This window comes from Lactobacillus sp. ESL0246 (genome assembly GCF_003692965.1).
In the GTDB taxonomy this organism is placed as follows: Bacteria; Bacillota; Bacilli; order Lactobacillales; family Lactobacillaceae; genus Lactobacillus.
In genome coordinates this window covers 1-44,862 of record NZ_REHC01000015.1, presented here as the reverse complement: position 1 = coordinate 44,862, position 44,862 = coordinate 1, and the positions used below count along the sequence as shown (strand labels likewise).

The following is a 44,862-nucleotide window of genomic DNA, read 5'->3' as shown; positions in this document are numbered from 1 at the left end:
ATTAGTTCCCTCCGATAACGATAAGCAACGTCTATTTTACCATTTAAGCGGGATGTTTTCCACAGGTGAATAAAAATAATTCAGAATTAACAAGATGTGGATAAATATTTTGTGAGAATACACAAAATTTGCTTAAAAAAGCACGTTAAAAAAATAATTCGCATGATCTTCTGTGGATATTTTTTATTATAATAACAGTACTTGAGCTAGATTACACGACGAAATATCCACATGCTGTGCATAATTTTTTAAACAAGCTGGGAAATGTGCATAATCCTGTGCAAAGCACTGTGACTTGTCTGTTGTGGATAAAATTACGGGTCTTTATGTTAACATGCGAGGTCTGTGCGTGGCTGCTTAAATGGGACGTAAAATCCGTTATTGCAATTTTGTTATGGGTTGCACGTCGCGGTTTGCCGCGGTTTAATAAAACAAAAAAAGCAGTGCCCGCATTCACGGGTACTGCCAAATGGGGCATTATAGGACAAAAATTTACTCTTGCGCTGGCCGTAGCGCTTGGTAACTTGGTCTAGTTTAATAATTGGTGTTGTCATTATTGGTCCTCCTTTTGGCTAAATAGCAGTTGTTTGACGCTAGATTTGCGCAAATACAGTAATCCGAATAATAATTGCAGGATGAACTTGATGCTGACGACTAGAATACCGACACGCGAACGCAGCAGGATAGTCGTGAGCAATTCCAGTATGAAGCTAAACGTTAAAAAGAGCAGGGTCTTGCGGTAAATGTTGGAAAGACTGTAGCCGAGAAACTTCTTCACGTTGAAGAAGTTTTGCTGAGAAACCTGGTAGATGCGGATGATCGCGTAGACCAAGGTCATTGACAAGACTAGTAGCAGCGCGTCGATACCATCGAAGAGGTAGAGCGTGTAGGTCAGATCCTTTTGAGCGCCCTTGATGTATTCGCTAATGGAAATAAAGACCGGTTTATACGACGTTATCCATGAATTAGTAAAAATCTGCTCCTTGGTCTTCTGCGACATCTGTTCAGTATCAATCTTAGCCGACCCGCTCTGTGCGCTTAAGTTGTCTGTTTCAAAGAAGGTCATGTTGGCAGGCGTGGCGACAAGAATGATTGTCCGATTCATCCGCAAGGGTTCCGTCGTCTCTGTTGCCCAGGTGAAAAGCTCGTCAAATTTTGCAATATTGAAAATCTTTTCTTTAATAAGTGATTCAGTTGTAGTATCTAATTCTGTAATAGCATCAGTTACTAAAGCAATATAACCTTTAATCATTAATAATAAATCTTGGCGATGAGGTAGATTCCCTTGCGTAATTATGCGCTCTAGTCGTGTGAGTTCACTGCATGAGTTTTGATAATAAGAATCGTTCATCAATTTGATTAGCTCTTGTTCACGATCATATTGTAATTTCTTTTCTGGATTTAATTCTGCAAAAAAATTTGCAGCCGGGATGCCGTTATAGTCCAAAAGTTTGATCAAGTCATCGGCAGTGATCCGATTGAGGCCCTTTTCCACCTCGGAATAGAAAGAAGGACTGATTGCTGTTCCAGCCCATTCTCTTGGGGTTTTGTTTGCGCGCAGGCGATATTGTTTTAATAATTCACTTGTTGTCATTGGTGGCACCTCAATTCGGATACTTAGTCAATGTCTTTACTACTATTTATAAGCTTAATTACGTCTTGTTATAAGCTTAATTACGTCTTGAGAACATACAATACCGCATAAAAGCGGATAGTTATATTGAAGTGGCTATCAAGTGTCGTTTTTTATCCTGAAGCACTTCTAAGAAAGCGCTTGACATTATACTATTGGCTGAATATCATTAAATGATAATGATTGTTTATTAAGTGAGGAGGAATTGCGATTGATTAATGAACAAGACTATATTAAGCAAGGGTTGAAAGACGATGGTAACCTGAAGTTAATATTGAGAGGCAGTGTCGAACACAGTAGCAGGGATGCTGAGGTCAAAGTAGGTGTGGTTAGCGTAGTTTATGCGACTCATAATTGTCAAAAAGCCCGGCAGAAGTTTGCGGAACTAACCGCGGCTGCAAAAGACGATTACTACATGGTTTACAGCTGCCCTCTTGACACGGATTTGCCCACGCTGGAGCACTATCCTTCAATCCAAATCGGCAAGGACGATTTGGTATAAGAATGTGTTTATGACCAGCTTTGCGGATTTGTTTGAGAATAATTTATGATCAATTATCTGTCTATCCAGTGATTAACTCCATCTTTTTTTCGATTTTACTTGGTTTTTTACTTTAATCATGATATTCTAGATACTAAATTGTGCAGCTAGCATATAAAAAATTGGAGGTGTAGTTTAATGACAACTAAAAGAACTTACCAACCTAAAAAGCGTCATCGTTCACGCGTTCATGGCTTTATGAAGCGGATGAGCACATCAAATGGCCGTAAGGTTTTGGCTAGACGCCGTGCAAAGGGTAGAAAAGTCTTATCTGCTTAAACCACTGAATCCCAGTGGTTTTTTTAATATACAAGAGTGGAATGAAGCATTTTGAGAAAGTCTTATCGAGTTAAAACTGAAAATGATTTTCAACGAGTTTTTATAGCTGGTAATTCAGTTGCTAATCGAGCATTTGTCATCTACCGAATAGATAAACCGGAGAATGCTCATTTTCGTGTAGGAATCTCAGTCGGTAAAAAAGTGGGGCATACGGCAGTAGTTCGTAATCGCCTTAAACGCTATATTCGTGCGACTCTGATTGAGAATAAATCAGCAATTGAGCCGCAGATTGATTTTTTAGTGATTGCCCGACCATATGCGCGTGACTTTACAATGGCAGAAGTAAGAAAAAATCTGCTTCATGCACTTGTTTTGGCTAAGATTATTGAAGAAAAATCTGAAGAAGTTGAGGAAGATTAGAGTGAGGGACATTTTAACTAAAAAGAATGTCAAGCGTGTGCTTGCGCTACTAGCAGTGATAACACTAGCCGTTGTGCTAACGGGATGTGCGTCAGCAGCTACCAAGCAGCCAGCCCCAGTTTCACATACAAGTGGCAACTGGTGGGATCGCTGGATAATTTATTATATGTCAACGTTCTTATTATGGCTTGCTAAACTGATGAATAACAATTATGGCTGGGCAATTATTGTCTTTACTATAATTGTTCGCATAATTTTGTATCCATTAAGTGCAATTCAAATTAAGAGCACGACCAAGATGCAGAGTGTGCAGCCTGAAATTGATGCTTTGCGCAAAAAATATCCTGGTAATGATACAGAATCGCGGACACTACTTTCGCAAGAAACTAATAAGCTCTATAAAGAAGCTGGTATCAATCCTTATGCGGGCTGTCTGCCACTAATTATTCAGCTGCCTGTGATGTATGCTTTATACGGTGCCATTTGGCGTACACCACAACTTTTGACTGGTCGGTTTTTATGGATGGATTTAGGTAAACCTGATCCATATTTCATTATGCCAATCCTATCAATGATTTTAACGTTTTTGTCAACGTATATCAGCCAATTATCAACGCCCAAGGAATCACAAAATTTATCAACCAAGATGATGACTTATGGAATGGCAATTGTAGTTGGTGTAATGGGAATTTATTTCCAGTCAGCAATAGTTTTATACTGGGTGATTTCTAATCTCTTTCAAGTTGGTCAAACTTTTATCTTGCAGAATCCGATTAAATACCGGCGTGAGCAGGAGGCCAAGTTACAAGCCGAGCGTGAGCGTAAACGGCAATTAAGGAAAACGTATAAACGGTTAAAACGGAAAAAATAAATAGCTAATCTAAAATGATTTTTAGATAAAGTAGTCAAAGTGCTTTATACATCATGGTTATTCATGATGTTGTAATGCGCTTTTTTTATTGAAAGGAGTTAAATTATGGCACAAACTTTGACAGAATTTGATACAATAGCTGCTATTTCTACACCGATTGGAGAAGGTGGCATTTCGATTGTGCGAATGTCCGGTGATGCGGCCGTAGAAATTGCCAATAGGGTTTTTAAAGGTGGTAATCTACTTAAAGTTTCAAGCCATACAATTCATTATGGGCATATCATTGACCCAGAAAATAATCAGGTGATTGATGAGGTCATGGTGTCCGTGATGCTTGCACCCAAGACTTTTACACGTGAAGACATTGTCGAAATTAATTGTCATGGTGGGATTGTTGTAACCAATCGTATTTTGCAACTGTTGTTAAAAAGCGGTGCCCGGATGGCTGAACCTGGTGAATTTACTAAGCGGGCATTTGTTAATGGTCGAATTGATTTAACCCAAGCTGAAAGTGTCATGGATATTGTTCGGGCTAAGACAGATCGGGCTCGGCAGGTCGCGGAAAAGCAACTAGAAGGTGGATTGCTGAAAAAAATAAGAGCTATGCGTCAACAAATTTTAGATACATTAGCCAATGTTGAGGTTAATATTGACTATCCTGAATATGATGCGGATACAATTACTGCTGAACAGATTACCAAGGTTTCAAAAGCAGTTATTGAAAAAATTGATGAAATGTTGAAAACTGCTACTGAAGGCACAATATTACGTAATGGCTTGGCTACTGCTATTATTGGTCAGCCAAATGTTGGTAAATCATCCCTTCTTAATTATTTAACAAAAAGTGACACAGCAATTGTTACCGATGTTGCAGGTACTACAAGAGATACGCTAGAAGAATATATTTCAGTTAAGGGTGTTCCACTTAAATTAATTGATACGGCAGGAATTCGTGCTACCGATAACAAAGTGGAAAAAATAGGAGTTGAGCGCTCGAAGCAAGCATTGGCTCAGGCAGATTTAGTTTTATTACTCTTTGACGCAAGTCGAAAATTATCGTTAGAAGATCGAGCATTAATTAAAGCGACTAATCATAAAAAACGAATAGCTGTTTTGAATAAAACAGATTTAGGTCAAAGAATCAGTGTAGAAGAGATTAAGAAGCTAACTGGTAGTAAAGTAATAGCTACATCTATTTTGCGTGAGAAAAACCTTGATCTATTAGAACAAGCAATTAATGAACTTTTCTTTAGTGGAATAGAAAATTCTAATGATCAAATAATGGTAACTAATCAGCGTCAAGTAGGACTACTTGAAAAGGCTAAAAAACAGCTTCAGGACGTAATAGCTGCATTAGATAGTGAAGTCCCACTAGATATTGCTCAAATTGATTTTACGGGTGCTTGGAATACACTGGGAGAAATAACTGGTGAAAGCAGTCCAGATGAACTGATTAATGAATTATTTAGTCAATTTTGTTTAGGAAAATAGGTGCAAAAAGATGATTAAAAGTTACGATTCGAACGATTACGACGTAATCGTTGTGGGTGCTGGGCACGCAGGCTGTGAAGCCGCATTAGCTAGTGCAAAAATGGGTGAAAAGACCTTGCTGTTAACGATTAGTTTGGATATGGTTGCTTTTATGCCATGTAACCCTTCGGTTGGCGGCCCTGCCAAAGGAACGGTTGTGCGTGAAATTGATGCACTTGGTGGTCAGATGGGTAAAAGTATTGATGCCACGTATATTCAAATGCGAATGCTTAATACGGGTAAAGGACCTGCTGTGCAAGCACTTCGAGCTCAAGCAGATAAGTGGAAATACCATGAGCATATGAAAAATGTGATTGAGAACACTCCAAATCTTACATTACGTCAGGCTACGGTTGATGAACTGATTGTAGAAAATGGAATATGTAAAGGACTAATTACTAATACTGGCGCTAGATATTATGCAAAAAGTGTTGTTTTAACCACTGGAACATCTGCACGTGGTCGAATCTATATTGGTGAATTAAATTATTCATCAGGACCTAATAACACGATTCCAGCTATCAAGTTATCTGAAAATTTAGAGAAATTGGGGTTTAAGTTGCGGCGCTTTAAGACTGGAACCCCACCACGTGTTAACAGCAATACGATTGACTATTCTAAAACAGAAGAGGAACCAGGGGACAAAACACCGCGTCATTTTTCTTTTGAAAGTAGGGATGAAGATTATCTCAAAGAGCAGGTTTCTTGTTGGATGACATACACTAATCAAGCAACGCATGAGATTATTAATGACAATCTGTCGCGCTCACCGATGTTTTCAGGTCAAATCAAGGGAGTGGGCCCACGATATTGCCCTTCGATTGAAACAAAGATTGTTCGTTTTGCAGATAAACCACGGCATCAGATTTTTCTTGAACCAGAGGGAAAGGATACAAAAGAAGTATACGTTGGCGATTTTTCAACCTCAATGCCAGAAGAAATACAACTAAAAATGTTACACTCCGTTGCGGGTCTTGAGCATGCAGAAATGATGCGACCGGGTTATGCAATTGAATATGATGTGGTTGATCCATGGCAACTTAAACACACGCTAGAAACCAAGATAATTAAAAACTTATTTACTGCAGGCCAGATGAACGGTACTTCTGGATATGAAGAAGCAGCTGGTCAGGGATTAATTGCTGGAATTAATGCAGCGCTGCGTGCTGCTGGCAAGCCTGGGTTTACTTTAGGGCGTGATAAGGCTTATATCGGCGTTTTGATTGATGACTTGGTTACTAAGGGAACCGAAGAACCCTACCGATTGCTTACTTCAAGGGCAGAATACCGTTTGATTTTGCGTAATGATAATGCTGACTTGCGATTGACAGACTATGGTTACGAATTAGGACTCATTTCGCAGCAACGTTATGATCAATTTTTGACCAAAAAAGAGCAGATTAAGAAAGCAACTAATGTGCTTCAAAATATTACAATTCATCCTGAAAAAAAGGTGCAAAAATATTTAACTCAAATTGGTGAAGGGCAAATGACTGCAGGTATTAGAGCAGACCTCTTTTTACGACGCCCACGTGTCAAAATTGTCGATATTGAACAATTGAGTGGGGTGTCTATTTCGAATGATCGCTATGTTAAAGAACAAATTGAAATTAATGTCAAATATGCTGGTTACATTCAAAAAGAACAGCAACAAATTGATCGATTGCATCGGCAAGAAGCTAAAAAAATTCCAACTAAGATTGATTATGAAGCGATTGAAGGCTTGGCAACAGAAGCACGTCAAAAATTTGAGAAAATCCGTCCAGAAACTATTGCTCAAGCAGAGCGAATTTCAGGAGTTAATCCAGCTGACATTGCCATTTTAAGTGTTTATGTTCAAAATGGTCATTACGCAAAAGTAAAAAGATAAATTTAGCAAAAATTTAAAAAATATTTTATAAAAAAATTTAAGGAAAGTGGTACATAAATATCGACTCAATGATCAGGCAATCACAAGTATAAAAACTGATATTATAGAAAATGGATAAAAAATAATTAAACTTTGTGAAACTTATATTTTTATATAGCGCTTACATATTTGTAATAGCTTAGAATTTAATATACTTGAAATTGTGAAATTATATGTTTTAATACAGTATGTAAGTAACATGTATTTAAGGAGATGCACTTTAAAATGGCAAAAATTAATGGCTCAAATGCTATGCTCCAAGTTTTATTGGACTGGCACATTGATCATATTTATGGTTTCCCAGGTGGTTCATTCGATTCAACAATGAATGCTATCCACGATTTCAAAGATAAGTTAAGATACATTGAGGTTAGACATGAGGAAGCTGGTGCTTTAGCGGCAGCAGCTGAATATAAGTTCACTGGTAAAGCTGGAGTATGTTTCGGTTCAGCTGGACCTGGTGCTGTTCACTTGATGAATGGATTATACGATGCTAAATACGACAAGGTACCAATGGTAGCTATTATTGCTAACGTACCAACTAGTCGCCAAGATATTGACTTCTTCCAAGCTTTTGATGAAAAGCCTTGGTTTGATGCAGTTGCTGTTTGGAATCACCAAATTAAAACTGCAGATCAAATTCCTGGAATGATGGATGAAGCTCTTCGTCAAGCTTATGCTAAGAAGGGACCAGCTGTCTTAATTATTCCTAAGGACTTTGGTTGGGATAAGATTAATGACAACTTCCGTGTAACATACAACACTATTTCAAGTATTCCTAACTATGCTGCTCCTAAGAAGGAAGACATTGATGCAGCTGTTAAAGTATTAGCAGAAGCTAAGAACCCAGTTGTATACTACGGTATAGGTATGAAAGGTCATGGGGATGTATTAAAGGCTTTTGCAGAGAAGTTCAAGACACCATTACTTTCATCAGTTATTGCTAAGGGTATTGTTGAAGACGAATTTCCTGCATACATGGGTTCAATTGGTCGTGTTGCTCCAAAACCTAGTGATGATATTCAAATGCATGCAGATGCTGTAATTTGGGTTGGTAACAACTCACCATTCTCAGTATTCTTCTTTGATCCTAAAGCTAAGGTTGTTCAAATTGATGTTGATTCTGAAAAATTGGGTAAACGTCACAATGTTGAAGTTCCAATCTTAGCTGATGGTGCTAAGACTTTGCAAGCAATTATTGATGCTGGTGAAGCACGTGAAGAATCACCACTTTATAAGGCAGCTATTGATGATCGTAAGAACTGGGAAGATTGGGAGCACAGTTTCGATGACTCCGATGAAATGCCAATTCGTCGTGAACCAATTTTTGATGTTATTAATAAATTTGCTGATGACAATGCTCAATTTGCTATTGATGTTGGTAACATCAACATTGACTTCCAACGTTTGGTAAACTTACATGACGAACAAACTTGGGCAACTTCAGGCTTATATGCAACTATGGGCTTTGGTTCACCAGCTGCAATCGCAGCAGCAACTGTTCATCCAGACCGTGAAGTTTGGAACTTAGGTGGTGACGGTGGCTTTGCAATGATGAGTCAAGAATTATTGACAGAAGCTCGTTACAACATGCATATTCTTAACGTTGTATTCACTAACGAAACTTTAGGTTTCATTGAAGCTGAACAAGTTGACCAGTCACACCAACCATTATCAGGTGTTATTATGCCAGATAATGATTGGGCAAAGGTTGCTGAAGGTATGAACGTTAAGGGTGTAACTGTACGTACTAAGAAGGAATTTGAAGACGCAGTTAAGGAATTTAAGCAAATGGATGGACCAATGTTAATCGACATCAAGTTCACTCATGACATGCCATACTCAACTGAATTGAATACCCTTGATGATCCAGACTTTGTTAAGAAGTATCAAGCACAAGACTTGAAGCCATTTAGCTACTTTGCTGAAAAATATGGTTTAGTTACTGATACTGCTTCAGGCGCTTCAGAAACTGAAGAAGAACCAGAAGAAGAGTCAGACACTACTTCAGGTGCTTCGGAACATTAATAAAATTAATTTGTAATAAAAAAGCGAAACTTTTTGAAAGTTTCGCTTTTTTTCATCCTTACAAGTATAATAATAGGGAATGATTTTTAACAGTGGAGGAATAAATATGCAACAATTTGGTGTTATCGGTCTATCAGTTATGGGTAAAAATCTAGCTTTAAATGTTAGAAATAATGGTTTCTCCGTTTCTGGTTTTAGTATTGATAAACAAGAAGTTGATGCTTTTGCAAAGTATGAAGATAAAAAATTAAAACCAACTTATTCTTGGAAAGAATTTGTTAATTCATTAGAAAAGCCGAGAAAAATTTTAATTCAGATTATGGCTGGTAAACCAGTTGATGAAACTTTAGATAAATTACTACCTTTACTTGATAAAGGAGATATCTTATTAGATGGTGGTAACTCAAATTTCCATGATACTAATCGACGGTTTCATAAGATGCAGGAGCATGGTCTCCATTTTATTGGTATGGGAGTATCAGGTGGCGAAGAAGGTGCCTTAAATGGCCCAGCTTTGATGCCTGGTGGTGATGAAGCAGCCTACCGCAAAGTTGCACCTATTTTAGAAGCAATCGCTGCTAAGAACGCTGAGGGCCAACCATGTGTTAGTTTTATCGGACCAGAAGGAAGTGGCCATTACGTTAAAATGGTTCATAATGGTATCGAATATGGCATTATGCAAGAATTTTCCGAAGTTTACGATATTTTGCGTAAAGTTGCTGGAAAATCTAACAATGAGATGTCAAAGATCTTTGCTGATTGGAATCAAGGTTTAGTTCAAGCATATCTTAGTGAAATTACTTCTGAAGTTTTGAAGCAAAGAGATGAATTGACTCCTGATTACGTAATTGACCATATTTTGAATGTTGCTTCATACAAGGGTACAGGCAACTGGATGCTTGAAGATGGTGTTCACCTCGGAGTACCAATTAGCGTAATCGCTGAAGCTGTGCTTGCTCGGTTCATGTCAAAGGCTACTACGCGTGAGGGCAAAGAAATTAAATGGAACGGGGAAATTCCGACAGATCTGATTACTAATTTGGAAAAAGCATTACAATTAAGCCAAGCTGTAGCCTATGCTCAAGGATTTCAACAACTTAAGATGGCGGCTGATGCTTACAAGTGGGATTTACGCTATCCAGCAATTGCACAATCATGGGAAGCTGGATGCATTATTCGTTCATCAATGCTTAAAGATATTGAGAAAGCATTTGCAAATAGCAATAAGCTTGATAATATGTTCCAAGACTCTTACTTCAGTGACTTAATGGAAAAGAATATTCCTGCATTGCGGAAAGTTATCGAACTTGCTACTATAGCTGGTATCCCAACACCAACTTTAAGTGCATCATTAAACTACTTAGAATCAATTTTTAATCCAAGTTTGCCAGCTAACTTAATTCAAGGTCAGCGTGATTATTTTGGTGCACATACTTACTTGAGAAATGATCGTGAAGGTGTTTATCACACTGAATGGTATGAAGAAAAATAATTATGTTACACGTGTAACATAAGGCAGTTAGTAATAATTAAATGAGTCCCTGAATTGGACTATGTTGTAAATGTTTATCATATTAGGGCTTGTAGTTGATATTTAATCGGCGTCAAGCCCTTTAGTCTGCACATGATTTGTTCGTTATTTTGTACAAGATTTACAATAGGCAACTGTAGATTTTCTATTGAAGTCGTCCCTTGTTAGTTTTATTTCGAGGTCTGGGGGGTTGATATTATATTTGCTTTTTTGTATCTACGTGGCTAATTGATAAAATATTAAACTTTTAAGTCTAAATTTAATGGCTAAATTTCTCAAAGAAATATGGTTGGTCAAGGCTTGTTTTTGTACGGACTAAATTAAGGTTAGAAAGTAATGATGATAAAGTTTATCAATAATTTTCAAGCAATTGAAAAAATCAAGGTGATGGTTTTAGTTAAATGATTATTTAGCCATTAATGAAAAGGTTCAATTTTTGATCTTTTAGATAATTTAATCATAAAAAAGTCCCAAAAGTTATTTAACTTTTGGGACTTTTTTATGATTCTAACAGTTTTAAGTTGATAAAAAATTAGTTGCTATGTTACACGTGTAACAACTTTACTTCAGACGTTTTAAACTAAAAAAAGGTAAGCAATTACTAATAAAATAATACCAATTAAATAATCAATTAAGGCAGCAATACCTTTTTTGTGGAAATGGTAATTAGTTCTAAAAGTATGCTTATTAAACCAATAATCTATACTAAATGAAATTATTGCTACTATAAAAATAAAGCCTAGACCAACCATCATTTTGTAATAATTGGAACTAAAGATCAAATTTAAACTAGGAAGTATGGCCAAAATTGTGAACGATAATGCAACTTTATAATTATTATAAAATTTATTCATTCATAGTTCCTCTTAGTTTGTTAACTATAATAGCTTATTTTTAATATTTATATTATAAAAAAGCTATGTTGTCAAGGCTTTAATAAATTGATTTTACATGTTGGTTATTAAGAAAAAGATAATAAATACTATAAACAAGACATACATCATTGGTGAAACTTTTTTGGCTTGTTTAGATGCAATCATCGTAATGGGATAAGCAATCATCCCTAAAGCTAAACCATCTGAAATGCTGTAAGTTAAAGGCATTCCAATAACAGTTAGAAAAGCTGGAAAGGCAATTTCGAATTTGTCCCAGTTAATTTTTTTAAGATTACCAGCCATTAAAACACCAACTATAATTAATGCAGGTGCTGTAACTGTGGTTGGAATTACGGCTAATAATGGGCTAAAAATCATACTAATTAAAAAGAAGATACCAATAAAAATTGCCGTTAAACCTGTACGTCCGCCCATAGCTATTCCGGCACTTGATTCAACTGAAGTTCCAAGTGGAGCCGTACCAAGAACTGCACCCTCAACCATTGCTAAGGAATCAGATAAAAAGGCTTTTCCAATACGCGGAATTTTGCCATTTTGATCTACCATACCGGCCTGTTCGGTCATCCCAATTAAGGTTCCAGCAGTGTCAAAAAAGGTAACTAATAAAAATGTTAGAACAACCATAAATAGTTGCGGTGTATTGATATCTTTAATGTGGAAAATAGCTTGACCAAAAGTTGGAGTAATACTTGGTGCCCTGGCTATAATTGCCTTTGGAACGGCAATTTGTCCGATTATAACGCCAAAAACTGCGGTTACAACCATTCCAATAAAAATTGAACCAGGTACATTTAAGGCCATTAAGATGACGGTTAGAGTCAATCCAAAAAGTGTGATCCAAACTGCCGGTGTGTTAAATTTACCTAAAGTGACTAGATTAGATTCACTATTGACGATTAGCTTACCATTTTGTAAGCCTATAAAAGCAATAAATAAGCCAATTCCGGCAGAAATAGCATATTTTAAATCTTGAGGGATTGCATCAACTACTTTTTCTCGTAGTTTTAAAACGGTAATTAAAATAAAAAGGACTGAGGCAACTAAAACCGCTGCGAGCGCTGTTTGCCAATTAATGTGCATGCTGCCACAGACGTTATAAGCAAAAAAGGCAGCGCTGCCTAGCGTTGGAGCTAAGGCAATCGGGTAGTTTGCTACTAGTCCCATAATAAAGCAGCCAATTGCAATTGATAATGCAGTAACTGTAAAGGCAGCTCCCTTATCAATTCCTGCTGCATGTAAAATGTTCGGGTTAACAAAAAGGATGTAGGAGAGGCTGACAAAGGTGGTTAATGCAGCAGTTAACTCACGTTTGACAGTGGTATGAGCATCGTTTAAATGAAAGACTTTTTCTAATGTCATCATTTTTCCTCCAAAAAATATTTAAATAATAAAATACATTATCTAGTGTAGCATAAGCGTATGATTCTAATGAAAAATAATTACAAGAAATCAAAAAAACGAATCTTTTTAGATTCGTTTTTTTGAAATTACCACATACCGATAATCTTCATCCATGCTAGCCCGATGATTCCGTAAACCAAGATGTAAAAAATACCAAAGATAAAACTTAACTTCCACCATTCATTTTGCTTAACATATCCTGATGATGCTAAAACAGAAGCTGCTGGACTAGAGTAGTGGGTAGTTGATCCCATAATCGCTGAAAACATTGCCAAAAATTGTGCTGCCATTACTTTAGGAGCACCAGCAGCAATGGCAACTGTTAAAAGTGGTAAATACATTGCAGAGTTATGTGCAGTGGCACTTGCAAATAGGTAATGGGTATAAAACAGTACTAAAGCTAAAATTATTAAAGCAACTAGCCAATTAACTCCTTTAATTTCAGCAGCAATACTACTAGAGATCCAACCAATGAAACCAAATTGAGTTAACTTTTCTGCCATAAAAACAAGAATAGAAAGCCAAATTAGAATATTCCAAGCTCCTGTTTCACTTAATAAGTCTTTAGGTGAAAGAACACCAGTAAGTAACAATAAAGTTACAGCGACAAAGGCAATTAGAGTGGCATCAATTCCTAATGTACTAGAAAGCATCCATAGAATTAGTGTAATGGCAAAAATTATCGCCATCATTTTTTCAGGTATGGTTAACTTACCCATTTCTTTAAGCTGATCTGTTGCCCACTCTCTTGCATTTGGAGTTTCTTTAACCTCAGGAGGATATAATTTGTAAATAAAATATGGCACTGTAATTAAGCAAATAGCAGCAGGTACAATACTAGCCATTAGCCATGGCATCCAGCTTAGTGTAACACCAGCTTTGCTAGCTAAAGCTACGGCAATTAAGTTTGGGGCACAAGCTGTCATGAATAGTGATGATGTAATAATATTAACTTGGAATTCAGTAAAGACAAGGTAAGAACCCATTTTTTTCCGTGAAGGATCATTAGGTTTTGAACCAAAGGTATTTGCTAAGGACTTAATTAATGGATAAACAACACCACCTGCTCTGGCAGCATTAGAAGGTGTAGCTGGGGAAACAAGTAAGTCAATTGCTCCAATCGCATAACCAAGACCTAAGGATTTATGTCCAAACCATTTAACAAAATAAAGGGCAATTCTTTGACCTAAACCTGTTTTAACAATTCCACGTGAAATCATGAATGCCATAACGATTAGCCAAGCTGACGAGTTGGCAAATGCATTAATTGCGCCCTTTTCAATTACCTTGCCATTTACTACTTTATCAGCTAAGGGAACTAGGCCTAAAACAATAGTTAAAGTAAAACCAATTAAAGTAACACCACTAATAGAAAGTGGTAAAGTAATACAACCAGCAATAGTAGCAATAAAAATTGCTAACATATGCCATGCTGCAACTGTTACTCCAGCTGGACGTATAGGGGTAGTGAACCAAAAGATTAAACCTAATACAATCGGCATAATGAATTTTTTATAATCGATATTTTCAAGTGCTTTCATAAAGACCTCTTTTGAAATTTGGGTTAATATATCAATGCAAAATAACATATACTACATTTGCACATTTTACCATAGATATATTTTGTTTAATAGTAAAGTCTTTAGAAATTTAGAACCCATAAGAAGATGATAAAGACGATGAATAAGATCCACATCATAGGGGTGATTTCTTTACCACGTTTAGCGGCAATCATACATATTGGGTAGGTAATTATTCCAAGAGCCAGACCGTCAGAAATTGAATAAGTCAGTGGCATTCCAATTAAAATTAAAAAAGCAGGGACAGCGATCTCCATTTTATCCCAATGTACGTGCAAAGTATTTTGAGCCATTAACACGCCAACAATGATCAATGCTGGGGCGGTTACGTGAGTTGTAAACAAGCTTAATAGAGGACTAAAAATCATTGAAATTAAGAAGAAAATGGCTACAAAGACAGCAGTTAAGCCAGTGCGCCCACCGACAGCAATTCCAGCACTTGATTCTACGAATGCACCTACGGGTGAAGTTCCTAAAATTGATCCCACCATCATTGCTGTAGAATCTGAAGTTAAGGCTTTACCAACTCGGGGCATTTTATTATTTTTCATAAAACCAGCTTGCTGTGCCAAGCCAATCAAAGTACCAGCTGTGTCAAAAAAGGTGACAAGTAGAAAAGTTAAAACGACAACCCACATTTGAAGTGAATTAATGTCTTTTATGTGAAAAACAGCTTGCCCAAAAGTTGGCGCAATACTTGGTGCTAAAGAAATCATCTTATTAGGTAATGCAATTTGACCAGTTATAACACCAAAAATGGCTGCTAAAACCATTCCGATAAAGATAGCACCAGGAACATTAATAATCATTAGAATAACTGTTATTAATAATCCAAAAATAGTAATCCAAACTGCAGGATCATGCAATGAGCCAAGACCAACTAGGGTAGACTTATTACCAACGATTAAACCGCCATCTTGCATACCTAAAAAGGCAATAAAAAGACCAATTCCTGCAGAAATGGCAAATTTTAAATCTGCAGGGATTGCATTGATGATTTTTTCTCTTAGTTTAAACATGGTAATTAAGATAAAAATTATTGAAGCAACAAAAACAGCTGCTAATGCGGTTTGCCATGAAACATGCATGCCCACACAAACGGTGTAAGCAAAGAATGCGTTAATACCTAAAGCGGGAGCTTCACCTATCGGATAGTTAGCGACAATCCCCATCAGTGCAGTTCCTAGAGCACTAGCTAAAGCTGTTGCAGTAAAAACGGCTCCCTTGTCCATTCCACTAGCGCCTAAAACACTTGGATTAACAAACAAAATATAAGACATGCTTATAAAAGTCGTTAGGCCTGCTAAAAATTCCACTTTTATACTTGTTTTATATTTATTAAGCTGAAAATAGCTTTTTATAAAATTCATTTGATTACTCCTATAGATAAATGTTCGTATTTTTGATGAATTAAACAACTTCTATAGTGTAACACTGACACAAATTAATGTAAACACGAATTATATGTGAAAATAATTTTTAAATATAATATTATTTACTGAGTAACTTTAGATAATAAAGTCACAAATTAACTTAAATTTTGTAATAGCCAATTCAATTAAGTAAAATTATGGCTATAAAGAAGATATTAGAGAATATGAAATGACCAAGATGTAAGTATTTCCTGGGAAATATCCATAAAAGTATAAATTGTTTCGATAATTTGCTTGGGGTAAAAAATTTAATAATGCGGCATGTCTACTAGTTATTGAGTTAAGATCAACTGTTAAGATTGTTTTCGGGATATTAGTTATTCAATAATGGTGATTGTGCACGATTGCCAAACCATTTATCATTAATTTTTTTTAGAGTTCCGTCTTGACTGAATTTATTCAAAGCATAGTTAATCTTTTTTTGGAGAAAATGATCGTTTTTCCGAAGACCGACTGCAAATTCTTCTCTTGAAAATGGGGTTGCAACTTCAGTAAATTGTGCCGGATTTTTTTGATGAGAAATATAGTAATTTGCATAGGTACTATCAATTAGGAGCCCTTGAATACGGTGAGCAGTGAGATCAATGAATGCATTTGTAAATGAATCATAAAGAATAGGGGTTTGATTTTTTATCTGATTTTTAAAAATTGTAGGGTAGTTCATTACATCGTTATATCCAGAAGAGCCTGTTTGGACGCCCAAAGTTTTATTCTTCATTGCTTGAGGACGATTGATTTTATTCTTTTTCAATGCTACTAAAACTTGTGAGCCATATAAATAAGTTTTACTAAAAGAAACTTTTTCTTCTCTAGCAGGTGTCTTGCTAAAACCGTTCCAAATCAAATCAATTGTGCCATTACGTAGTTCTGTAGTGTTCATTGACCAATCTATTGTTTGATAATTTACTTTTAAACCATATAATTTGAAAACAGCATTGGCTAAATCAACGTCATAACCAACTAATTGGCCGTTGTTTAGTCGAAAATCCATAGGTACAAATGTATCATCAATTCCAATGGTAATATAGCCTTGCTTTTTGATACGTTCCCAGTTGTCAGTAGAGTTAGTATGCTGGCCAATAGTAATGCCACTACAAGCAGATAAAATCAAACTACAAATAAATAATAATATTAAAGTCACAAAACGTTTAGTCTTCACTCAGATTACCTTCTCATTTATCTAAAGCATTAACTGTAAAAACCATATCAGCGATTTGATTAGCAAACTCCATATCATGGGTAACAATAATTTGTGTTATTTGATTTTGGCTTTTTAGTTGTAAAATGATATCTGCAATTTTGTTTCGTAATACTGGATCCAATGCAGAAGTTGGCTCATCGTAACATAAAATTCGAGGTTTCATAGCCATTGCTCGAGCAATGGCTACTCGTTGCTTTTGTCCTCCGGAAAGTTGGTAAGGATATAATTGTTCTGCGTTAACTAAGTCAAGTTCATTAAGCAGTTTTCGAGCAGTTTCTTGAGCGACGGAAAGTTTTTCTTTTGATACTAGGGTTGGAGCGAGCGTTATATTATTAATTACTGTTAGGTTAGGAAAAAGTTCGTAGTTTTGGAAGACAACGCCCATAATTTGTTCATTTTGACGAGGTTGAGTTGGGTTGAACTCTTTGTTATTCCAATAAAAATGTCCCTCATCGACTTTTTCAAGTCCATTAAGACAGCGTAGTAAGGTGGTTTTACCTGCACCAGATGAGCCAACAATTGCAAGAATTTGTTTATCAGGGATTGTAAGATTAAGCTTATTTAGAATAACTTTTGAACCAAATTTTTTAGTAATATTTTTTAATTCAAGCATAATTTTTCCTTTTCACTTATTTCCACTTTGAATAATTTTGTTCTATTTGCTTCAATAGAAACGAAATTAAGCCAGTCATTATCAAATAAATAACACCGACTAGGATAAGAGGAATTAAGGTGACATCACGTGCTGTTGCAACATTTCCGGCTCGTAGAAGTTCGCCTAATCCAATTACGTAAACCAAGGAAGTATCTTTAACAAGATTAATGATTTCATTGCCGATTGACGGTATCACAATTTTGTTTACTTGGGGAATAATAACGTGTTGAAGAGTTTGCCAGGAGTTAAGTTGGAGAACATGGGCACTTTCATATTGACCTGTAGGTACGGATTGAAAACCGCCACGAAAAATTTCTGCAAAATAAGCAGAATAATTAATAATTAAGGCAAATAAAGCGGCGTCATAACGTTGGAAAATAATTCCAATGATTGGTAACCCATAAAAAATGAAAATAAGCTGCAGCAATAAGGGTGTTCCGCGCATAATCCAGACATAAAATTTCAAGAACAGCCGTAAGAGCTTAAAAGGAGACAATAAGCCTATACTAACAATAATTCCTAAAGGAATAGAAATAATAATTGTCCAGAAAAATAAAAGTAAAGTCATTTGCGCACCTGAAAGTAAAGAAGGCAAGATTGAGATAATGTAATTCATTGGTTAACTCCTTTATAATTCATTTTTCCAGTAGGTGCATGTTTTATTAGCTGTCGTGATCAAACATGCAAGAAATTATCTATAAGCATAACATAAATGATCTAAAGTTGATGTTTTAATTACCAATATTAACAGCTTTTCATGCAAAATGAATTTCAATTGAATTGAGACATATAAGATATTGCTCAAATAAGTATTAACAATTTAGTTTTTCTGCTAGATTGACATGATTTTCAAATTCTTACTCGTTTTTATATTTCTAACGTCTTTAGTAATAATATTAATCAAAGATATGTAAAATGAGTTGTAACTAATTGAGCAAAAGATTTACTGGACACTAATCATTGAAGTTTATAGTTAAAAGGTTATGCCCGCCACTATTTCACACCAAGGACTAGAAATTTCTTAATTTAAGAACTTAAAATTTCTATTTTGGTCCATGATTCATAGGATTATGCAACTCTTAATGATTCTTAATTGTGAAATGTTTTACGGCTTTGAGAAAATTTGAAAAATCTTGATAAACTAGAAGATGTAATTAAAGACTACGTCGAGTATTGCAATGCAAAAGAAATAAGGACAAATAAAAAGGACCAATCCTGATGGAATATCAAGAATTAGTCCTTAACTAAAAAATTAATAATTTATTCTAATCTAGAAAAAAGAATATTGTCTTTTAGACTGACTGTTTTTAATTAGGTTGTATATTATTGTTTTGCAATTTCAATTTCAGTTGATTTATCCCATGATTGAGGTAATTTTCCAATCTCTTTTAACTTTTTAACAATTTGATCTAGAACAATTTCCCTATCTTGGTCATTGGTCATAAAGTCAAGCTGATCGCCATCAATTTCCATTTTGGGCGAGTGATCATAATTTTCATACCACGGCTTATAATAGCGTAATAAGCGTTTATAATAGTCTTCAAGTGTTGCATCATAACTAAGTTGCTCATAAGGACGACCACGTTTTTTAATTCTTTTAAGCATTGTATTATATGACACTTTAATGTGAACTAATAAATCAGGGTTCTTTTTTGGCATATGATTAAGCTCAGTCATCATATTATTTAAAAGTTCATAGTATGTGTCAATTTCTTCTTTAGTTGCACGGCCTATATCGGCATTCATCTGGAAAAAGAGAGCATCTTCATAAATTGAGCGATCAAGAACATTATTGTCATCAGTCAATGCATCTTTGATACTTCTAAAACGTGTGTTTAAGAAAAATACTTGTAATAAAAAGGCATAATTTTTAGGATCTGCATAAAAGAGTGGTAAGACGGGGTTATTATCAACACTTTCATAAAAAGGTTTAGTTCCTAAATAATTAGCTAAAATACTGGTTAAACTGGATTTACCGGCTCCAATTGGCCCACTTAAAACAATAACTGTCATCACTTTCCTTCTTCATTATAAATTTCCAATCGTAAGCAGTTTATCGTCAATTTGCTTTAAAACTTCTTTTTTAGCAGTTTCATCGAGGATAAAATCAAACTGATCACCATCAATTGACATTTTCGGTGATGCGTTATAACTTTCATACCATGGCTCGTAATAATTAATCAAGCGCGAATAATAATCCTTTAAGCTGGGGTCCGTACTTATCTGCTCGTAAGAGCGACCGCGCTTTTTGATTCTATTTAGCATGGTATCAAGTGATACGTGAATATAGATCAATAAGTCAGGTTTTTTACTCGGATTACCTGGAGTATCTTCCAGCATATTTTTCAGCAAACTATCGTAAATTTTAAATTCTGTTGGATCAGCAACAGAATTTTCCGCATTCATTTTAAAGAAGAGAGCATCTTCATAAATTGAACGATCCGAAACACTGTTCTTTTCCTTAATTGCTTGATTAATTTGAGCCAAACGATGGTTGAGTAGATAGATATTAAGCAAAAAAGTATATCGTTTCATATCTTGATAATACAAGGGAAGGACCGGATTATTATCAACTCCCTCATAGAAAGCTTGTGTACCTAAATGTTCAGCTAAAATACTGGTTAAACTGGATTTACCGGCTCCAATTGGCCCACTTAAAACAATAACTGTCATCACGTTCTTTCTTAAATACTATATCTTGATTACTTCCTAGTTTAGTACAATATATAGTGGCAAACAAGAGAAAAATAAATTGAAATTGGATGGCAAATGTCAAGTGATTTTGTATAATACAGTACAATTTTTTGCTTGTCTATTGATCACAAAACATGTTACACGTGAAACTTATAAAAATCTTGGTTGAAACTCGAAAGAGATGTAGTTATGAATTAATCTCACGCAATTGAGGTGTTTCATAATTGTTAGACATACTGAGATACACCTAAATTAATGATTATTACTCAGACTGTGTTTCAAAAAAGTGACTGCTATAATGATGTTTTTGGAGAAACAGCTGTTTACTTAGTTGAACTGTAATTATCTGAACGATTTTATGATCAGCTTGTTAGGATAAATTAAATGGATACTTAAATTTATGTATATTGTTTTAACAATATTAAAAGACCTAACAAATAAAATACACGCCCCAATAAATATTGGGATCGTGTATTTAAAACTAATTAGTAAATGATAAACTTTTTGATTACACCCCAGTTAAAGTTTAGTTTACTCTATTAGTCATTTGTTTTTTTTTAATATCTTCTGTCTTATCGTCAATTTTGTTTTCAACTTTATCTACGCGGCTACCAATTTTTTCTTTAGCATCTTTGGTTGTGCCAGTGATTTTGTCTTGCAAGCTAACGGAATCTTTTTCATGTTGCTCTTTAGTCTTAATATCGACAACAGTAACATTGACTTCAACTGTATCCAAGCCGGTCATTTCTTTAACTTTATCATAAATCTTTTTCTTGATTTGGTCATATAACTTGGCTATTTCAACACCGTATTCTGCGACAATTTCAATGTCAACGGCAACTTGCTTTTTGCCAACTTCAACATTGATGCCATTGGTAACATCGTCGGTATTAACGATTTTATCAGCTAAGTTTGAGAAGAAACCACCATTAACTGTTAGGAGTCCTTTAATATCAGATAAAGCAATTCCAATAATTTTTTGAATTACCTTTGAATCATAATTTAAGTCACCTTTAACTTCGTGTTTTGAATTATTTTCTGTCATATAAATTTCCTTTCATATGTTTATTTGTTTTTTAAATTTTTAAGCAATGGTCCATAATGACCAACTAAAGCACCAACAACTAACATTACTATTACAAAAATCGTCTTAAAAAATCCCAATCCTATAAAGCAAAATGCTAATAGTGTTCCAAGTATTGCACCACTTATTTCTGGAAAGTACTTTTGTAAATTTTCTTTCATTTCTGCCTCCTTTATTGAACTCGTTGTTCTGATTTAGCAGAAGAATGATAGTTTACAAATTTGATTTTGATTTTGGGCTTCTGCTCAATTCCTAAATATTGTTTGAGGTTTTTTTCCAGTTCTGCTAAATAATCATTAAGCAGGTTTGATACGTTTTCACTAGAACCGAGATCACCACTAATCCGTATTTTAATTTTACGATTAGTTAACCTTGAATCAACCTTGGCTTTGTTCAAATATGGTAAGTCCGCTAAAGAATTCATCACATAACCATTAATTGCTTTACTGGTGATTTTAACTTGTCCGTCCCGCTTATGAATTAAATTGAAGTATCGTTGTACTGGCCAGAATAAGATGGTTATCAAACTAATAACTAGTATTAAAAGGATAACTGCACTGATACCTACTAAGTACCAGGAAAAAATTGGGTTAAGCTTACCTAATGAAGGCAAGCTAATCTTTAAATATTGTTGCCAAAGATTATTATTTTCCCAAAGAAGGTAAACTGGTATGGGTAATAATAAAATTATCCAGAGGATCAGTAACCATTTTTTACTCCGCTTCAATTAATCACCATCCTTTCTAAGTATATCCTAATTATAATACACAATATTTAGCCAGCCTAATGATATGCACCAATCATATACAATATTGCGTTAATATATTAAAATAAAAAGAGCTACTTAAAGCAGCTCTTTAAAAAGGTATGACAAGATATTAACGATAATTTTCATTTAATTTGCTTGCGGCTTCTTGATCGACAATTAAAGTAACGTTGCCATGATTTTGTAAAATGGAGGCAGGGACTTCTTCAGTTACTGGCCCCTCAACCATCTTCTTGACAGCATCGGCTTTATTTTCACCAAAAGCCATGATTACAATCTTTTTAGCAGACATAATATTAGCAATTCCCATACAAATTGCAGATTTAGGCACTTCATCAATATTGCTGAAGAACCGAGAGTTAGCTTTAATAGTGTTTTTGGTTAGTTTCACTTCATGAGTGACTGAATCAAAAGAGGTTCCGGGTTCATTAAAAGCGATGTGACCATTTTGTCCTAGACCAAGAAGTTGGATGTCGATTGGATTGTCCTGAATGATCTGGTTGTAATCAGCAGAAGTCCCTTCAGGATCCTTGATAGCTTTAATACCATCAGGTACATATGAATTCTTAAATGGCTTTTGTTCAAATAAATGCTTTTGCATAAAATAATGATAGCTTTGGTCATTATCGGCTGAAAGACCAACATATTCATCTAAATTGATACTAGTCAATTTGCTGTTATCTAAATTGCTCTTAGTCCATTGTTGATAAAGATCTTCAGGCGTGGAACCAGTGGCTAAACCGATAACTTTAGCACCACTTTCGATGCTTTTTTGAAAGATTTCAAACGCTTTTGTACTTGCTTCAGCTTTATTACCTGTAATTATAACTTTCATATGTATTCCTCCCAAAATAACTAAATTAATTATAAATTGGTATATGCCAATTTGTCAATAGAAGAAATCTTTTTCCACTAATTTATAATATTAAGAAATATGAAAAGGGGTGTCATTGTTTCACATGTAACAATGACACCCCTTTTTGCTATCCTTATTTTGGGAAACCTATTCACTTCTTAAAGCAATTGCTGCATCTTTTCTAGCAGCCATTCTAGCAGGCAAGTGGCCTCCTATCATGGTTAAAATTGTCGAAATAATAATTAGAATTAATGCATGAAGTGGATTTAACTGGGCAACATTTGATAGGTCAGTTATGGAATACAGTATGCTGTTAATTGGAAAAATCAGTAGCCAAGCAATGATAATTCCTAAAATTCCTGAGAAAACACCCAAAATAAATGTCTCAGCATCAAAAACGCGTGTAATATCTTTTTTTCTTGCTCCTAAAGCTTTCAAAATACCAATTTCTTTTGTTCTTTCTAAAACTGAAGTATAGGTTAGAATACCAATCATAATCATTGAAGTTACCAATGAAATTGCTGCAAAAGCAACTAATACTGTAGTGATTCCGTTAAGCAAGCCACCAGTCATTGATGTCACTGCACTAGACATATCGGTGTAAACAATTTGATCTTTTTTATTCTTTCCTTTATTCCATTTGTCTAAATAGTTTAAAACTTTAGTTTTTGAATCAAAATTATTTGGATAAATCATAATTCCTGCAGGAATAACTGAGCCACCAATTGATTGGAGCATTTGCTTTTTAGCAGCGGAGTTCATGCTTTGACCAGTCATCACGTTTTGATCAGATTTTTGTTGAGCTTTGACAATAGCAGATTTTTGATTTTGCTTAATAATCTTTAATGCCAAACGGTCATTATATACAATTCCGTGAGACAGAAGCTCCATAGAATCTTTACTTTTAGGTCTAATTACACTAACAATTCGAAGTTTAATATTGCTACGGTTATACATTTCTTGGTCTACTTTTTTTGGAATAAACATCCCAGTAGGTAATTGCTGATAATAATTATTGTTATCAACAATTTTAAACTCTCGACCAACTAACTTATTAAGGTCAACTTTATCACCATCTTTAATGGTAAAACCAAGATTTTTAAGCACATTATCAATAACGGTGTTTTGATCATCTACAACTAAAACTAAATCAGTTAATTTTTGGGGCCAAGTGCCAGATAATAAACGATAGTTTTCTTTTAAAATATTACCTTTACTTTTATCAAGTGTAGTTGGAAAAACTGTTGAGCCCATGAATGACATGCCAGCAGCTTGGGTTTGTATTTGAGAATATGCTTGTGACATCGTGGATCCCGCTTCTAATGGAGAAAATTGTACGCGCTTAATTTTACCATTAACTTTTCCTAAAAGATTCAAGTTTACAGCAACTTGATAAGAAATATTATTTGCATAGTCCGGATTAATTCGTTTTACATAATTAATATAACTTTTTGAAATTTTGTTTCTATGAGCATTTTGTTGCGCCTTAGCTTTTCTAACGGTCACATAACCCCGATTTTTGGCTATCTGATTGGTATCATTTTTTGAGGAAAAACTATCTAAGTTAGTAGCACTTTGAGTGATAGAAACTGGATACTTAGCTAATGCTTTGCTCATTGTTGTGTCTATCTGTTTTTGAAAACCATTAGATAAAGCTAATACAATCGCAATTGAAATAATACCAATGCTTGAAGCAAATGCAGTTAAAGTGGTTCTTCCTTTTTTAGTTAAAATATTGGTAAAACTAAGTTTGATTGCATTCCAATATGACATTTTCGTCCGCTTTAAGTTGAAGGTGTCACTTTCATCAGTTGGTGTGAATGGATTAGAATCATTCAATATCCTACCATCTTGAAAATTAACAATTCTAGTTGCATATTCTGTGGCTAGCTCCGGATTGTGTGTAACCATTATAACTAAGCGATCCTGAGATAGCTTTTTAATCAACTGCATAATTTGTTCTGATGTTTCAGTATCTAAAGCACCTGTCGGTTCATCACAAAGTAAAATGTCAGGGTTATTAGCTAATGCTCTAGCAATTGCTACTCGTTGCATTTGACCACCCGATAATTGATTGGGGTTTTTGTGAATCTGATCTTTCAATCCAACTTGTGTTAGGGCATTGATTGCACGCTTATGACGTTCAACTGCTGAGATCCCAGATAGATTCATTCCTAGTTCTACATTGGCACTGATTGATAAGTGTGAAATTAAGTTATAGTTTTGAAAAACAAAGCCAACAGAATTATTTCGATAAGCATCCCAGTCAGTCTCTTTGAAATTTTTAGTTGATTTGCCATTGATAATCAAGTCGCCACTGTCATATCGATCAAGTCCGCCAATAACATTTAACATTGTTGTCTTGCCAGAGCCACTAGGTCCTAAAATAGCCACAAATTCTTGGTTACGAAATGAGACAGAAACGTCATTCAATGCATGAGTTGATGTATCTCCAATATGATATGTTTTGCGTAAATTTTTTAATTGTAACATATTTATTTCCTTGTATAAATTATTAGTAAGTTATAGATTAATAGACACTAGTTTAACATTTCTAAAAATTAAAGCCCACTTAAACTATAAATTAAAATTACTTTTTAGTAAGTGAGTTCAATTTATATCTACCATATAAGGTTGATCACTGTTGCTAAAGTGAAAAAAAGCAGTATTGCAATAGTTATAATTAAATGACGTTTTTTATTAATTAGTAAGACTCCTACAAATTCCCTCATAATTGCGTTTGGTAAAAAGTAAAATCTAGTATAACAACCAATTCCATTAGCGTTTAATCCGGCTGCTTTAGCAATAAGCGAAGCACGAAAAATATGGTAGTTGTTACTGAAAAATTTTGCTCGATATTTTGAGCTTCCAAAGTCTTGAAAAGCAAGGCTAGACGAAAAAAGCATATTTTGGTAAGTATTTTTAGACCTACTTTCACATAAGATAAGATTCGGATTAATACCTTGGTCAATTGCGTATTCAGCCATTGCTTGGGCTTCGGAAATATCTTCATCATTACCCTTTCCGCCTGACATGATGAATTTAGGTGCTTTGTTTCCTTTTTTTATTTGCTTATCAGCATATTGAATAGCACAATTAATGCGAGTTGCCAACAGGGGAGTTACTTTTTTGCCATTAGACAAGCCAGAACCTAAAACTATTAAATAGTCTTGATTATATTGTCGGGGAACAAACTGATATAATAAAAGATTAATGAGAAAGTTATAGGCCACAAGAACTAAATAAATAATAATACCCGCTGGTGCTAGGGAAAGGAACTTAATCCAAGAGGGTAGTTGCCTAAACGGACCAATGATTAGTATCCACGAAATCAAGATGGCAAACCCAAGAAAAAGTGTTAGTAGATTACCAATTGTATGACTTTCATGGTGCCAAACGATATATGCATTCCAGAGAAAAAAGATCCAAGAAAAAGCAAGTAACAATACGAATAGACTAATAACTAAACCTATTAAAATTTTATAAGTTAAAATCAAAAAATGAGAATTGGTTATCAGAATTAAAGCAGATAACCAAACAATTGCTAAAAAAAGGAAAAAGGTAAAGAAAATACCATTAATTAATCGACGTGGTTCAATTAGCCAAAAGGTTAAAAAAAGAACAAACGATATAAATACAATTATTGAAAGCCAGCTGAACGACTTTGCCTGACTAAAAAAACTAACCATAATTATTACCTTATAATAAATATATCAATATCATAATTGAATTGCCCAAGATTTAGTGATTGTTATCAATTTTGAAAAAATGTTTCGAACTTTTTAAAACGTGACAATTACTGTCAAAAGTTAAAGGATGATATACTTGATAAGCAAGCAAAATCAAATTTTAAGAATAGGATGTTAGATGATGAAAAAAGCAATTTATTTCCTGGGGAATATTATTATCATGATTGTATCTTTTCTTTTATACTCCTTCGTTCAGCCACTGTATTTTTATCCTCAGAAAGTTATGCAGAAATATCATCTTGATGTAAATGTATATATGATAACCGTAGTGACAATTACCGTCTTGGTATTATCTCTATTATTTTATCTTTATCGTGGCCAATTGAGAAGGAAAAATGTTTGGAAATATAATGCAAGTCCACATTGGGACATGCACCGTTTGCTAGTTGCATGTCTTGGTTTTATTTTACTAATTTGCGTAAGCATAGGGATACCTATCTTACTGGGTATTAACGGACATACGACTTCAGCCAATCAAATGCAGCTAAATGAAATTTCGCAAAAAGCAGGTGTTTACTTTAGACCGATGGTAGTTATAGTTGCACCGCTTTTTGAGGAAACTATTTTTCGTGGCATGCTATTTAATACCTTTTTTGGGAATAAAAGTATTTTAAATAAATGGTTAGGAATTATTGTGAGTGGCTTTGTTTTTGGCTATGCTCATAACCCCGCCTTTACCAAGTTTCTTTTCGTATATTGGGCATTAGGAAGCATATTAGCATGGGTATATGTGAAGACTAAGGACTTGCGCTATTCAATAATGGCTCATATTTTATATAATTTTTTGGGTTTTATTTGATAAATACCTAACAATTTTATTATAAATGATTATTTTGGTTATAAAGCCAAAAATATGTAAGTAAATTAACACTTTAATTAACAAAATAAAGGGAGTCAAAAAGTTAGACAACTTTTTGACTCCCTTTAAGGATTATTAGCTATTTTAGATATATTTTTTATTTAGCAATTATTTACTTGGTAAAATTCCTGTTTCTGCCATGGTTTTGGGTTTTGTTTTAGCAAGTAAGGCTAAACTAATTGAAATCATATCAACAATTTCTTGTAAAATAGCTCCCCAAAAGGCTGGAATAACTCCTGTGAATGCAATTAATTCAATAATAACAACTATTGTAATAGCAGTTAAAACGTCGATATTTGCTACTTTCATAGTATGTTTGGCAATCGCTACAGCATCATTAATTTTAGACAGGTCATTTACCATAATGATGGCATCAGCACTTTCACTGGCCGCTGAGGCTCCCTTAGCTCCCATTGCAATTCCTACATCTGCAGCTGATAAGCTTGGTGCGTCATTGATTCCATCTCCTGTCATTACAACTGGTCGCTGGTCTGTTGGCACGTTTTTAATAGCTTCAATTTTTTGTGCTGGTAATAAGTTATAACGAATATCATTAACGCCAACATCTTGACCAATTTTGGTGGCAACATCTTTGTGATCACCGGTTAGCATCATAATATGTGCATTACTCTGCCTTTTTAGTCGAGCAACTGTTTCGGCACTTTCTGGTCGAACTTGATCTTTAAAGGTAATATAGCCAGCGTACTTGTCATCAATTGAAATGTAAATAGCGGTTGAATTAACTGCTTGAATAGATTTATCAGGTTCAATGAAACTAAGTTTTCCAACCTTGACGGTATGTCCTGCAACTTTTCCGCTGATTCCTTGGCTAGTCGTTTCCTGAATATCGGTAGCAGGTTGCAGTAAGCTTTTATCAGTAGCATCAACTAATGAATTAGCGATGATATGTGTTGATTGCTGTTCAACGCTCGTCGCATAGCTTTGAATAGTTTCTTTACTATAATTACTTCCATTATCAGCAGGAACAATTTCATCGATAACTAATTGATTTTCAGTGAGTGTTCCAGTTTTATCAAAGGCAAATGTTTTTGCAGTTGCAAGTTTTTCGATTGTTGGTCCAGACTTAACAATAATGTGATTTTTAGACATTGAACTCATTCCAGAGACAATGGCAACTGGAGCCGCAATTAATAGAGGGCAGGGTGATGCGACAACCATTACTTCGGCAAAATTAACTGGATTTCCTGAATGAATCCAAGCAGCAATTCCGATCGTTAAAGAAATAATTGTAAAAGGTACAGCGTAACGATCTGCCATTTTAACAAATTTTGCTGGTTGTGACTGAGAAGATTTAACTAGTGAAACAATAGTTTGATATTCCGAATCGCTGGCTTTTTTATTAACAACCATTTCCACAGCAACACTACCATTAATTGAGCCAGACATTAATTCATCGCCAATTTTTTTATTAACCGGAATAGATTCACCAGTAAGTGATGATTGATCAAAGCTGGATTCGCCATTAACGACATAGCCATCGACAGGAACTTGTTCACCAGGTTTGATTAAAACATGATCATTGACCTGAAGTTGATCAACAGCAACTGAAATCAATTTATTATTTACAATTTTATTAGCGATTGTAGGAGAATTACTTAATAAGGACCGTAGTTCTTTATCAGCTTGACCAGTTGCATAGTCTTCTAAAGTTTGACCACCAGTCATCATGATGAGAATCATCCATTCAGCCCAGTAATCACCAATTAAAATTGTTGAAACGACAGCAATGATAGCTAAAATATCAACACCATATCGACCAGATTTAAAGTCACTCAAAATTTCATTAAATAACGAAATAGACATCATAATTCCCACCAGATCAATTAAGATTGTTTGAATTGGAAATTGTAATTTGCCAATTTCAAATAAGCTACTAGGATGAATGCCGAATTGACAAATGAGTCCAAAAATACCGATAACTAGTACAAGAATAAATTTCCACTGCTGTTTTAAATTCATAAATTATTTTGCCTCCTACAAACTGATTTATATATTTTAAATTCTATCACTAAATATTGCGATTTAATTAGAATAAGTCTAAATTATTAATATATAGCCTGCACTTTTCAATAAAAAAATGCAACAAAAAAAGAAAGCTTAGCTTTCTTTCATTGAATAATCTTTTAATTTGATAATCTTATTTTGTCTCGTATTCTTTTTTTTATTTATGTGTGAGTAACCATTTTTTTTATTTTTAAATTGATGTGCATTCTTAGATGGGTTAATTTGTAAAATTTTAGAGCGTTCAAGTGAATCAAGGACATCAGAAGAAGACATGGTGATAAAGTTATCATTATCTCCATAATCATTTGTTTCCGTAAAATAATAATTAATTTTATTAATACTTTTAGCTGAAAATTGCTCATTGTGCGCAAGATTAATCAGTAAGGTATGTAATTGTGTAGCAGAAACCAATTCATGTTGTAATATTTCAAAAATCCAAGACAAATTATTGTTCACTGTCTTAAGCTGTTTATCAACTTTATCTTTGTAAAAAGCATCAGTAATCACTACTGTTTCATTTAAGTTATTTGTATCACGATCGATGCTCTTAAGTTGGTTAACTAATTTTTGTTTTTCTTTTAAAGATAGTTCTTGGCTATTTGGGTATGTCCAATTTTTAATAATAGCATCAACTAAAACTGTTAATTGCTTAGAGAGTGTTTCATTCATCATTTTAGTATCTTTCTATAAGCACTAAATGTTTAAATTCATACAATTATAGTTTACATGGATTTAAACTTATAATTATTATGTTATTCTATCTGTATTTTATATATTTAAGCTTGATAAGTTTAAGCATCATACTCGTTAACAAGCATATAACTTAGTAATTACCTTTAAAAATACACCTTAATTATAATACGTTTTAATTAAAAGTACATGCTATTATAAGAAAAAATAATAGTTAAATAAGAAGATATTAGTTGCACTTGTTATTTTATTTGTGATAATTTATATTTTTTATTTAAGTTATGAGCAATATAATTAAATGCTTTTATCCATTCACGTCTAGTTAGTAATCCTTGAAAAACGCCATAATCATCGACAACAGGGAGAAATGCATTGTCAACTAATAGATGCAGTTGTGTTTCTAGTGTTGTTTTGGAAAAATTAACTTTATCAAATTTTGTTTGCATAACATCATGAACTTTTAAATTATTTAATGGTGCTAGAGAAATTTTATTTGTTTCCATCATTTCAGTGGTAATCATTGATAAACTTAATAAACCAACAATTCGATTTTGACGGTCAAGTACGGGGATTTTTGAATATTTAACACGGGTCAAAATTAAGAAAGCGTGATATAGCGGGTTGTCATCTTCGACAAAAGCAATTCGGGATGCGGGAATGATAAAGGTGCCTGATTTTTCTTCAAGCATCTGCTTAATTGCGGGTGAAAACATTTAAATACAGTACCTTTCATTGAAATAATTTTACATCTTGCTAGCAAAATACAGGAAAAGGCTCGCAAAATATGCGAGCCTGTTAGTTTTCATCTACTTTGAAGGAGTAAGAATGAATGAAATAAAAAAGTGGGAGTATGTAGTAAGTAGTTAACTGCTTACTACAATATTAATCATATGCTTTAAATATAAAATAAAGGTACAATTTGTCTTATAAATTAGTAAAGCTTTTCTTTAGAACTGTTAAAGAAATAGAAAAACCCACGCAACACACGTGGGTCGAAAGGGATAGATATGAAAATGACCAATAAGTCATTTAAGTTTTTCATTATATTATTCTCGGAGGAGTATGAATGAAAAACAAAAGTTGAGTGTAATATGGTGAAGTTTTAATGTTTTAACCATATCGCTTTTTTATTTTATACGGTAAATGTGAAAAAAGTGTGACGAAATCACAAATACCTACCTCAACATTGCTAAAATTGTTTATTAAAGAACACATTGTTATAATTAGGAATGTTGGACAAAAGATTGTACTTTAAAGTGAAAGGAGAACAAATGGATAAACAGATTTATCGAAAGAAAATAACCTTTTGGTTACGCTTTTCTGGGTGGCTTTGCCTACTGCCTGCATCTCTTTGGCTTTGGCTATATCAGGTTCTTACACCGTCAAATTATACAGGCTTAGCCATATGTGAATTGGTAATAATTATCTTATTTGCGGCTTTTATTTTAACAACCGCGAATAGTGAGTATTGGCTAAAAACTAAAAATCTTTTTGGACTATTACTAATTACTCTTCTATTTGTCTCATTTTTAATTTTTATTCCTCTTTGCTTTGCCTATAATGATTGCCGAATATTGAATAATAGATGATGATAGGGAAATTTTAAATTTAGTAAAAGATTAAGCAAACAGCTTTGTCTAGATAGATACAGTAGTACTATATTTAATAGTATATTTTATGTGTTTGATGTTAAGAAAGATATGAAGATATATGGTAAAAAAAGAAAAATCTGATTCCCGAAGTAAGCAAGTTGGGAAATTTGCTCTAACAACACTTGTTTATTGTGTTATTTTAATAGCATTAATTTATTTGTATCAATATAGCGGCCTAACTTCGGTTCACTTTATTTATAACGAATTTTAAGGTGGTATACAGAATGATTAAAGATGTAATTCGAAAAATTGATGAAGTTGCTTTAGCTGAGCCGGATCGGATAGCTTATGATTATCTAGGACAGACTAATACATATGCTGATCTCAAGCAACGCTCTGATGCTTGGGCACATAAAATTGCTACTTTACCAATTGCTCCTAAAAGTCCAATTATGATTTGGGGTGGTCAAGACTTTGAAATGATCGCTAGCTTTCTGGGATGTGTCAAAGCAGGGCATGCATATATCCCGATTGCCAGCTATTCTAATGCTGAAAGAATTATAATGATTCAAGATGTTGCCAAAGCTGAAGCAATTTTAGCGATTGATGAACTTCCCGCAGTAGATTTATCTTCAATGCAGGTGATAAAGTCTAGTCAGGTTGAAAACGGCAATTTTACGATTGATCCTGGTAATTTTGTTTCAGGTGATGATAACTTTTACATTATTTTCACTTCAGGAACAAGTGGCAAACCTAAGGGTGTTCAAATCAGTCATGAGAATTTACTTAGTTTTATTAATTGGGAGATGAGTGATTTTGATTTGCCAGATCATCCTAGTTTCCTTTCACAGGCACCGTATTCATTTGATTTATCAGTCATGAGCCTTTATCCGGCACTGGTTGGTGCAGGTAAGTTAGTTGTCTTACCACATGATGTAACAGAAAATTTCGCACAATTATTTGTGACAATGCCACAGCTTCATTTCAACATCTGGGTTTCAACACCATCTTTTGCACAGATGTGTTTTTTGGATAAAACATTTGATGGCAAGCACCATCCAGAGTTAACTCATTTTCTATTTTGTGGTGAGGAGTTACCTCATACGGAAGCAGCAATGTTGAAGAAAAAATTTCCTAAGGCACGTATTTTTAACACATATGGTCCTACAGAAACAACAGTTGCGGTTACTCAAGTTGAGATTACCGATGAAATTTTGGATAAATATGATCGTTTACCAATTGGTCGGGTTAAAGAAGATACAAAAATTATAATTGATAAGACCAAAGGTGATCAGCCTAATGAGGGTGAAATTATCATTTCTGGACCGAGTACGTCTAAGGGATATATGAATAATCTCGAAAAAACAGCTAAGGCTTTTTTCAAAAATTCTAATGATGAATATATGAGCCATCGTTCTGGAGATGAGGGATTCTTTGATCAAGATTTACTTTTTTATCGTGGTCGAATTGACTTTCAAATTAAATTTAATGGTTATCGAATAGAACTTGAGGAAATAAATCATTACATTGGTAAAAGTAAGCTAGTTGCCCATGGTGTAGCTGCTCCTAAATACAGTAAAGACCACACCGTTAAACAAATCGTAGCAGAAATCGAACTAAAAGAAGGTGTGAAGGAACAATATTCTGAAGAAGAAATCACTAAAAGAATTCGTGCCGATTTGGCAAAAAATTTGATGCCGTACATGATTCCTCAACGCTATGTTTATCGAGAAAAATTGCCAGTTTCCCAAAATGGTAAAGTTGATATTAAAGCGGTGATTAAGGAGGTCAACGAGTAGTGAATTTTAACTTCATAAACTTGCAGCCTTACGGAAATCCACAATACTTTATCTATTTAATGATAGGATTAATTCCAATAATTTTGGGTTTGTATTACGGTCATCGGTTGAAGATCTATGAAGCAGCTTTTTCGCTTGTGTTCCTGTTTCTTATCTTTGATGGAGATAAATGGCAACAAGGGGTAAGTTTAATTATTTATTTGTTGTTTCAGTTGTTTGTTACTTATAGTTATCTTTATTATCGAAAAAATGGTAAGAATAGAACGTGGATCTTTTATTTAGCTGTAATTTTAGCAATGCTTCCGCTAGTGCTCGTGAAAGTACAAACAGCTTTTCCAAAGGCTAAAATCCCAGGGGTGCTTGCATTTTTAGGGATTTCATATATTACCTTTAAAACAGTCCAGATAATCATGGAAGTGCGGGATGGCGCAATTAAAGAACTGAACTTAGGGACCTATTTACGTTTCTTATTGTTCTTTCCCACAATCTCATCAGGACCAATTGATCGTTACAGAAGATTTGCCAAAGAGTGTGATCTTGCTCCAAAACGTGATCAATATCTTACTGACTTGACTCTAGCGACACGCTATTTATTTCAAGGTTTTCTGTATAAGTTTATTTTGGGATGGTTTTTTGGAACATATTGGTTACCGAGAATTTCTAAACTAGCGTTAATTGTAGGAACGGCTAATGGAGGGTTGAAATTATCTTGGTGGCTAGTTGCTTATATGTATTGCTATAGCATGTATTTATTCTTTGATTTTGCAGGTTATTCATTATTTGCAGTGTCAATTTCATATTTCATGGGCATTCATACACCGGTAAACTTTAATAAACCGTTTATTTCGCAAAATATTAAAGAATTCTGGAATCGTTGGCATATGACGCTGTCTTTTTGGTTCCGTGACTACATTTACATGCGTTTTACTTTCTTTGCCATGAAGAAAAAATTGATTAAAAATCCGATTAGGTTATCACAAGTGTCGTATCTGCTACTATTTTTAGTAATGGGTTTTTGGCACGGATTAACTTGGTATTATATTGTTTATGGACTATTTCATGCAATCGCGATTATTATTAATGATTACTGGATTAGGTTTAAGAAAAAGCATAAGGATCAAATACCATCAAATAAATTTACCAAATGGTTTGCAATTTTTGTAACTTTTAATATTGTTTGTTTTAGTTTTTTGATTTTTTCAGGCTTTTTGAGCCAATTATGGTTTGGCTGGAAGTAAAGAAAAATTTTAGTTATTAGTTAGAGGTATAAATAATGGATACAAGAAAAGAAGTTTTAGCTGTTTTACAAGACTTAACTGGTGAAGATTTAACCGATCGAATGGATGAGAATATTTTTGATAATGGGTTAATGGATTCAATGGCAAGCGTTCAGATGTTGTTAAATTTACAGGAAAAGTTTGATATTGATGTACCGGTTTCCGAATTTGACAGAAGCGAATGGGATACTCCAAACAAAATCGTTACAAAGGTGGAAAGTTTAGAAAATGAATAATAAACGCCGGCTGTGGCAAATTTTTGGCCCAGTTCTTTGCGCTTTTATCTTATTACTGGTTATTTTTCTGTTACCTTGGGAACGAACCTTTTCTAAGGATGCTATATACCAAGCTGCTAACTCGCAAACTACAACTATTTTTAAAGGTTCACGAATGAAGCAGAATGCTTTCGATGATAGCTATGTGCCGTTTTATGGCTCAAGTGAGTTGTCAAGGCTTGACCCTTTGCATCCAAGTGTATTAGCAGAAAAATATCATCGTAATTATCGACCATTTTTGTTAGGTGGTCCAGGTAGCCAATCTTTAGCGCAGTTTTTAGGTATGCAGGGTACTGCCAAGCAGTTAAAGAATAAAAAGGCAGTTGTAATTATTTCTCCGCAATGGTTTACTAAAAATGGTCAAAATCCAGATGCATTTGCGTTATATTATTCACCATTGCAAGCTTGTAATTTTCTTTTAGGAATTAAGCAAGATAATTTAACAAATCGTTATGCTGCTAAGCGCTTTCTACAAATGCCAGAGGTAAAGGGTGTAATTAAGTCAGGAATGAAACGAATAGCTAATGGCAAACAGCTAACGGCTACACAACGTTTTATTCTTGAAAACCAGAGAAGAATGCTTAATAACGAAGATAAATTCTTTAGTACATTTCAATTGCGTGATCGAATTAAAAAGATTAATGAACATGCACGTCTCTTGCCAAATACATACTCGGTTGCAGCGCTTAACAAAATAGCCAAGTATCAGGCAGCTATTCATACCAATACTAATGATTTTGGTATTAATAATCGATTCTTTAAGACACGACTAAATAAGAGAACCTTAGTTAAGCTGAAGGGTAGCCAGCGTAATTTCGATTATACTAAATCTGTTGAATACAGTGATTTTGAATTAATGCTACACCAATTTGCTAAACAGCATACTAATGTATTATTTATTATTCCACCAATTAATGAAAAATGGGCAAACTATACGGGTTTATCACAAACAATGTATCAGAAGTCTGTTTCTAAGATTAAGTACCAATTAGCTAGTCAGGGTTTTGATAATATTGAGGATCTATCTAAACGTGGTAGTGAGAAGTACTTTATGGAGGATACAATTCATCTCGGATGGCGTGGATGGGTAGCTGTTGATCAAGCAGTTAAGCCATTTATGGAAGAAAAGAATGTTCCATACAAATATAATTTGCATAATTATTTCTTTTCTAAAAAATGGCAAAATAAACCATACCAAATTAGTGTAACTGATAATACTCCAGTAAATGGTAGTCAAAAAGAATCTTTAAAAGGAAATTAGTGCGCCAGCAAATTGATTCTTTAGGGATCAAAGGCTCAGTTTTAGTTATAAAAAATGGCAAGACTTTGCTTGATTATGCTTTAAATAATGCAACTGACACTAGTTATTTGATTAATTCGGTTCAAAAGTCGATGACAGCAGCGATGCTGATGCGGTTAGTGCAAGCAAGAGAATTAAGTTTGCAAGATCGGCTTAGTAAATTTTATCCTGGAATTCCGGGTGCTCAAAAAATTACGATCAAAAATCTGTTAACAATGACGGCTGGTCTTGATTTAAAACCTGGGGAAAAGTTAGGACAAAAAAAATTTAAATCAGATCAAGATAATATTCAGGCTGATGTTAAAAAAACGGTTTTTGTGCCTAAAATGTTAGGCAAGTGGTACTATAATTCATTAAATTATATTTATTTATGTGGTATCATGACAAAAATTACAAAACAGAGCTATGAACAACTGTTTCGAGATGCTTATGTTGTCCCTCTTGGATTAAGACATACTGAATTTTTATGGTCGAAATCAGATAGAATTGTTGCTACTAAGTTGGTGCCGGGGATGATATATCATAAAGGATATTATGAAACGGTTAAGCATCAAGCAGCAATAAAGGTGGCTCGGAATGAATTAGGTGCTGGATCTATTGTAATGTCAAATCAAGATATTGCTAAGGTAATGCACTATATTCTAGCTGGTAAATTTTTAACAAGTAAAAGTCGTAAATTGCTTTATAAAGTAAGTCCGCCATTGTCTTATAATGGTGGCTTATATAATAATAATCTGTTAAAAACGAAGACTGCTAATGGAGCTGGAGAAGGATACTATACTTTTATGCGTAGTACCAATGATGCAAAAACAATGATAATTATCCAATCGAATAAGACTCAAAATGGCGAGTTTTCTGTGATAAAAAAGCAGATCGATAAAATTATGGTACAATTACTCAACCCTATAGTAAAATGAATAAATCTTGTCTTTTAGTTGATTGCATGCTAGAATTTTGTTGTGCCGTCATAGGAAAATAGATATTTTCTCCGGTAGCGAAAATGTGATTTTCTATTTATGTGGTCAGGTGACGGTACAACACTGTGTGAGCTTAGTTCCGATGTTGGTGGAACTAGGCTTTTTGTATATTCTTTGCAAAATTTTGGCAGTGTACGCTAAAATGATGAGTATAACTCATAAGGAGGTTATTATGAATAGAGCTGAATTAAAAAAACAAGCTAAACAAGAGCTTCGGGGAAATTGGGGATGGGCAACCGTACTTGGCTTGGTAATGTTATTAATTAATGGCGTTCTGTATGGTCAAGATCTTAAAGAATACGCTGTTAGTCTAGTTAGTGGTAATTTTACAACTTGGAGTAAGTCTGCTAGTTCCGTTGCCAGTAGCGGAGGTAAATTTGCATTAAGTTTTATCAGTGGCTTTTTTATGTTAAGTTTGGTAATTACATTTTTAAATTTAACAAGAGGCAGAAAATTCAATCTTGGCAAAGCAATTTTTGCAGTATTTACTGATGGTAGATTCATCCCAGAATTATTAAACTATCTTTTTAACTGTATCTTTACGTATTTATGGACACTATTATTGGTGGTTCCAGGAATTATTAAAGGTTATTCATACGCATTAACACCATATATTGTCAATGATTTGGTCGAAAGTGGTAAAGAAGTAAAAATGACAACGGGTATTACTGAAAGTCGGTACTTGATGTCAGGATATAAATGGCAATTATTTATGCTAGACTTAAGTTTTATTGGTTGGTATATTGTGGCATTTATAACTTTGGGAATTGGTTTAATTTGGGTAGTACCATATGTTCAAACAACTAAAGCAAACTTTTATCGGCAACTAGCTGGTGATCAATTTAGATAAAAAACAAACTAAGCAAAATTTAATCTTACGATTAATTCTGATCTAGCTAAATTAAGACTGTGTTCTGATATTTTATCAGGACATGGTCTTTTTAATTATAGCTTGTCTTACAGTAATGTTATTGAAACTGCAGATTATTGGATAAATTATTATTTAAAATTAATAGACTAATTAGAGGCGAAAGGCCTCTTTTTTATATAAAAATTAAATGAATATAATCAGTAAATAAGTATATTAAATTGATAATCTATTGATCAACTTTTGTTATCTAAATGGATAAAAAAGATTATCTTAGATAATTGCTTTTTGTAATAATAAATATTGTAATTTCATGAGAGCGCTTTTTATAGATATTACAATTGTTGCAAAAGGAGAATAATTATGGAAAATCCAGCAATAAATGTTAATTCAGAAATTGGCAAATTAAAAACTGTATTGTTGAAACGTCCAGGCGCGGAAGTTGAAAATATTACTCCAGATACAATGGAGAACCTTTTATTTGATGATATACCATTTTTAAAAATAGCTCAAAAAGAACATGACTATTTTGCAGAAACACTTAGAAAAAACGGCGTTGAAACCTTGTATATCGATGAACTTGCTGTTGAAACATTATCACAAAGTTCTGAAATTAAGCAGGAGTTTATTAATCGTTATCTTGATGAGCATGGATATGATTCTGGAGTAACATATGATGTTTTACAAGACTATCTAAACAGTTTCGATGTACATGATATGGTAACAAAATTATATAGTGGTGTACGTCGTAATGAAATCGATATGGATTTACGAAATGAAACTTTGCATGATTTAGCGGGTAGTGATGCAAATGATCCTTTTTTACTTGATCCATTGCCTAATGCATATTTCACTAGAGATCCACAAGCTTCAATTGGTTCAGGAATAACAATTAATCACATGACTTTTAAAGCTCGTCAACCAGAGTCATTATTTACAGAATTTGTTATGAAGTATCATCCTCGTTTTGCAGGTCATGTAAATGTATGGAGAGATCGTAATCACAATACTCGAATTGAGGGTGGTGATGAACTAGTTTTAAATAATCATGTTTTAGCTATTGGGGTTTCGCAGAGAACATCATCTAAATCGATTGAAGGTTTAGCAAAAGAACTGTTCTCTAATAGTGATAGTCATTTTGATACTGTTGTTGCTATAGAGATTCCTCATAATCATGCAATGATGCATTTAGATACGGTATTTACAATGGTTAACAAAGACCAATTTACTGTCTTCCCAGGGATTATGGATGAAGCTGGTAAAATGAATATTTTTGTCATGACACCAGGTGAAAACGGCAAAATAAACATGGAACATCATACTGATTTGAGTGAAACCTTAAAGCAAGTATTACATCTTTCAGAGTTAGATTTAATTCTAACTGGAAACGGTGACGATATTGTTGCACCAAGAGAGCAATGGAATGATGGTTCAAACACATTAACTATTGCACCAGGTGAAGTTGTAACTTATAACCGTAACTACGTAAGTAATGAAATTTTACGTGAACATGATATTTTGGTTCACGAAGTTATTTCAAGTGAGTTGTCTAGAGGGCGTGGCGGTCCTCGTTGTATGTCCCAACCACTATGGCGTGAAGATTTATAAAACTAAAGTTTTAATAAAAAAGGAAAAGTAATATGGCTATTAATTCAGTATTTCAAGGTCGTTCATTGTTAGCAGAGAAAGATTTTACCCCAGGTGAAATTCAATATTTAATTGATTTAGGATTACATTTAAAAACTCTACAACAAAATCATATACCGCATCATTATTTAGAGGGTAAAAATATTGCATTGTTATTTGAAAAAACATCAACAAGAACTAGATCTGCTTTTACAACAGCAGCTATTGAACTGGGAGCTCATCCAGAATATTTAGGTGCTAATGATATTCAATTAGGCAAGAAAGAGTCAGTTGAAGATACTGCTATTGTTTTAGGACGAATGTTTGATGGAATTGAATTTAGAGGATTTAAGCAATCTGATGTAGAAGAATTAGCTAAATACTCAGGTGTACCTGTTTGGAATGGGTTAACAGATCAATGGCATCCAACACAAATGATTGCAGATTTCATGACAATTAAAGAAAATTTTGGTCATTTACATGGCTTGACTCTAGCTTTTGTTGGTGATGGACGTAACAATATGGCTAATTCATTATTAGTTACAGGAGCTATGTTAGGAGTAAATATTCGTATAGTTGCTCCTGAAGAATTACATCCTTCTCAAAAAGTTGTAGATTTGGCTAATAAATTTGCTGCGGAATCAGGAGCAGAATTGCTAGTTACAGCAGATATTGATGAAGGCGTAAAGAAAGCTAATGTTATCTACACTGATGTTTGGGTTTCAATGGGAGAGTCAGATTGGGAGAATAGAGTTAAATTATTAAAACCATATCAGGTTAATATGGAAATGATGAAAAAGACTGGTACAAGTAAAGAGGAGTTAATTTTTATGCACTGTCTGCCAGCATTTCATGATACTAATACTGAATATGGTAAGGAAGTTGAAGAAAATTACGGGATTACTGAAATGGAAGTAACTGACGAAGTTTTCCGTAGTGAATATGCACGTCAATGGGATGAAGCTGAGAATCGTAAGCACTCCATTAAGGCAATAATGGCTGCCACTTTAGGCAACATGTTTATTCCATCTGTACCAGAATTGGAAAAGGCAGGAAAATAATTATGTCTGATACTAAGGAGAATGGAATTGCTCTACCTGCCTTAGTTGCTTTAGTTGTTAGTTCGGCAATTGGTTCAGGTATCTTTGATTTGCCTTCAACTTTAGCTCAATCTGCTACGCCTGGTGCAGCTTTGGTAGCATGGGCAATTACGGGTGTAGGTATTTTAATGCTAGCTTTGTGCTTAAATAGTTTGGTTTTAAATAAGCCTGAATTAACTGGAGTGTCAGACTACGCTAGAGCAGGTTTTGGTGATTTCGCTGGATTTATTTCTGGTTGGGGCTACTGGCTATCTTCATGGCTAGGAAATGTTGCTTTTGCAACGATGTTAATGTCATCTTTAGGATATTTTTTTCCACCACTAAAATCTGGCAATAGTCTAAGTGCAATTATTGTGGCTTCAATTATTTCTTGGGCACTGACAATTTTAGTTACACGTGGGATTGAATCAGCAGCGATTATTAATGCAATTGTGACAGTCACTAAAATGATCCCGATCTTTGCATTTGTAGTAATTGCAATTATTAGTTTTAAAATGGGAGTATTTACAAATCATTTTTGGGCTAATATGTCTTCTAATTTTAATGGAAGTGTGACGTATTCTTCGGCGACTGCTACAGGCATATTTACCCAAATTAAAGGTTGCATCATGGTAATGATGTGGGTGTTTGTAGGTATCGAAGGTGCGACAACAATGGCTGCACGTGCTAAGAAAAAGTCGGATGCAGGTAGAGCGACTATTATTGGATTGTTTTCTCTTCTAACTATTTATGTTGTTGTGTCTATTTTACCTTACGGCTATTTACCACTATCTAAGTTACAAACCATGCGTCACCCTGTTTTACTTTATTTATTTAAGGAAATGACTGGACCGATAGGAGGAGCATTTATTGCTATAGGTTTAATTATATCGATTTTAGGTGCCTGGTTATCATGGACAATGTTACCAGTTGAGGCTACATCATTAATGGCAGAACAAGGTCTTCTTCCTAAATGGTTTGGCAAATTAAATAAGCATCGCTCTCCAGCTAATTCTTTATGGTTAACAGAAATTTTAATTCAATTATTTTTAATTACACTATTGTTTACAGATCAGGCATATAATTTCGCATATTCTTTATGTACATCTTCAATTGCCGTTTGTTACGCCTTGGTTGGTGCATATCAATTAAAATTAGGGTTACAAAATAGAAACTCTCATATGATTCTACCAGGGTTTATAGCTTTGGCTTTTGAAGTAATAGGAATGATTTTTGCTGGTTTACAGTATTTGTGGCTGTGTACGATTGCTTATTTAATTGGTTTTGTTTTGTACTATCGTGCAAGAAAAGAAAATGGTCAATCTATAAGTAACGTTGAATGGATATTAATGATTATTATTGGCCTTTTGGCAGTAGCAGCAATAGTTGCGTTGATAATGGGTAAATTGAAAGCATAATGAAATATTAGGAAGTATAAAATATGAAAAAAATTGTTGTTGCATTAGGTGGTAATGCAATTTTAACAGATGATCCATCCGCACAAGCTCAACAAGCAGCGCTAATGAAGACAGCTGATTTTTTAACAGATTTCATTGCTCAGGGTGATATTCAATTAGTTATTACTCATGGCAATGGACCACAGGTTGGTAATTTATTATTGCAAGAGCTTGATGGTAGTTCAGATAGTAATCCAGCTATGCCATTAGACACAGTAGGTGCGATGACTCAAGGTGAGATTGGCTTGTGGTTAGCTAATGCATTAAATATGAGCTCATCGCATCGACATCTGCCAATAAATGTGTCTACTGTTTTAACTAGAGCTGTAGTTGATGAGCAAGATAGTGCATTTAATAATCCATCTAAACCGATCGGCCCGTTCTACACCAAGGATGAAGTAGATACTATTAAAGAAGAACACCCAGATTGGGAAATAGTAGAAGATGCAGGGCGTGGATTTAGAAGAGTTGTACCATCTCCCAAGCCAGTTAGTATTCTTGAAGCCGACTCAATTAAACTATTAGTTGAAAATAATACAACACTAATTGCTAGTGGAGGCGGGGGAGTACCTGTTGTTAAACATGATAATAAAATCAGTGGAATTGAAGCTGTAATTGATAAAGACTTTTCAGCTGCTAAGTTAGCGGAGTTAGTAGATGCTGATGAATTGATAATTTTAACGGCTGTAAAGTATGTAACTTTAAACTATCAAAAACCTAATCAAACAGATTTACATGAAGTTAAAGTATCACAAATGAAACAATATTTAACAGATAATCAATTTGCAAGTGGATCAATGAAGCCAAAAGTAGAAGCAGCAGTTTCATTTGTTGAAAAAACAAATCGTAAAGCAGTGATTACATCTCTTGATAATGTTGGATCATATTTAAATAATAATGATGGTACTATAATTATTCCAGATTAGATTAAGATTATATCAGCATAAAAATAAAGTCTATTTAAGTTATTTAATTGCCTATTTGTAAATAGTAAATTATATTATGAAAATTCGTTATACAATAGGAGAAAGTAAATATGCTTGAAAAATTTATGCATGAGTGGTTATACGTTTCAGATTATGATGTACCTGTTGCAAACAATGGTTTTAGCGGGCGAGCAAAAATTAATGGCGTAGATCTGGAACAGAAATATATTGCGCTGGTAGCCACATCTAATTATAACAATTTGCCTGAATGGCGTTTAGCATTTAATTTGGATAAAAATAAACGAGTTTATGTTATGAAACCACAACACAAATCTGACTTTTTAGCAATTTTGCCCAAAAAAGTTTATGTTGGTATAGGGAAACATCATTTTGATTTATCGGGAAGTATTAAGGAAGCCTTATTTTCATTAATGCTAACTAATAAATTTGATTCTATTGTTCATTACGATGAAATCGCTAATATGTATATTATTGCACATTCAACATTAGATTATCCGTTATTACGTAAGCGATTAAGTCAAATTGATGAGGATACACAATTAACTTTATGGTTGTATGCAAAGAATCAGGTGTCAATTTCATCGCTTGCACAAATGTTAATGGTGCATCCCAAAACAGTTGAGTATCGCTTGCAAAAAATTAAGTCTTTAACTGGATTTGATCCACGTAAGGGAATAGATCTAATACCTTTAGTGGTTTCCTATATAAAAGAAAAAACTGAAAATATACATATACTCGAAACTGAATTGCAAAGTTTTTCTAATGAAATGTTACCTAGAGATAAAACAATCTCTGTGAGTACTAATAATTAAGTTATTTTAACTATAATCTAAAACTCCTTAAATAATATAATCAAGTGTTCGGAAAAACTAGTTTCTGAAACCTAAAAATAGATCAAGTATTCCTTTGATCTGAACCCCGAAATTAAGACAAATTAATTTCGAGGTTTTTATTATGTCTAAATTATCTAAGCAAGACAAAATTGATATCTATAATCTATGGAAAAACTATCAGGTTGGTTCTGGAGAATTAAG

41 protein-coding genes are annotated in these 44,862 nt (G+C 34.0%); 22 read left to right on the top strand and 19 right to left on the bottom strand.

What is annotated here, in order from left to right; all coding sequences use genetic code 11:
* Positions 1-326: 326 nt before the first annotated feature.
* Complete coding sequence (locus F5ESL0246_RS08050) at positions 327-533, top strand: hypothetical protein (protein ID WP_147441051.1); 207 nt, start codon at positions 327-329, stop codon at positions 531-533.
* A gap of 20 nt (positions 534-553) precedes the next feature.
* On the opposite strand, the gene F5ESL0246_RS08045 is transcribed toward F5ESL0246_RS08050, so the two are convergent.
* Positions 554-1,594 carry a helix-turn-helix domain-containing protein gene (locus F5ESL0246_RS08045; RefSeq protein ID WP_122019553.1) on the bottom strand — a complete coding sequence of 347 codons (1,041 nt, stop codon included), beginning with the start codon at positions 1,592-1,594 and terminating at the stop codon, positions 554-556.
* 250 nt (positions 1,595-1,844) lie between these two features.
* Between F5ESL0246_RS08045 and F5ESL0246_RS08040 the strand changes: the two genes are divergently transcribed.
* From F5ESL0246_RS08040 to gndA, 8 genes are all read left to right on the top strand, one after another.
* Positions 1,845-2,135, top strand: coding sequence for a hypothetical protein (locus F5ESL0246_RS08040; protein WP_233551622.1), 291 nt, complete (start codon positions 1,845-1,847; stop codon positions 2,133-2,135).
* A gap of 177 nt (positions 2,136-2,312) precedes the next feature.
* On the top strand, positions 2,313-2,453 hold the full coding sequence (gene rpmH, locus F5ESL0246_RS08035; RefSeq protein WP_003549412.1) for a 50S ribosomal protein L34: 141 nt from the start codon (positions 2,313-2,315) through the stop codon (positions 2,451-2,453).
* Between the two features lie 51 nt (positions 2,454-2,504).
* Positions 2,505-2,873 carry a ribonuclease P protein component gene (gene rnpA / locus F5ESL0246_RS08030; protein WP_122019549.1) on the top strand — a complete coding sequence of 123 codons (369 nt, stop codon included), beginning with the start codon at positions 2,505-2,507 and terminating at the stop codon, positions 2,871-2,873.
* A gap of 1 nt (position 2,874) precedes the next feature.
* Positions 2,875-3,744, top strand: coding sequence for a membrane protein insertase YidC (locus tag F5ESL0246_RS08025; RefSeq protein ID WP_122019546.1), 870 nt, complete (start codon positions 2,875-2,877; stop codon positions 3,742-3,744).
* 105 nt (positions 3,745-3,849) lie between these two features.
* Positions 3,850-5,235, top strand: a complete 1,386-nt coding sequence (mnmE, locus tag F5ESL0246_RS08020) for a tRNA uridine-5-carboxymethylaminomethyl(34) synthesis GTPase MnmE (protein WP_122019542.1) — start codon at positions 3,850-3,852, stop codon at positions 5,233-5,235.
* Between the two features lie 10 nt (positions 5,236-5,245).
* Positions 5,246-7,144 carry a tRNA uridine-5-carboxymethylaminomethyl(34) synthesis enzyme MnmG gene (mnmG, locus tag F5ESL0246_RS08015; protein ID WP_122019538.1) on the top strand — a complete coding sequence of 633 codons (1,899 nt, stop codon included), beginning with the start codon at positions 5,246-5,248 and terminating at the stop codon, positions 7,142-7,144.
* A gap of 264 nt (positions 7,145-7,408) precedes the next feature.
* Positions 7,409-9,211, top strand: a complete 1,803-nt coding sequence (spxB, locus tag F5ESL0246_RS08010) for a pyruvate oxidase (RefSeq protein ID WP_122019534.1) — start codon at positions 7,409-7,411, stop codon at positions 9,209-9,211.
* Positions 9,212-9,317: 106 nt separating this feature from the next.
* Positions 9,318-10,703, top strand: a complete 1,386-nt coding sequence (gndA, locus tag F5ESL0246_RS08005) for an NADP-dependent phosphogluconate dehydrogenase (RefSeq protein WP_122019530.1) — start codon at positions 9,318-9,320, stop codon at positions 10,701-10,703.
* Between the two features lie 614 nt (positions 10,704-11,317).
* Here gndA and F5ESL0246_RS08000 read toward each other — a convergent pair.
* The 15 genes from F5ESL0246_RS08000 to F5ESL0246_RS07930 form a co-directional block, all read right to left on the bottom strand.
* On the bottom strand, positions 11,318-11,596 hold the full coding sequence (locus F5ESL0246_RS08000) for a hypothetical protein (RefSeq protein ID WP_122019527.1): 279 nt from the start codon (positions 11,594-11,596) through the stop codon (positions 11,318-11,320).
* Positions 11,597-11,689: 93 nt separating this feature from the next.
* Positions 11,690-13,000: an NCS2 family permease gene (locus tag F5ESL0246_RS07995; protein WP_122019524.1), complete on the bottom strand. Its 1,311-nt coding sequence runs from the start codon at positions 12,998-13,000 to the stop codon at positions 11,690-11,692.
* Positions 13,001-13,125: 125 nt separating this feature from the next.
* Complete coding sequence (locus F5ESL0246_RS07990; RefSeq protein ID WP_122019521.1) at positions 13,126-14,580, bottom strand: DASS family sodium-coupled anion symporter; 1,455 nt, start codon at positions 14,578-14,580, stop codon at positions 13,126-13,128.
* A gap of 101 nt (positions 14,581-14,681) precedes the next feature.
* The gene (locus F5ESL0246_RS07985; protein WP_122019517.1) at positions 14,682-15,989 is read right to left on the bottom strand and encodes an NCS2 family permease; all 1,308 of its coding nucleotides are present in this window, start codon (positions 15,987-15,989) and stop codon (positions 14,682-14,684) included.
* 376 nt (positions 15,990-16,365) lie between these two features.
* Complete coding sequence (locus F5ESL0246_RS07980) at positions 16,366-17,211, bottom strand: amino acid ABC transporter substrate-binding protein (RefSeq protein WP_122019514.1); 846 nt, start codon at positions 17,209-17,211, stop codon at positions 16,366-16,368.
* 13 nt (positions 17,212-17,224) lie between these two features.
* Positions 17,225-17,866, bottom strand: a complete 642-nt coding sequence (locus F5ESL0246_RS07975; protein WP_122019511.1) for an amino acid ABC transporter ATP-binding protein — start codon at positions 17,864-17,866, stop codon at positions 17,225-17,227.
* 16 nt (positions 17,867-17,882) lie between these two features.
* A complete protein-coding gene (locus tag F5ESL0246_RS07970; RefSeq protein WP_122019508.1) occupies positions 17,883-18,524 on the bottom strand; it encodes an amino acid ABC transporter permease in 642 nt (213 codons plus the stop codon).
* 707 nt (positions 18,525-19,231) lie between these two features.
* Entirely contained in the window at positions 19,232-19,921 is a 690-nt protein-coding gene (locus F5ESL0246_RS07965; protein ID WP_122019505.1) for a deoxynucleoside kinase, read from the bottom strand.
* Positions 19,922-19,936: 15 nt separating this feature from the next.
* Positions 19,937-20,584 (bottom strand): deoxynucleoside kinase, encoded by a 648-nt coding sequence (locus F5ESL0246_RS07960; protein ID WP_122019501.1) that lies wholly within the window; start codon positions 20,582-20,584, stop codon positions 19,937-19,939.
* A 544-nt stretch (positions 20,585-21,128) separates the two neighbouring features.
* Complete coding sequence (locus F5ESL0246_RS07955; protein ID WP_122019497.1) at positions 21,129-21,647, bottom strand: Asp23/Gls24 family envelope stress response protein; 519 nt, start codon at positions 21,645-21,647, stop codon at positions 21,129-21,131.
* A gap of 20 nt (positions 21,648-21,667) precedes the next feature.
* A complete protein-coding gene (locus F5ESL0246_RS07950) occupies positions 21,668-21,847 on the bottom strand; it encodes a DUF2273 domain-containing protein (RefSeq protein ID WP_122019493.1) in 180 nt (59 codons plus the stop codon).
* 11 nt (positions 21,848-21,858) lie between these two features.
* On the bottom strand, positions 21,859-22,413 hold the full coding sequence (gene amaP / locus F5ESL0246_RS07945) for an alkaline shock response membrane anchor protein AmaP (protein WP_122019489.1): 555 nt from the start codon (positions 22,411-22,413) through the stop codon (positions 21,859-21,861).
* Between the two features lie 151 nt (positions 22,414-22,564).
* Positions 22,565-23,287 (bottom strand): glucosamine-6-phosphate deaminase, encoded by a 723-nt coding sequence (locus F5ESL0246_RS07940; protein WP_122019485.1) that lies wholly within the window; start codon positions 23,285-23,287, stop codon positions 22,565-22,567.
* A 168-nt stretch (positions 23,288-23,455) separates the two neighbouring features.
* Positions 23,456-25,801 (bottom strand): ABC transporter ATP-binding protein/permease, encoded by a 2,346-nt coding sequence (locus F5ESL0246_RS07935; RefSeq protein WP_122019482.1) that lies wholly within the window; start codon positions 25,799-25,801, stop codon positions 23,456-23,458.
* Between the two features lie 128 nt (positions 25,802-25,929).
* Positions 25,930-26,997: a YdcF family protein gene (locus tag F5ESL0246_RS07930; RefSeq protein WP_122019479.1), complete on the bottom strand. Its 1,068-nt coding sequence runs from the start codon at positions 26,995-26,997 to the stop codon at positions 25,930-25,932.
* A 178-nt stretch (positions 26,998-27,175) separates the two neighbouring features.
* Between F5ESL0246_RS07930 and F5ESL0246_RS07925 the strand changes: the two genes are divergently transcribed.
* The gene (locus F5ESL0246_RS07925) at positions 27,176-27,856 is read left to right on the top strand and encodes a CPBP family intramembrane glutamic endopeptidase (RefSeq protein ID WP_233551621.1); all 681 of its coding nucleotides are present in this window, start codon (positions 27,176-27,178) and stop codon (positions 27,854-27,856) included.
* 168 nt (positions 27,857-28,024) lie between these two features.
* Here the strand turns inward: F5ESL0246_RS07925 and F5ESL0246_RS07920 are convergent, their stop codons facing one another.
* From F5ESL0246_RS07920 to cbpB, 3 genes are all read right to left on the bottom strand, one after another.
* Positions 28,025-29,896 (bottom strand): heavy metal translocating P-type ATPase, encoded by a 1,872-nt coding sequence (locus F5ESL0246_RS07920; protein WP_122019475.1) that lies wholly within the window; start codon positions 29,894-29,896, stop codon positions 28,025-28,027.
* Positions 29,897-30,034: 138 nt separating this feature from the next.
* Positions 30,035-30,613 (bottom strand): hypothetical protein, encoded by a 579-nt coding sequence (locus F5ESL0246_RS07915; protein WP_122019471.1) that lies wholly within the window; start codon positions 30,611-30,613, stop codon positions 30,035-30,037.
* Between the two features lie 260 nt (positions 30,614-30,873).
* Positions 30,874-31,344 carry a cyclic-di-AMP-binding protein CbpB gene (gene cbpB / locus F5ESL0246_RS07910; RefSeq protein WP_122019468.1) on the bottom strand — a complete coding sequence of 157 codons (471 nt, stop codon included), beginning with the start codon at positions 31,342-31,344 and terminating at the stop codon, positions 30,874-30,876.
* A gap of 997 nt (positions 31,345-32,341) precedes the next feature.
* Here cbpB and F5ESL0246_RS07900 point away from each other — a divergent pair.
* From F5ESL0246_RS07900 to F5ESL0246_RS07845, 12 genes are all read left to right on the top strand, one after another.
* Entirely contained in the window at positions 32,342-32,494 is a 153-nt protein-coding gene (locus F5ESL0246_RS07900) for a teichoic acid D-Ala incorporation-associated protein DltX (protein WP_122019459.1), read from the top strand.
* A gap of 13 nt (positions 32,495-32,507) precedes the next feature.
* Entirely contained in the window at positions 32,508-34,022 is a 1,515-nt protein-coding gene (gene dltA, locus F5ESL0246_RS07895) for a D-alanine--poly(phosphoribitol) ligase subunit DltA (RefSeq protein ID WP_122019456.1), read from the top strand.
* The gene (gene dltB / locus F5ESL0246_RS07890) at positions 34,022-35,260 is read left to right on the top strand and encodes a D-alanyl-lipoteichoic acid biosynthesis protein DltB (RefSeq protein ID WP_122019453.1); all 1,239 of its coding nucleotides are present in this window, start codon (positions 34,022-34,024) and stop codon (positions 35,258-35,260) included. Before dltA ends, dltB begins: the two co-directional genes overlap by 1 nt.
* Before the next feature lie 35 nt (positions 35,261-35,295).
* Positions 35,296-35,535, top strand: a complete 240-nt coding sequence (gene dltC / locus F5ESL0246_RS07885) for a D-alanine--poly(phosphoribitol) ligase subunit DltC (protein WP_122019450.1) — start codon at positions 35,296-35,298, stop codon at positions 35,533-35,535.
* Positions 35,528-36,835 (top strand): D-alanyl-lipoteichoic acid biosynthesis protein DltD, encoded by a 1,308-nt coding sequence (dltD, locus tag F5ESL0246_RS07880; protein ID WP_122019446.1) that lies wholly within the window; start codon positions 35,528-35,530, stop codon positions 36,833-36,835. The genes dltC and dltD overlap by 8 nt, the downstream gene beginning before the upstream one ends.
* Positions 36,835-37,791, top strand: coding sequence for a serine hydrolase (locus F5ESL0246_RS07875; protein WP_122019443.1), 957 nt, complete (start codon positions 36,835-36,837; stop codon positions 37,789-37,791). The genes dltD and F5ESL0246_RS07875 overlap by 1 nt, the downstream gene beginning before the upstream one ends.
* 232 nt (positions 37,792-38,023) lie before the next feature.
* The gene (locus F5ESL0246_RS07870; RefSeq protein ID WP_122019439.1) at positions 38,024-38,701 is read left to right on the top strand and encodes a DUF975 family protein; all 678 of its coding nucleotides are present in this window, start codon (positions 38,024-38,026) and stop codon (positions 38,699-38,701) included.
* A 381-nt stretch (positions 38,702-39,082) separates the two neighbouring features.
* Positions 39,083-40,327, top strand: coding sequence for an arginine deiminase (gene arcA / locus F5ESL0246_RS07865; RefSeq protein ID WP_122019434.1), 1,245 nt, complete (start codon positions 39,083-39,085; stop codon positions 40,325-40,327).
* Positions 40,328-40,359: 32 nt separating this feature from the next.
* The gene (gene argF, locus F5ESL0246_RS07860) at positions 40,360-41,406 is read left to right on the top strand and encodes an ornithine carbamoyltransferase (RefSeq protein WP_122019431.1); all 1,047 of its coding nucleotides are present in this window, start codon (positions 40,360-40,362) and stop codon (positions 41,404-41,406) included.
* A 2-nt stretch (positions 41,407-41,408) separates the two neighbouring features.
* Complete coding sequence (gene arcD / locus F5ESL0246_RS07855; RefSeq protein WP_122019426.1) at positions 41,409-42,842, top strand: arginine-ornithine antiporter; 1,434 nt, start codon at positions 41,409-41,411, stop codon at positions 42,840-42,842.
* A gap of 23 nt (positions 42,843-42,865) precedes the next feature.
* Positions 42,866-43,807 (top strand): carbamate kinase, encoded by a 942-nt coding sequence (gene arcC, locus F5ESL0246_RS07850; protein WP_122019423.1) that lies wholly within the window; start codon positions 42,866-42,868, stop codon positions 43,805-43,807.
* 110 nt (positions 43,808-43,917) lie between these two features.
* Positions 43,918-44,640: a CdaR family transcriptional regulator gene (locus F5ESL0246_RS07845; RefSeq protein WP_122019420.1), complete on the top strand. Its 723-nt coding sequence runs from the start codon at positions 43,918-43,920 to the stop codon at positions 44,638-44,640.
* Positions 44,641-44,862 lie beyond the last annotated feature (222 nt).

Bases quoted from the DNA above. Each gene is read 5' to 3' on its own strand.
- arcD (WP_122019426.1), top strand. From the start codon at position 41,409: ATGTCTGATACTAAGGAGAATGGAATTGCTCTACCTGCCTTAGTTGCT.
- gndA (WP_122019530.1), top strand. From the start codon at position 9,318: ATGCAACAATTTGGTGTTATCGGTCTATCAGTTATGGGTAAAAATCTA.
- spxB (WP_122019534.1), top strand. From the start codon at position 7,409: ATGGCAAAAATTAATGGCTCAAATGCTATGCTCCAAGTTTTATTGGAC.
- F5ESL0246_RS07995 (WP_122019524.1), bottom strand. From the start codon at position 13,000: ATGATGACATTAGAAAAAGTCTTTCATTTAAACGATGCTCATACCACT.
- F5ESL0246_RS07935 (WP_122019482.1), bottom strand. From the start codon at position 25,801: ATGTTACAATTAAAAAATTTACGCAAAACATATCATATTGGAGATACA.
- dltD (WP_122019446.1), top strand. From the start codon at position 35,528: ATGAATAATAAACGCCGGCTGTGGCAAATTTTTGGCCCAGTTCTTTGC.
- F5ESL0246_RS07950 (WP_122019493.1), bottom strand. From the start codon at position 21,847: ATGAAAGAAAATTTACAAAAGTACTTTCCAGAAATAAGTGGTGCAATA.
- cbpB (WP_122019468.1), bottom strand. From the start codon at position 31,344: ATGTTTTCACCCGCAATTAAGCAGATGCTTGAAGAAAAATCAGGCACC.
- F5ESL0246_RS07955 (WP_122019497.1), bottom strand. From the start codon at position 21,647: ATGACAGAAAATAATTCAAAACACGAAGTTAAAGGTGACTTAAATTAT.
- F5ESL0246_RS07970 (WP_122019508.1), bottom strand. From the start codon at position 18,524: ATGAATTACATTATCTCAATCTTGCCTTCTTTACTTTCAGGTGCGCAA.
- F5ESL0246_RS07985 (WP_122019517.1), bottom strand. From the start codon at position 15,989: ATGAATTTTATAAAAAGCTATTTTCAGCTTAATAAATATAAAACAAGT.
- F5ESL0246_RS07990 (WP_122019521.1), bottom strand. From the start codon at position 14,580: ATGAAAGCACTTGAAAATATCGATTATAAAAAATTCATTATGCCGATT.
- F5ESL0246_RS07940 (WP_122019485.1), bottom strand. From the start codon at position 23,287: ATGAAAGTTATAATTACAGGTAATAAAGCTGAAGCAAGTACAAAAGCG.
- rpmH (WP_003549412.1), top strand. From the start codon at position 2,313: ATGACAACTAAAAGAACTTACCAACCTAAAAAGCGTCATCGTTCACGC.
- dltA (WP_122019456.1), top strand. From the start codon at position 32,508: ATGATTAAAGATGTAATTCGAAAAATTGATGAAGTTGCTTTAGCTGAG.
- argF (WP_122019431.1), top strand. From the start codon at position 40,360: ATGGCTATTAATTCAGTATTTCAAGGTCGTTCATTGTTAGCAGAGAAA.
- F5ESL0246_RS08050 (WP_147441051.1), top strand. From the start codon at position 327: ATGTTAACATGCGAGGTCTGTGCGTGGCTGCTTAAATGGGACGTAAAA.
- F5ESL0246_RS07975 (WP_122019511.1), bottom strand. From the start codon at position 17,866: ATGCTTGAATTAAAAAATATTACTAAAAAATTTGGTTCAAAAGTTATT.
- F5ESL0246_RS07920 (WP_122019475.1), bottom strand. From the start codon at position 29,896: ATGAATTTAAAACAGCAGTGGAAATTTATTCTTGTACTAGTTATCGGT.
- F5ESL0246_RS07915 (WP_122019471.1), bottom strand. From the start codon at position 30,613: ATGATGAATGAAACACTCTCTAAGCAATTAACAGTTTTAGTTGATGCT.
- F5ESL0246_RS07930 (WP_122019479.1), bottom strand. From the start codon at position 26,997: ATGGTTAGTTTTTTTAGTCAGGCAAAGTCGTTCAGCTGGCTTTCAATA.
- arcC (WP_122019423.1), top strand. From the start codon at position 42,866: ATGAAAAAAATTGTTGTTGCATTAGGTGGTAATGCAATTTTAACAGAT.
- dltC (WP_122019450.1), top strand. From the start codon at position 35,296: ATGGATACAAGAAAAGAAGTTTTAGCTGTTTTACAAGACTTAACTGGT.
- F5ESL0246_RS07925 (WP_233551621.1), top strand. From the start codon at position 27,176: ATGATGAAAAAAGCAATTTATTTCCTGGGGAATATTATTATCATGATT.
- arcA (WP_122019434.1), top strand. From the start codon at position 39,083: ATGGAAAATCCAGCAATAAATGTTAATTCAGAAATTGGCAAATTAAAA.
- F5ESL0246_RS07900 (WP_122019459.1), top strand. From the start codon at position 32,342: ATGGTAAAAAAAGAAAAATCTGATTCCCGAAGTAAGCAAGTTGGGAAA.
- F5ESL0246_RS08000 (WP_122019527.1), bottom strand. From the start codon at position 11,596: ATGAATAAATTTTATAATAATTATAAAGTTGCATTATCGTTCACAATT.
- F5ESL0246_RS07845 (WP_122019420.1), top strand. From the start codon at position 43,918: ATGCTTGAAAAATTTATGCATGAGTGGTTATACGTTTCAGATTATGAT.
- mnmE (WP_122019542.1), top strand. From the start codon at position 3,850: ATGGCACAAACTTTGACAGAATTTGATACAATAGCTGCTATTTCTACA.
- F5ESL0246_RS07965 (WP_122019505.1), bottom strand. From the start codon at position 19,921: ATGACAGTTATTGTTTTAAGTGGGCCAATTGGAGCCGGTAAATCCAGT.
- F5ESL0246_RS07870 (WP_122019439.1), top strand. From the start codon at position 38,024: ATGAATAGAGCTGAATTAAAAAAACAAGCTAAACAAGAGCTTCGGGGA.
- mnmG (WP_122019538.1), top strand. From the start codon at position 5,246: ATGATTAAAAGTTACGATTCGAACGATTACGACGTAATCGTTGTGGGT.
- F5ESL0246_RS08045 (WP_122019553.1), bottom strand. From the start codon at position 1,594: ATGACAACAAGTGAATTATTAAAACAATATCGCCTGCGCGCAAACAAA.